Below are 56,340 nucleotides of genomic sequence, written 5' to 3'. Positions count from 1 at the left end.
ATGGATGTTGGCGCTGACGATCTGGATGTTCGGTTCCTGAATGCTCAGGTTGTACTGCTCGGCCAGTGATTCCCGTACCCGACGGTAACCCTGCTCATTGTGAATGGCGCCCACTTCCACATAGTCCTTGCGGTCATCATCACTGATCTGGAACAGCTTGAACTGGCGGATCATCTTCGGTGACAGGAACTGCTGGATAAAGCTTTCATCCTTGAAGCTCTGCATGGCGAACTTCACCGTCTCCAGCCAGTCACTGCCGGCAATCTCCGGGAACCACTCGCGGTCTTCATCGTCCGGGTTTTCGCAGATGCGACGAATATCCTGGAACATGTTGAAGCCGATCGCATAGGGGTTCATGCCGCTGTAGAAAGAGGCATCGAAGGGAGGCTGGTAGATCACCTGGCTGTGGCTCTGCAGGAATTCCAGCATGAAGCCATCGGTGACCTTGCCTTCGTCATACAGCGAATTGATCAGGGTGTAGTGCCACAGACAGGCCCAGCCTTCATTCATTACCTTGGTCTGCCGTTGCGGATAGAAGTACTGTGCCATCTTGCGCACGATGCGGATGATTTCCCGCTGCCAAGGCTGCAGCAGCGGAGCATTCTTCTCGAGAAAATAGAGCAGGTTCTCCTGGGGCTCCGCCGGGAAAGTGGACGGGGCTTCGCGGGTCTTGATGGCCGGCTGCAGCTCAGGGAAGGTACGCCACAGTTCTGACACCTGCTTTTGCAGGATGTCTTCGCGCTCCCGTTGCCGTTTCCGTTCTTCCACAATGGAAATCGGGGAGGGCCGTTTGTAGCGGTCCACGCCGTAGTTCATCAGCGCATGGCAGGAATCCAGGGTTTCCTCTACCGCGGTGACGCCATGGCGTTGTTCGCATTCGGCAATATAGTTACGGGCAAACACCAGATAGTCGATGATGGAGGAGGCATCGGTCCAGGTCTGGAACAGGTAGTTGCCCTTGAAGAAAGAGTTGTGGCCATAGCAGGCATGGGCGATCACCAGGGCCTGCATGGTGATGCTGTTTTCTTCCATCAGGTAGGCAATGCAGGGATCCGAGTTGATCACGATCTCGTAGGCCAGCCCCATCTGCCCGCGGCGATAGCGGCCTTCCACCTCCACGAACTGCTTGCCGAACGACCAGTGGTTGTAGCCCACCGGCATGCCTACCGACGAGTAGGCATCCATCATCTGCTCGGACGAGATCACCTCGATCTGGTTGGGATAGGTATCCAGTCCGAACTTGTTGTGGGCCAGATCGGCAATGGCGGCATCGTAATCTGCCAGCAGTTCGAAGTTCCAGTCTGAGCCTTCGGATAGATAGGCCATCAGCTTTCCATCCTCTTTTTGAATAGTTGCCGGAACACCGGGTAAATTTCGCCCGGTTCGTCTATCTGGGCCATGGAAAACGCCGCCGGGTGGCGCGCCATGATCGTTTCATACTGATCCCACAGTGCCTGGTGGGCACGGGGCATCACTTCCACATAGGAGAAGTATTGCAGCTTCGGCAGCAACTCTTCTTCAATCAGTTTGGCGCAGGCCGGGGAGTCATCGTTCCAGTTATCGCCATCGGACGCCTGGGCCGCGTAGATATTCCACTGATCCACCGGGTAGCGTTCATTGATGATGTCCCGGGTCAGCTTCAGGGCACTGGAGACGATGGTGCCGCCGGTTTCCCGGGAATAGAAAAACTCCTCCTCGGTGACTTCCTTGGCGCTGGTGTGGTGGCGGATAAACACCACTTCAATCTGGTCGTAGTTGCGTTGCAGGAACAGATACAGCAGCAGGAAGAAGCGTTTGGCCAGGTCCTTCATGTTCTGGTTCATGGAACCGGATACATCCATGATGCAGAACATCACCGCCCGGCTTACCGGCACCGGTTCCTTGATGTGATGGTTGAAACGCAGATCCAGGGTGTCCAGATAGGGAATGCGATCAACACGGCGCTCCAGTTTCTGGATCTGTTCATCCAGTTCCTGCAGGCGGGCCTGCCGTTGCGGCGACTGGTCTTCTTTCAGTAGCGCTTCTCGCTCGTTCTTGAGGTCGCGAATACGCTTGCGGGTGGCCGCAGTCAGAGCGCGACGGCGCATGGACGCCTGGCGCATGGAGCGGACGATATTGATCTTGGCGGGCATGCCCTGGCTGACAATGCCGCCGTGGCGGGTCTTGAAGACCTGGGCGCCTTCCAGGTGGCGTTTGACCAGATTGGGAAGCTCCAGGTCCTCAAACAGAAAGTTGAGGAACTCCTGCTTGTCGATCTGAAACGCAAACTCGTCCTGGCCCTCGCCGGAGTCGCTGGCGTCGCCATCGCCGGAGCCCTGACCACCACCGCCTTCCGGGCGCTTGAAGCGGTCGCCCTGGTTGAACTCCTTGTTACCGGGGTGAACGATGCTGCGCTGGCCGCCCTGGCCATGATGGAAAACCGGCTCGGAGAGGTCTTTCTGGGGAATGCTGATCCGCTCGCCCTGTTCCATATCCTTGATGGAACGGCGATTGACTGCATCGTTGACGGCCTCACGAATATGTTTACGGTAACGCCGTAAAAACCGCTGCCGATTGACGGTGCTCTTGTGCTTGTCATTCAGGCGGCGATCAATAATGTAGCTCATGGGCTTCCTCCGGAAGCGGCAACACGCTTCACGCAACAGGCAACAACGCGGGATCGGATAAAGCGGGTTTGGGTGTTCTCGCCGCGATTACGTTTGGGCGCGGAGAGAACAATGCATAACGCTAAACCCCTGATGCCGTGTTGTTGCGTGCAGCGTGTTGCATGTTGCGTCTCCTACTGTGCCTTTCTCACCCGCAGATACCATTCCGACAACAGCCGTACCTGCTTTTCGGTATAGCCACGGGACACCATGCGCTGCACGAAGTTGTTGTGCTTGCGCTGATCGTCTTCGCTGCCTTTGGCGTTGAAGGATATGACCGGGAGGAGATCTTCGGTGTTGGAGAACATCTTCTTCTCGATCACATCGCGCAGCTTCTGGTAACTGAGCCAGGTCGGGTTCTTGCCGTGGTTGTTGGCCCGGGCGCGCAGCACAAAGTTGACCACCTCGTTGCGGAAGTCTTTCGGGTTGGAAATACCCGCCGGTTTTTCGATCTTTTCCAGATCCTCGTTGAGCGCCTGGCGATCGAAAATCTCGCCGGTATCCGGATCGCGGAATTCCTGATCCTGAATCCAGAAATCGGCGTAGGTCACATAGCGGTCGAAAATGTTCTGGCCATACTCGGAATAGGATTCCAGGTACGCGGTCTGGATTTCCTTGCCGATGAATTCCACGTAGCGGGGAACCAGATATTCCTTGATGAAGCGGCGGTACTGGTCGGTGAGCTCCTGGGGATACTGCTCCTGCTCAATGCGCTGCTCCAGCACATGAATCAGGTGCACCGGGTTGGCAGCCACTTCAGTGTGATCGTAGTTGAACACCTTGGAGAGGATCTTGAAGGCGAAGCGGGTAGAGAGTCCGTTCATGCCTTCGTCCACGCCGGCCATATCGCGATATTCCTGCATGGACTTGGCGTGGGGATCCACATCTTTCAGGTTCTCGCCGTCGTACACCCGCATCTTGGAATAGATGCTGGAATTTTCCGGCTCTTTCAGGCGCGTGAGAATGGAGAACTGCGCCAGCATGTGCAGGGTGTCCGGAGCGCATTGCGCTTCGCGCAGGCTGGAATTGCGCAGCAGCTTGTCGTAGATCTGCACTTCCTCGGTGACGCGCAGACAGTAGGGCACCTTGACGATATAGACCCGGTCAATAAAGGCTTCATTGTTCTTGTTGTTGCGGAAAGTGTGCCATTCCGCTTCGTTGGAGTGGGCCAGCACGATGCCGTCATAGGGGATCGCGCCCAGATGCTCTGTGCCGTTGTAGTTGCCTTCCTGGGTGGCGGTCAGCAGGGGGTGAAGTACCTTGATGGGCGCCTTGAACATTTCCACGAATTCGAGGATGCCCTGGTTGGCCCGGCACAGGCCGCCGGAGTAGGCATAGGCATCCGGATCATCCTGGGCGAAGTCTTCCAGTTTGCGGATATCCACCTTGCCCACCAGTGCGGAAATATCCTGGTTGTTTTCATCGCCGGGCTCGGTCTTGGCCACGGCAATCTGGTCCAGGATGGAGGGGTAGCGTTTCACCACCCGGAACTGGCTAAGGTCACCACCGAATTCATTCAGTCGCTTCACCGCCCAGGGCGACATGATGGTGCGAATGTAACGACGGGGAATGCCGTATTCCTCTTCCAGAATCGGGCCGTCTTCTTCCGGGTCGAACAGGGACAGGGGGGAGTCGTTTACCGGTGAACCCTTGATGGCATAGAAGGGCACCTTCTGCATTAACGCCTTGAGCTTTTCTGCCAGGGAGGACTTGCCACCACCAACGGGGCCGAGCAGGTAGAGAATCTGTTTCTTTTCTTCCAGCCCCTGGGCGGCGTGGCGGAAGTAACTGACGATGTTTTCGATGACTTCTTCGAGGCCGTAAAACTCATCGAAGGCGGGGTAGCGACGGATCACCTTGTTGGAAAAGATGCGTGACATGCGCGGGTCTTGCGAGGTGTCGACCATTTCCGGTTCGCCAATGGCCATCAACATGCGCTCGGGTGCGGTGGCGTAGGCGCTGGGGTCGCGTTTGCACAGATCCAGGTACTCCTCCAGCGACATTTCTTCCTGCTGCGTCGCATCGAAACGGTCCTGGTAGTGGCGGATAATGCTCATGCCGGCTTCCTCCTGCGGAACCAAAATTGTCACAACAAAACTACATTCAGGGTGATTCCTTGTTAGTGAAAAAAACGTGCAAATGAATGAGGGAAAGGGCGTCGTTGTTTATCGCTTTCAACGTCACCGTACTGCTTTAGGATGTAACCAAACAACAGAACAAGTCAAAGGGAAGCGAAATTATTTTCGCAAAAAAAAGGATGAAGTGTAGGGATGCCGCGCCAGACGTTGAATTGGCTTCGCGCTGGCGCTTGAGGGGAAAGAAAAACCGTTGCTAGCAGTCGCAGGAGGTGCGTGCCAGATCATCCAGTCGCAATGCCGTGAGGCTGCCGCCCCAGACACAGCCGGTATCCAGTGCCTCTACCTTGCCGACCCCGGTATGGCCTTCCAGTGCGGCCCAATGGCCAAACAGCAGGCGTTGGCTGGTCTCCCGGCGCTGTGGATGCAGGAACCAGGGCATGAATCCGCTGGGCGGGGCATCGGCTTCCCCCTTGGTGGTGAGATCCAGCTCGCCGGCCTGATTCACAAAGCGCATGCGGGTGAAGTGATTGGTGATTACCCGCCAGCGATCCGGGCCCTGCAGGTCTTCATTCCAGCCCGCCGGCTGATTGCCGTACATGTGGGCAAAGAAGTCGCCGCAGCGCTGGTCTTTCAGCACGGTCTCTACTTCCCGGGCGCGGCTGCGGGCCTGGTCCAGGCTCCACAGGGGCGGAATGCCCGCATGGGTGAGGGTGGCCTCATGCTCAGGGATATCGATGAGCAGCGGGCAATGCTGTAGCCAGCCCAGCAACGCCGTGCGATCGGAGGCATCCAGGATCTCAGCCAGGGTGTCCTTGCGCTTGCTTCTGGTGGCACCGTGAGCCACTGCCAGCAAATGCAGGTCGTGGTTGCCCAATACGCAGTGCACATTGTCACGCAGCTGAAACACCCGTCGCAGTGTGCCCAGCGAATCCGGCCCCCGATTGATCAGGTCCCCGGCCAGAAACAGCCGGTCCTTGTCCGGATTGAAGCGGATCTTTTCCAGCAGGCAATCAAACGCCTCCAGGCACCCCTGCAGATCCCCAATAGCGTAATCGCTCACTCTAGCGCTCCAGCGGGCACGGCCAGGCGTCGAGCATCAGGCATCAGGCGTCCAGCGTTATCAATGCAATGCATGCGGTACCGCGAGGGTGAAGGTGGGGATTTCGGCATCAAAGTGTATGCCATCTTCGCCGATCATCTGGTAACTGCCGCGCATACTGCCCACTTCGGTTTCCAGAATGGCGCCGCTGGTGTACTCGAAGCTCTGGCCCGGGGCAATGTGCGGCTGCTCGCCGATGACGCCTTCGCCGTGTACCTCCTGCACCCGCTCCTTGCCATCGGTGATGACCCAGTGGCGGGTGAGCAGGCGGGCGCTGACACTGCCCTCGTTACGGATGGTGATGTGGTAGGCAAACACCCAGCGATCACTTGCCGGATCGCTTTGATTGGCAAGGTATTCGGTGGCCACGGTGACCCGGATATTGTGGTGTGGGTCGGGAGTGGTCATGGCTGGGAAATCTCCTGCTTCAGGATGAAGTGTCGGTGTCGGGGCGGCTGATGTTGGCCAGGGCCACGTAGTCCGCCACGCTGAGCTGGTCCGGGCGTAATCCGGCATCAATGCCGGCCTGCTCGAACTGCTCCAGAGTCACAAAGGATTTTAAACTATTGCGGATCGCCTTGCGTCGCTGGGTGAAGGCCTGGGCCACCAGGCGGCGCAGGTGATCTTCGTCCTCCGCCGGGTGGGGCGGGGAGGCATGGGGAATCAGGCGCACCACGGCGGAATCCACCTTGGGCGGCGGGCTGAAGGCCCCCGGGGGCACGAAGAACAGGTAATCCGCCTGGCAGTGGTACTGGACCATGATCGACAGACGTCCCCAGTCCCGGGTGCCGGGGCTGGCGGTAAGGCGATCCACCACTTCCTTCTGCAGCATGAAGGTCATGTCGCTGATGGCATCTGACTGGTCGAGCAGGTGGAAGATCAGCGGGGTGGAAATGTTATAGGGCAGATTGCCGATCACCCGCAGCGGCTTGTCTGACGGCTTGAGGGTGCGGAAATCAAACTTCAGGGCGTCGGACTCGTGAATGGTCAGCCGGTCAGGGGTGTTTTCCTGGCGCAGCAGCGCGATCAGGTCGCGGTCCAGTTCCACCACGTGCAGGTGCGGAATCTCTTCCAGCAGCGGGTAAGTCAGGGCGCCACGGCCGGGGCCGATTTCCACCAGGGTGTCACCCTGCTGCAGGCCCAGCGTGCGGATCATGCGGTCGACCAGGTTGCGGTCATGCAGGAAATGCTGGCCAAAGCGTTTGCGGGTGCGGTGTTCTGTCATGTCATGCGTCCTCAAGGGCGGCCAGATTCAGTGCCAGCCGGGTGGCGGCCACCAGGCTGCCGGACTTGGCCTTGCCGGTGCCAGCCAGCTCAAAGGCGGTGCCGTGATCCACGGAGGTGCGGATAAAGGGCAGCCCCAGGGTGATATTGATGGCCTCGCCAAAGCCGGCGTACTTGAGCACAGGGAGCCCCTGGTCATGGTACATGGCCAGCACCGCATCATGTTGTTCCAGCAAATGGGGCTGGAAGGCAGTGTCGGCGGGGAGCGGGCCGGTGATATCAAAGCCCTGATCCCGCAATTGTTGCAGGGTGGGAATGATCACATCCAACTCTTCCCGGCCCAGATGACCGCCTTCGCCAGCGTGGGGGTTGAGTCCCAGCACCATGATGCGCGGCACCGAAATGCGGTACTTGTCTACCAGGTCGTCGCGGAGAATGGTAAGGGTGCGAATGAGGCTGTCAGGGGTGATGGCTGCCGGCACCTGGCTCAAGGGCAGGTGGGTGGTGGCCAGGGCTACCCGCAATTCCCTGGCGGTGAGCATCATTACCACCCGGTCAACGCCGGCCTGCTCGGCGAGAAATTCGGTATGCCCGGTGAAGTCCGGGTAGCCGCCATCGCAAATGATGTTCTTGGCCACCGGTGCGGTAACCATGGCGGAAAAGGTGCCATCCATGCAGCCCCGGGCGGCCCGGGTGAGCATCTCGATGGTGCCGGATGCGGTGGCCGGATCCGCTTGCCCGGCAGTTACCGCCGCGCCGGCAGGGGTATGCCACACGGAGACGAAATCCGGGGTCAGTGGATCGCGAATGGCGGGCTCGCCGGGCTGCCAGTCCCACAGCCGTGGCGTCATGCCAAGCTGGTGAGCACGCTGCTCCAGCACCTCACGGTCGCCAATCACCACCAGTGGCTTGCCGGGAAACAGCGCCGGCAACGCCAGCGCCAGATCCGGCCCAATACCGGCAGGGTCACCACAGGTAACGGCAACAGGGGAAGGCATGGCCATTTACCCGCGTGTTGCGTGTTGCGTGCTGCGTGCCAGCGTCATAATCTCACATCCACATAGGATTCGCTGCGCTGCTCCTGCACCCAGGTTTCCAGCTCTTCCTCAAAACGGCGTTTCTGCAGGGCCTGGGTGGCCTGCATACGGCGGAATTCCTCGCTCATGTCGGCATCGCGTACGGCGTCCAGGCGCAGGAAATGCCAGCCAAACTGGGTTTCGAACACCGGGGACAGCTCACCCTGTGGGGTGTTCAGCATCATCTGTTCGAATTCCGGCACCATTTCGCCCAGGCTGACCCAGCCCAGTTCGCCGCCATTGCGGGCGCTGCCAGGATCGTCCGAGTATTCCGCCGCAACAGTGGCAAATTCTGCCCCGTTGGCAATGCGGTCATGCAGGCGGCTGGCCTGCTCCCGGGCCTGCTCGCTGTTGGTCAGGGCGTCGGTCTTGATGAGGATATGGCGCACCTGGTACTGGGTGACGACCTTCTCGGCGCCACCACGGCGATCAAGCATCTTCAGGAGGTGAAAGCCCGCCCCGGAGCGGATCGGGGCAGACACTTCCCCTTTCTCCATGCCCAGGGCGGCTTCGGCAAACAGTGAAGGCCACTGCTCGGCCGGGCGCCAGCCCAGATCGCCGCCTTCCAGTGCCTTGGGGCCGTCGGAATTGGATACCGCCAGCTGGGCAAAGTCTTCACCCTGCTTGAGCCGCTGCGCGATGTCTTCAACCTTGCTGGTGGCAGCTTGCACGTCTTCCGGGGTGGCGCCGGAGGGCAGCCGCACCAGGATATGGCCGAGGTGGAAATCCTCCTCGAACATCTTCTTGCCCATCTCCGATTCCAGAAAACGGTCCACTTCGCGGTCGGTCACGCGGATACGTGAGGCCACAGTGCGCTGCTGCAGACGGGAAATGATCATGTCCTCGCGGATCTGCTCGCGGAACTGGGGCCAGTTATAGCCGTCCTGTTGCAGGGCGGCAGCGAAATCTTCCAGGGTCATGTTGTTCTGACGGGCAATGCCGGCCATGGCCTGGTTGAGAGAGGCTTCGTCCACCTTGATGCCGGCGCGGTCGGCCAGCTGCAGCTGCACCCGCTCCAGAATCATGCGATCCAGCACCTGCTCACGCATGATCGCCGGCGGCGGCAGCGGCTGGCCGTTTTCCTGGAACTGCATGGCAATCAGGTTGATGCGCTCATCCAGCTCACTGGCCATGATGGCGCCATCATTCACCACCGCCACAATCCGGTCCAGCATCTCCACCTTGGCCTGGCCCAGCAGCGGCAGGCACAGGGCAGCAATCATCAACAGTCCCCGCAGGGGGCGTGCGTGTTGCGTGCTGCGTGAAGCGTGCAGCGTTCCGTTATTCATACTCTCTCCTGTATCCCGGGATGCTGCGTTCCAGCAGGGAATCCACCTGCCCGCCAAAGCCACCCAGGCCAATCATCTGAATCTGGAACCAGATCGTGCTGTCGCCTTCCAGATCGCCGTCACCGTCTTCATCGGTGAGCTCACGCTGGCTGAGCAGACGCAGCTTCCAGCAGCAGTTGCGGTATTCGGCACCTGCCATGGTTTCCAGTGTGCGTTTGTTTTCCAGGTCATACATCCAGCGGCCGACCACACGCCAGTGGCGGTGCACCGGCAAGATGGCGCTGATTTCCGATTCCTGGATGTCGTCGGCGGGGCGGTCGTGGTAGCCCACATTGAATACCCGCCGCTCGCGGTCGTTGTAGCCAATCTGGAAGTTGGAGCGCTCACGCTCGTTGGCTTCCAGATCCCACTGTGCTTCTGTGTAGAGGTACCAATCGCTGGCAAAGTTCCATCGCGCGTCGCCCACCAGCGGGGTCTGGTCGTCGGTGGGGTCTTCCAGGGGCTCGTCGGTGATCACCTTGCGATCGTCGAAGTAGAAGCCCTGGGCCATGCGCAGGCGCAGCTGCTCGCGGCCGGAGGCATCATGCAGGAAGCGGCTGGTCAGACCCAGCGCCAGCTTTTCCTCGTCGCCGATACGGTCATAACCGATAAAACGGTTTTCCCGGAACAGGGTGTTGTAGGAGAAGGTCAGGTCCCTGCTGTCGAAGTTCGGCAGGGTGCTCTGGTCTTCATAGGCCACCTTGTTGAAGAACAGGCGCGGTTCCAGGGTCTGGGTGTAGCTGGTGCCAAACCAGTTGCTGGGGCGCTCGAAGATCAGCCCGGAATCCACACTGGCGCCCCAGGTGGTCATCTCTGGCATATCGTCATCGGTGGCGTCCACGTTATCGAGCTGGTAACGGGTGTGGTACACCCGCCCGCGGGGCTCCAGATAGCTCCAGCTGTTCTGCAGCCGCAGGCTCAGGGCCGGGGCGGCATGGCCGCGCAGGCCGGTGGCCTTGCCGCTGTCGTCGGAGCTGCTGCGCTCGAAGGCGGTAAAGTCGGACAGCCACAGTCCTTTCAGGGGGCCGATCAGGGTCGGGTCGCCGGACAGCTGCAGCTGTGGCAGACGGCGGTAGGGCAGGTCTTCATCGGCCAGGGTCGGGTCGATGGTCTGCCAGGACTGCATCCGCCCCAGCATGTCCCAGGTGCGGCCGTAGTAGCGGGCTTCCGCCAGCCGCGGCAGGTGGGTCTGGGAGCTGATTTCCAGGCCGGTGTCCAGATCCTTGAAGTAGAAGTCATCGGACACGTAATTGAAATCGGTACTCAGATTCCAGCGACCCACGCTACCGTTGTGGTTCCAGCGGCCCACCTGGCGGTCCTCGTCATCGAACTTGCGGTCGTTGAACAGGATACCGTAGCTCAGGTCACCGGAGCCCAATGGCGTCAGATAACGGAATTCCGTGTCCACACCACTGCCGCGGCCGTCGATGTAGCGCGGTGCCAGGGTGGCATCCATCTGTGGATGGATGTTGATGTAGATCGGCTGGGAAATATCCAGACCATTGTCATCGCCGATGGCAATGGTGGGGAACAGCAGGCCGGTCTTGCGGCGATCATCAATGGGGAAGGTAATCCAGGGCAGCCAGAACACGGGGGTGCTCTTCACCTTGAGGACCACGTTCTCCGCCTCGCCCCAACCCTTGTCGCGGTCCAGGAAGATGCGCTTGCCATGCAGGGACCAGCCATTGGAACCCGGCGCACAGGTGGTATAGGAGCCGTTGGTGATGGTGGTGGTATTGCCCTGGATGGTGATGTAGTCGGCGCTGCCCCGGGAGGAAATATCGAACAGGGAGTAGCGTACCCCCTGCAGGCTGCCTTCCCGGCGGCGGGTCTGGCCGCTCATGCTGTCGGCAATAAAGGTGGCCTGGTCGCTTTCCAGGCGCATGCCACTCTCCAGCTCGTATTTCCCGGTAGACTGGTCCAGCCGGGCGCTGTCGGTGGTAATCCGGCGGCCGGGCTGCTCGATCAGGACGTCGCCATCCAGCGAGATCAGGCCGTCCTGGGTTAGAGATGAATGATCGGCGGTCACTACGGTGTCGCTGCCTTCCACGGGCAGGCCCACGCTGGGGTTGTAGTACATGCCGCCACACCAGTCGGGCACAACGCGTTGCTGCACCGGCGGGAACGTGGCCATTTCGTCGCGGTCTACCCAATTCAGGTCGTTATCCGCGGCACTGGCCCCGGCCAGCATCAGCAGGGCGGGAAATAGAATTCGTTGTGTGGGCAGTGGCATCAGCTGCTCAGAACAGGTAAAAAGGCCGTTTTGCACAGTCGCGGGTAACCCGCGCTGTAAATGCGGCAGTGTAATGGAACAAGGAAGGCAATGCAGCCTGATAAAAGTAATTCTCACGTAGATCTGCGTAAGCAGGCATTGGACAAGTGGGTGAGCGCTCACCTTGGTGCTACCCTTGAGGGCGTGCCGGCCTCCGCCGACGCCAGTTTTCGCCGCTATTTTCGCTATGAACACGCCGGGCAGACCCTGGTGGCCATGGATGCTCCCCCGGAGCAGGAAGATTGCCGTCCCTTTATTGATGTGGCCGGGCGCCTGAAAGACGCCGGTGTGCATGTGCCCGATATCCTTCTGCAGGATCTGGCCCAGGGCTTCCTGTTACTGTCGGACATGGGCACCCAGACCTGGCTGAAGGCGCTCAATGAGACCAATGCCGACAACTGGTACGCCGCCGCCATCGATACCCTGATCACCATGCAGCTGCACACCCGTACGGAAGGCCTGCCGGAATACGACGAGGCCTTGCTGCAGCGTGAGCTGGAGCTGTTCCCCCAGTGGTACCTGTTCCGCCACCGCGACATGGTGATCACTGGCGAGCTACGCCAGCGTCTGGACAAGGTGTTCGACCTGCTCATGGATGCGGCACTGGCCCAGCCCAAGGTGTTCGTACACCGCGACTACATGCCCCGCAACCTGATGGTCTCCGAGCCCAACCCGGGCGTCATCGACTTCCAGGATGCGGTGGCCGGGCCGATCACCTATGACGTGATCAGTCTGTTCAAGGATGCCTTCCTGAGCTGGCCGGATGAGCGCGTGCAGGGCTGGCTGCGCCAGTACCACCAGAAAGCCCTCACCGCCGGCCTGCCGGTGCCGGACGCCTTCGATGACTTCCTGCGTGATTGCGACCTGATGGGCGCCCAACGCCACATCAAGGTCATCGGTATCTTTGCCCGCATCTGTCACCGCGATGGCAAGCCCGCTTACCTGGGCGATGTGCCTCGCTTCTTCGCCTACCTGCGTACCGTGATTGCCCGTCGCCCGGAGCTATCCGACCTGCAGTGGGTGCTGGACCAGATCGAGGACAACGAGTGAAGGCCATGATCCTGGCGGCCGGCTACGGCAAACGCATGAGGCCGCTCACCGATCACACCCCCAAGCCGCTGTTGCAGGCGGGGGGCAAGGCACTGATCGAATACCACATCGAGAAACTGCGCGATGCCGGTATCGAATCGCTGGTGATCAACAGTGGCTGGCTGGGCGACAAGCTGGCCGAGGCCCTGGGCGACGGCAGCCGCTACGGCATTCCTATCGCCTGGTCCCACGAAGGCACACCGCTGGAAACCGCGGGCGGCATCAAGCGCGCGCTGCCGCTGCTGGGGGATGAGCCCTTCCTGCTGGTTAACGGCGATATCTGGACCGATTTCGATTTCCAGCCGTTGCTGGCGGAGCGTCCCGATCCGGTCCATCTGGTGCTGGTGGATAACCCCGAGCATCACCCCACGGGCGATTTCCATCTGACAGAAGGGGGCCGCTTGCGCGATAATGCCGAGCCCAGACACACCTACGCTGGCATCGGCCGCTTTGATCCGGCCCTGTTTGCCGCGCTGCCGGAAGGCGAAGCCAAGCTGGCCCCGCTGCTGCGTGCTGCTATGGCGGAAGACGCCGCCAGCGGCGAGCACCACCCCGGCCAGTGGTGGGACATCGGCACTCCGGAACGTCTGGACGAACTGGATCGGCTACTGACCCAACGCTGAGAACAAAATTTGTAGGAGCGGTGGTTCCACCGCGATGAATCGAAAGTGACGAGTTGCGAGTCACGAGTGTCGAAAGGCCAAACCGGCGCTTTTGATCTTGCCTTTCGCAACTCGAAACTCGTCACTCGCCACTGGCTTTACCGAGGAATACTCATGCCCAAGCAGGATTACCTGATCGCCCCTTCCATTCTGGCCGCCAACTTCGCTCGTCTGGGCGAAGAGTGCGATAACGTACTGGCCGCCGGGGCAGACGTGATCCACTTCGACGTGATGGACAACCACTACGTGCCCAACCTCACCATCGGCCCCATGGTGTGCAAAGCCCTGCGCGACCACGGCATCACCGCCCCCATCGACGTGCACCTGATGGTCAGCCCGGTGGACGACCTGATCGGCATGTTCGCCGAAGCCGGTGCCAGCTACATCACCTTCCACCCGGAAGCCAGCCAGCACGTGGACCGCTCCCTGCAGCTGATCAAGAGCCACGGCTGCAAAGCCGGTCTGGTGCTCAACCCGGCCACCCGCCCGGACTGCCTGGAATACGTGATGGACAAGCTGGACATGATTCTGCTGATGAGCGTGAACCCCGGCTTTGGTGGCCAGAAGTTCATCCCGTCCACCCTCGACAAGACCCGCGCCGTGCGCCAGATGATCGACGCCAGCGGCTACGACATCCGCCTGGAAGTGGACGGCGGCGTCTCTGAAAAGAACATCCGCGAAGTGGCCGCCGCCGGCGCCGACACCTTCGTGGCCGGCTCTGCCATCTTCGGCAAAGACGACTACGCCACCGTCATCCAGCAAATGCGCGAAGAACTCGCCCAGGCGAAATAGCTGCAAGCTTCAAGCCTCAAGCTACAAGCTACAAAAGACCGCAGCTTCTCAGGTGCGGTCTTTTTTATGAGCGCTTCAGCGCGGAGCTGGGCGGGTAGATCGTTGGCGATGCCATGGGCCCCGTGTTGCAGCTTGTAGCTTGAGGCTTGCAGCTACTCTCGGAACCATCCCCGTCGATTGTTGCCAGACACAACAAGTCAGCAATCACCAACTCCCCATGCCCTTTAAACCGTTCTTCCACTCAAAGCATGCCGCAGCGATGCTCCTCTGCATTGCGTTAAGCGCCTGCGCCACAAAACCCGCACCCCCCATCCAGGAATCCCAACCCCCAAACGACGACAACACCACCGCCGAACTTCTCACCTCCGACAACCTCCTCCTCAACAGCCTCCTCGCCCAAAAAGAAGACTGGCAAGGCGTCCCCTACCGCTACGGCGGCCTCAGCACCAAAGGCGTGGACTGCTCCGGATTCGTCTACCTTACTTTCCTCTCGCAACTAAACATGCAAGTGCCCCGCACCACGGCAGAATTATTAAAAGAAGGCGAACACGTCGCCCGCAACCAACTGGCCGTAGGCGACCTGGTGTTCTTCCGCCTCGCCCGCGGTAATCGGCATGTGGGAATTTATCTGGGCGACGAGGCGTTTCTGCATGCCTCGGTGAGTAATGGCGTTATGCAGTCATCGTTGGGGAATCCGTATTGGCGGAAGCGGTATTGGCAGGCGAGACGGTTGGTGGGTCGGTAGATATCTAAGTCGGCTTTATCTGTAAGCAAGCTGGGCTTGTAGGATATAGCTTACATAAATTTGTAAGTGGTTGAGTTAGGGTTGGTTTTTGAAGTGGGGCTCGAATTCATATCAGAGATGCATTGCGCAAGGATTGACCTTGGTCTCTCATTTTCGAGTTGTTAGTCGGGGATATATTTTAAAAGGTAGCTTATGAAACTGGTTTTAAAAACAGCCATCATCGCGTTATCAATGTCATTTTTGGGGGGCTGTACTATCGCCACGCCAGTTGTGTCCAGCGGGAAATACGAGGGGCTGAATAATGATGACCCTGCCATGAGCAAAATCTATGTATATAGAGAGCAGGCGATCGCAGGAGGTGCCAATCAATATGATGTGATGGTAAATGGTGTCCTGTCCGGGTCATTACCTAACGGTTCATTCTTCGAGACCGAGGTTGAGCCTGGTGATACCAGGGTGGAACCAAGAACATTGACCTCCTTTGGGTTTGGTAAAGGTGTTTCCAGCATGACCGAGCCCGGTGGGCTTTATTGTTTCAAGCTAACGTTAAACTTTTGTCTTCAGTGTAAAAGCGCTGATATAGATGAAATCGATACTGAGCAATGCGAAAACGAGATGCAGGGCCTTAAAAAAGTTGAGCTGAAGTGAATGATCGGATAAAGGCTTTCAGTCTTGCATCGTGAGTTTTAATGCAGCATTGAGGGCCTGATCCTCCGCCTTCGGTTCTGGAGATGACTGGCTATTGGGTGCTATCGGAGATCGGCAGGCGGCTAGTTGATTAAGGGTTTTTATATTCTGTTATGAATAAATTGATAGGGTCAGTGGTTGAAATTCCTGTGGCCAAGGGTTTTGCTTATGCAATCTGTACGCATAAACATCCGTCCTATCAATATCTGCTTAGAGTGTTCTCGTCCACCTATTCTTCTAGGCCTGATGACTTGAGTGAGCTTGTAAGTGGAGATGTGCAGTTCTCGGCGTTCTTTTCTTTGAACGCAGCCGTGAGGCGAAAGATATTTGATATTGTAGGAAAGGTTGAGGTGCCTGAAGTTTTGAGGGAGTTTCCAATTTTCAGGACAGGGATGCCAGATAGAGACACAAAGAAAGTGAAATGCTGGTTTTTGTGGGATGGAGAGAGCTTCACTAAAGTAGGTGCTATCTCAGAAGAGATCAGAAAATACCCGATAAGAGGTGTCTATGATCAAGCTATTCTGGTTTCCAGAATAGAAAGTGGATACAGGCCGGAAAATGATCCAGCAAACTAAGCAATCGTTCCGTGAAGACTCGAAGCTTTACCGGTTCGTAGGTGTAGGATAAAAAAATCTTTCACCTTTATCGCATTTCGACGGCTGGCGGGAATTAGAAAATCTGATCACAGATTCGCAAATTCGTTAGCGCGAAATATCCAGGAATCCTTCATTTCTCTTTCAATGTGATCAGTGTGCGGATTTATTATGATGAATTGGTTAAGGAAAAAAGCCACTCCTCTTGGAGATGCTGAGCTTGTTCAGATAATCACTGATTATCTTGTGGGCGATGCTGCATCAGAATCGGTCAAGCCTCTATCCCCCGAGATGAAAACCTTTTATGAAGTTGTCTGCCTGGATATGGAGATTGGTAGTGGGGCTTCCTTTGAGCAGTATTTTCGCTGGAGCAGCAAGGAGCAGATTGAGAGGGTGCTTTCTCAACTGGGGCGGGTAGGCCTTGACGAGATAATAGGGGTTACCGAGGAAGCGATTCGTGTAGCTTTTCCTGATGGGGTGCCCGATGACCCATTGGCACGGGATGAGTGTACGGAATGGACTGATGATCAAGAGGAGGCGTTGGATGCGCTTTACCGCAATTGCCCGGGTATTCACTCCCTGATCGAGACAAAGCTGGCCACCTTTGCTCGTCGCCATGACCTGCTCAGCTTGATTTCGACTCCCAATAAGTAAACGGAAGGGTAGTGGATTCGGGGTCAGGTCTTGCATCGTGCACTTCAATGCAATATTCAAAACATGATCCCGGTTTGCCAAAATCGCCCAGCACACCCTGATGAGCAGAAGAACGAAGCTTCGATAGAAGTTGCTAGCCTCGCAGCTTAGCCAGAGCGCGATTGAGGTTGTCCCTCGCTGGTAACTCCAGCTTCTCCCTCAACTCTGGCGTGTGATAAATCACCCCCTGATCGAGAAAGCTTTTTAGCACCGCACCGCGCCCTTTCCGAAACGCCTCCTCCGGAACAAAGGCATATTCCTGCCGAATCCACCCTTCGTATCGGTCATACAGCCCTGCATCCGCGCCGAGAATACTCAGGTCAATATCCTGCAGCAGAGCCATGTCTGCATCGGTAGGTGGATGCGGGTGGATGGTGGCCAGGATGAGGGCGTGGACGCGATCTTTCTGATGCTTTGTGAGTGTGCTGTCTTCGAAATGCTCAACGAACCAGTCAGCGCTGCGGACTTCGTTGTCGCTGGCGCGCGGATCGTAGATTACGTCGTGAGCCCAGAGGGCCAATTCCATGGTCAGTGGATCTTCGGCCAGGTGACGGTAGTGGTTTAGCCACTTCAGGCAGGCGGCCACGTGATCCAGAGTGTGATAGTGGCGATGGGGTTCGCTGTAGAGGGTGGCTAGTTGTAGCCAAGTCGCATCTGGCTCGCGCAGTAGCGGGGCGACGTTGGTATCCCAACGCTCTTTCAGTACGGATACGGTTGTCATCCAGTTATCTCAAAACGCCTGGCGTGGATATTGATCCTATCAGGAGGATGGCACGCCAGGTTAATTATCAGTTTGCCCAGCTAGGTGCCGTCTGAGCTTCAATGCACACGGGCCTATCGGCATGGCGCTTCCCCGTTAGAGTGAGTCGAGGAACGGAATAATCTGAAGGCGTAGAGCAAAAAACCTGTCTGAGCGGAGCGAGTCTTTTTTGCGTCCTTCAGATTATGAGTACCGGAGTGTGCCCGCGGAGCGGGCCGAACGGAGTCGGGGTGGCGGGGAGTCCAGAGGGGGATCCAGTTCCCCCTTTGGGCCCGTCCGGCGAGGACAAGCACTTTTATTGGTGCGATGACGGGGCAGGTAAGTTGTGACTCATCTGGGTGAGTGCCACCTTCACTTCTAGCATTACCGAATGGGTGGTGATGGCGTCTTCCTCGCTGTCGCTCGGTTCGCGGCTCAAGCGCCGCTCCTACAGGGGGGAGGGTCGGCCCGCTTCCTCGAAAGGCTTGCCGTCTTCATCCACAAACCTTACATCCCGCACAGTCAGCGGCTGCCCCTGCTGATTCTGCACCGTAACCGGCGCCAACGGCTCACCCGTCTGCCGATCCACCAGCTGCATGCTGTCCTGTGCCCCATTCCAGCGTTCGCTCCACTGACGCAGGGCGGTGACCACGGTGAACAGGTCGCGGCCCTTGTCGGTGAGGCGGTATTCGTAGCGCTTGCCGTGTTCGCCCACATCCACGCGCACCATTACGCCGTTCTCTACCAGGCGGGAGAGACGGTTGCAGAGGATGTTCTTGGCGATCCCCAGGCTGTTCTGGAAGTCCACATAGCGGCGGGTGCCCAGCATGGCCTGTTTTACGATCAGCAGAGACCACCAGTCGCCGACCTCATTGAGGGCAGAGGCAACGCAGCATCCCATTTCGTCAAAGCGTTTGCGTGTCATGGCGTTAGTGTACGTCAGAATGGTTGCAAAACGAAACCAAATAAGGTTTCATCGTGAAACCAAATTATGTGGCCGGGCGTTTCCCGGCTGACAGAAGCGCTGATTCTGTTGATTTTTTTAAGACGAGATTCGGGAGAGCCCCCTATGAGCAGTTCACTGGATAGCCTGTTGCGTCCTTTTGAGCACAAATCACTGAAGCTGCGGAACCGGGTGGCCATGGCCCCCATGACCCGCACCTTCTCTCCGGGCTATGTGCCCAACGATGAAGTGGTGGGTTACTACCGCCGCCGCGCCGAAGGCGAGGTGGGGTTGATCATCACCGAAGGGACCTTCGTGGGCCACAAGGCCGCCAACGGTTACGAGCGGGTGCCGGCGATTTATGGCGATGAGGCCATGGCGGGCTGGAAGAAGGTGGTGGATGCGGTGCACGAGGCCGGTGGCCAGATCATTCCGCAGCTGTGGCATGTGGGCGCGGTGCGCAAGGCAGGCATCGGCCCGGACAAGGAGGTGCCCGGTTATTCCCCCTCTGGTCTGTTCCGTCCTGGCAAGCCCAATGGTCATGCCATGACCAAGGACGATATCCAGGATGTGATCCGCGCCTTTGCGGAGTCCGCCAAGGCTGCCAAGGAAGTGGGTTTTGATGGCGTGGAAATCCACGGCGCCCACGGTTATCTGATCGACCAGTTTTTCTGGGAAGGTACCAACCAGCGTGATGATGAGTACGGCGGCTCTATTGAGAACCGGGCCCGTATTGGAGTGGAGATCGTCAAGGCGGTCCGTGAAGCGGTGGGTGAGGACTTCGCCATCGTGCTGCGTTTCTCGCAGTGGAAGCAGCAGGATTACGAGGCCAAGCTGGCCAAGAATCCTGAAGAGCTGGAGCGCTTCCTGATGCCGTTCGTTGAGGCCGGTGTGGATGTGTTCCATGCCTCTACCCGTCGTTTCTGGCTGCCGGAGTTTGAAGGTTCTGACCTGAACCTGGCGGGCTGGACCAAGAAGATCACCGGCAAGCCGACCATTTCCGTGGGCAGTGTGGGCCTGGATGATGACTTCCTGAACAGCCCGGAAGGCATGGGCGGCACCGCCAACCCGGCCGGGCTGGAGGAACTGGAGCGCCGCATGGAGAACGAGGAGTTCGACATGATCGCCGTGGGCCGTGCGCTGCTGCAGGATCCGAACTGGCTGGTGAAGATGCGTGATGGCAAGGAAGACGAGATTACGCCGTTCACCAAGGCGGCGTTGGGGAGTTTGAGCTGACAGCTGCGAGCTTCAAGCTACAAGCTACAAGCTACAACGCGGGCCCGGGTGTGTCGGGTCTGGTACATAGAGGCCGCGTCCAGAGGTTGGGTGCGGCCTTTTTCGTTGGCGAAAGGGGTTCTGTGGGAGCGCTGGTTCCACCGCGAAAAAACACCGCGCCACGGCTATCGCGGTCGGACGACCGCTCTCACGGCGAGAGGTGCGGTATGGCTTTTCTACGGAGCTGCTGTAGGAGCGCCGCTTGAGGCGCGAACCGAGCGACTGCGACGAACAGGATATCAGCAGCATTATCAGGTTCAGAGATGCTTGATCGTCCTTCGGACGATTCCGCGTTAACACGCGGTTCGCGCCTCAAGCGGCGCTCCTACAGCGGCTTTGTAGTGAGAGGGGGGGAGAATGAAGCGGCCGCGCCCGATGTCCGGGCGCGGCCTTTTCGTTTCGGGTCGCTGCGGCCTCTAACCGCGTTGCAGCTTGAGGCTTGTCGCTTGCAGCTCAGTCCTCAGCCTGATCCTCCAGCGACTGGTTGATGGCCAGTGCCAGCAGCGTGCAGATGACGCCGGAGAGCAGGTACACGGTGACCGACAGCAGGCCGAACTTGGCGGACAGGCCCAAGGCTACCAAGGGCGCGAAGGCGGCACCGAACAGCCAGGCGAAGTCGGAGGTGAGGGCGGCACCGGTGTAGCGGAAGCGCGGGGCGAAGTTGGCGGTCACGGTGCCGGAAGCCTGCCCGTAAGAGACACCCAGCAGGGCAAAGCCGAGCAGGATGAAGGTGTCCTGCATCACCGGGCTGCCGCCCATCAGCAGCGGGGTGAGCAAGCTGAACACGCCGATCATGGCGGCCAGGGCGCCCACAGTGGTGCGCTTGCCGATGCGCGCGGCGATCCAGCCGGAGCCGATAGTGGCCAGGATGCCCACGAAGCCGCCGACAATTTGCACGGTGAGTACCTGGGCCGTGGTCTGGCTACCCTGAAAGGCGATCCAGGACAGCGGGAAGATGGTCACCACATGGAAAAGGGCGTAGCTGGCCAGCGCCGCGAAGGAGCCGATGAAGATGTTGTGGCCTTCTTCACGCACCATTTCGGTGGTGCGGATGGGCTCCAGCTCTTTTTCCTGCATGGCTTCGGTGTATTCCTCGCCCAGCACCAGGCGCAGGCGGGCAAACAGGGCCACCACGTTGATGGCGAAGGCCACGAAGAATGGGTAACGCCAGCCCCAGCCGAGGAAGTCGGCGGCAGAGAGGCTGTTATAGAGGTAGAGGAACAGGGCGCTGGCAATCACGAAGCCCAGTGGGGCGCCCAGCTGGCCGATCATGGCATACCAGCTGCGCCGTTCTTTGGGGGCGTTCAGGGCCAGCAGGGAGGGCAGGCCATCCCAGGAGCCGCCGAAGGCCACGCCCTGCATGATGCGCAGCAGGGCCAGCAGAGCGATGGCGTAGCCGCCGATCTTTTCATAGCCAGGCAGGAAGGCGATGCCGGCGGTGGCGGTGCCCAGCAGGAACAGGGCGGCGGTGAGTTTCACGCCGCGGCCCCACTGGCGCTGGATCCACATGAACAGGGCGGTACCGAAGGGACGGGCCACAAAGGCCAGCGCAAATAGCGAAAACGCATAGAGCATGCCCTGCAGCTGCCCGGTGAAGGGGAAGAACAGCTGCGGAAAAATCAGTACCGAGGCGATGCCGTACACAAAAAAGTCGAAATACTCGGAGGTGCGGCCGATGACCACGCCCACCGCAATCTCGTTGGGGGCGACGTCGGCGTGATGCTGGCCCGCCGGGGCCGTCATGGTTGGGGACATAGAAGCGCCTTTACTCTGCCTTATTGTTGTCTGCATTGATCCATATCTACTTAGGACTTTAAGCCGATGGGACAAAATGTCCAATACCGGCTACCCCATCGCTTGGCTAAGGTGCGGCCCTGAAACTCTCATAGATCCCTTAAGCCAACAGAAGTACGCCAATGCAAATAGCCAAATTTTTGCGTGGGGTGGTGTTGACCCTGCTGGCAGCCGCACTGCTTACCGGCTGTGACACGGTGGTAATGTCCCCGTCCGGAGACATTGCCATGCAACAGCGTGACCTGCTTGTCTGGGCCACGATCCTCATGCTGCTGGTGATTGTGCCGGTCATCGTGCTGACCCTCTGGTTCGCCTGGCGCTACCGCGAGACCAACGAGGACGCCACCTACGCGCCGGAGTGGACCCATTCCACCGTGCTGGAGCTGGTAATCTGGTCCGTACCGCTGCTGATCATTATTGCCCTGGGCGCCATGACCTGGGTGGGCACCCATAAGCTGGACCCCTACCGTCCGCTGGAACGCATTGATGCGCAGACCCCAGTGCCTGCCGATCTGGAGCCGCTCACCGTGGAAGTGGTGGCGCTGGACTGGAAATGGCTGTTCATCTACCCGGAGCAGGGCATTGCCACAGTGAACGAGCTGGCGGCGCCGGTGGATCACCCGATCCGCTTCAAGATCACTGCCTCCACCATGATGAATTCCTTCTTCATTCCGGCCCTTGCCGGGCAGATTTATGCCATGGCTGGCATGGAGACCAAGCTGCATGGCGTGATTAACGAGCCGGGTGTTTACAAGGGTTTCTCCGCCAACTACAGCGGCGCGGGCTATTCCCACATGAAGTTCGATTTCCACGGGCTCAGCGAGGCGGACTTCGACGCCTGGGTGGCCAAGGTGAAGGCCAGCGAGCTGAGCCTGGACCGCGACACCTACCTGGAACTGGAAGTGCCCAGTGCCAAGGTGCCGGTGATGCTGTACGCCGATGTGGATCCGACCCTGTACCACGGCATTCTCAACCGCTGTGTAGCGCCGGGCACCGTGTGCATGGAAGACATGATGTATCACAGTGGCATGGGCCAGCACGGCGGTCATCACGGTGAGGCCGAGGCTGGCCATGAAGGCCACGAGAGCCATACCGGCCACGGCGAGCATGGAGGCCACCATGACTAACACCGTATTCCAGACCCCGTACGCAGTAGGTGCCGCCCATGTTTGAGAACCTGGACCTGACCAAGCTGATCTTTGGTCGCCTGACCTGGGACGCGATTCCGTTCCATGACCCGATCATCCTCGCCACCTTCGCGGTGGTGGCGGTGGGCGGTGTGGCCATGCTCGCCGCCATTACCCGCTACAAGCTGTGGGGCTACCTGTGGAACGAGTGGTTCACCACCATCGACCACAAGAAGATCGGCATCATGTACATCATCCTCGGCCTGGTGATGCTGCTGCGCGGCTTTGCCGATGCCATCATGATGCGTCTGCAGCAGGCGCTGGCGTTCGGGGATTCCGCCGGCTACCTGCCGCCGGATCACTACGACCAGATCTTCACCGCCCACGGCGTGATCATGATCTTCTTCGTGGCCATGCCGCTGGTAACCGGGATCATGAACTACCTGATTCCGCTGCAGATCGGCACCCGCGATGTGGCGTTCCCGTTCCTGAATAACTTCAGCTTCTGGATGACCACCGCTGGCGCCGTGCTGATGATGATGTCCCTGTTCATTGGTGAATTCGCCAAGACCGGCTGGCTGGCCTATCCGCCGCTATCGGGGATATTGCAGAGCCCCGGGGTGGGGGTGGATTACTACATCTGGTCGTTGCAGATTGCCGGTGTGGGTACCCTGCTGTCGGGCGTGAACCTGCTGGTGACCATCGTCAAGATGCGTGCGCCGGGCATGAGCCTGATGAAGATGCCGGTGTTCACCTGGACCTCGCTGTGCACCAACGTATTGATTGTGGCCGCCTTCCCGGTGCTGACCGCAGTACTGGCCATGCTGTCCATGGACCGCTACCTGGACACCGCCTTCTTCACCAACGATCTGGGCGGCAACGCCATGATGTACGTGAACCTGATCTGGATCTGGGGTCACCCGGAGGTGTACATCCTGATCCTGCCGGTGTTCGGTATCTTCTCCGAGATCGTGGCCACCTACAGCCGCAAGCCGCTGTTCGGTTACACCTCCATGGTGTACGCCACCGTGGTGATTACCGTGCTGTCCTACCTGGTATGGCTGCACCACTTCTTCACCATGGGCTCGGGGGCCAGCGTGAACTCGTTCTTCGGGATCACCACGATGATCATCTCGATCCCCACGGGCGCGAAGATCTTCAACTGGCTGTTCACCATGTTCCGTGGCCGCATCAAGTTCGATGTGCCGATGCTGTGGACCGTGGGCTTCATGGTCACCTTCGTGATTGGTGGCATGACTGGCGTGTTGCTGGCGGTACCGCCGGTGGACTTCGTGCTGCATAACAGCCTGTTCCTGATCGCGCATTTCCATAATGTGATCATCGGTGGTGTGCTGTTCGGTCTGTTCGCCGGTATCACCTACTGGTTCCCGAAAGCTACCGGATTCAAGCTGGACGAGTTCTGGGGCAAGATTTCCTTCTGGTTCTGGCTGATCGGTTTCTACTTCGCCTTCATGCCGCTGTACGTGCTCGGCCTGATGGGCGTGACCCGTCGTGTCAGCCACTTCGAAGATCAGTCCCTGCAGATCTGGTTCCAGATTGCCGCCTTCGGTGCGGTACTGATTGCGGTGGGTATTGCTGCCTTCCTGATCCAGCTGGTGGTGAGCTTCAAGCGCCGCGAAGCCCTCAAGGATGAATCCGGTGATCCGTGGGATGGCCGTACTCTTGAGTGGTCCACTTCCTCACCGCCGCCGCCGTACAACTTTGCCTTCACGCCCCGCGTGCATGATCTGGATGCCTGGTGGCAGATGAAGCAGCACGGCTTCCAGCGCCCTGAATCCGGCTTCATCCCGATTCACATGCCCAAGGGCACCTGGGCGGGCATCGTGCTCTCCGGTATCAGTGTGGTGGTTGGCTTTGCCCTGATCTGGCACATGTGGCTGCTGGCAGGTGTGTCCTTCGTGGCACTGATCGGCACGGCGATTTACCACACCTTCAACTACGACCGTGACTACTACATTCCGGCGGAAGAAGTAGAGCGGATTGAAGCAGAACGTACACGGGTGCTTGCCAATGTCTGATAACACCATGACTGCTGTTGTGAATGACAACGACCAGAAGGCCCCGCTGGAATTTCTCGTGAAGGGGGATCACCACCCCCAGAACGGTACCCTGCTGGGTTTCTGGATCTACCTGATGAGCGACTGTCTGATCTTCGCTTGTCTGTTTGCCACCTATGGTGTGCTCGGCCGCAGCTATGCGGGCGGGCCCACCGGCATGGAACTGTTCGACCTGAACCTGATCGCCATCAACACGTCACTGCTGCTGGTGTCGTCGATCACCTACGGTTTCGCCATGCTGCAGATGCAGGCCAACCGGGTGAAGGGCACCATGCTCTGGTTGGCCGTTACCGGCCTGCTGGGCGCGGGCTTCCTGGGGCTGGAACTGTATGAGTTCCATCACCTGATTCACGTGGGCGCGGGCCCGCAGACCAGTGGTTTCTGGACCGCGTTCTTTGCACTGGTGGGTACCCACGGTCTGCATGTGTTCTTCGGCATCGTGTGGCTGGTGACCCTGCTGTTCCAGCTGAAGAAGCACGGCCTGATTGCCGAGAACAGGCGTCGCGTCTTCTGCCTGTCCATGTTCTGGCACTTCCTGGATGTGGTCTGGGTGGGTGTGTTCACTTACGTTTACCTGATGGGAGTGCTGCCATGAGCGAGCATACACACGAGCATGATCATCACGATGATGACATTCCCCATGTTTCCCTGAAGGAATATGCCACCGGCTTCGTGCTGGCGGTGATCCTCACCGTGATTCCGTTCTGGCTGGTGATGGGCAATGTGTTTGAAAGCTCAGCCACCACCGTGATGGTGATCCTGGCGTTCGCCCTGGTGCAGATCGTGGTGCACATGGTCTACTTCCTGCACATGAACTTCCATTCGGAAGGTGGCTGGAACATGCTGGCGCTGATCTTCACGTTGATCCTGGTGTTCATTACCCTCGCCGGTTCGTTGTGGGTGATGTACAACCTGAACGTGAACATGATGCCGGGAATGATGGAATAGGAGACGCTTCACGCGACACGCATCACGCAACATGCGCAAGACGGAAACCGGCATAGCCGATTTCTGCTTTACCTTTCTGTATGTTTGAAGTGATGTTGGGGTGATATAGGGGGCATGTAGAAATGTCCCGTTCGCGCTCCGTCCCGCCGTAGGAGCCTGCCTGCAGGCGAATCTGTTTTTGCTGGTGAAAGATCGCCTGCAGGCAGGCTCCTACGGATTTCTTCCCTTCTTTCCACGTTTGAAGAGGCATGACCATGGCTCGTCGGCGTTTTCTCTCTTTCCTGTTTCTGTTGTTGGCGGCGGTGTCGTTTGCCGGCTTTATGTCGCTGGGCGTGTGGCAGGTAAAGCGGCTGGCCTGGAAGGAAGACCTGATCGACCGGGTGGAGGCGCGAGTGCACGCCGATCCCGTGGCGGTGCCGGCGAACTGGCCAAGGGTGAGTGAAGACACTCACGAATATCTGCATGTCAGGGTGAGTGGCGAGTATCGCGCGGATGCGGTGTCGCTGGTGGCGGCGGCAACGGAAGCGGGGCAGGGTTACTGGGTGATGGCGCCGTTGCAGCTGGCCGGTGGCCGCTGGTTGTATATCAACCAGGGCTTTGTGCCGCAAACCGAGCGAAAGGCGGCCCAGGCCGGTGCCTTCACGCCCGAAGGGGTGGTGACGGTCACGGGGCTGCTGCGCATGAGCCACCCCGGTGGTGGCGTGTTACGCGACAATGTGCCCGCGGAAAACCGCTGGTACTCCCGTGATGTGCAGGCCATGGCGGCCCGGCAAGGCATTGCGCCAGTGGCGCCCTTCTTTGTGGATGCGGCCCGCAGCGGCGAAACGTTGCCGATTGGCGGGCTCACCGTTATCCAGTTCCGCAATAACCACCTGGTGTATGCCATTACCTGGTTCGCGCTGGCACTGGGCATGGTGCTGGCGGCGGTACTGGTAGTGCGCCATCGCTGACGCTTTCACGTGGAAGCCGTTACACTTGGCGGCATGGAAACCATGAGTACAACCGATTCTGCCAACCGGCATCCGTTGTCTGCCCTGCGCAGTGTGCTGGGTAGCAGCAATGACGATGCCACCGGGCGCAAGAACCTGCAGCTGCTGATCCAGCTGCGCTGGATCGCCATGTTCGGCCAGTTCGCCACCATTCTGGTGGTGTACTACGGGCTGGATGTGCCGCTGCCTGTCTCCAATATGCTGGTGGTGCTGTTCGGCCTGTTGTTGTTTAACGCCTTGAGTGTGTTGCGGTTGCGGGCACGCCGGCCGATTGGCAACACGGAGCTTTTTTTCTCGCTGCTGGTGGATGTCGGTACGCTCACTATTCTGTTGTTCCTCAGCGGCGGGGCCTCGAATCCCTTTGTGTTCCTGTTTCTGCTACAGGTAATTCTTGGTGCCGTATTGCTGGAGGCCTGGTCCACCTGGGTGATCCTTATCGTGACCACCCTGTGTTTCGGCTGGCTGGCCTGGTATGGCCATCCCTTGCCCATGCCGCTGGATCATTCCAAGGGGCTGTTCAGTCTGTATATCGAAGGCATGCTGATCTGCTTTGTGCTTAACGGTGGCCTGCTGGTGATCTTCATCAACCGCATCAACCGCAACAAGCGTCAGCGGGATGAGCGTCTGGCGGAGCTGCGACAGCGTGCGGTGGAGGAAGAACACATCGTCCGCATGGGCCTGCTGGCGTCCGGTGCCGCCCACGAACTGGGCACGCCGTTGGCCACCCTGTCGGTGATTCTCGGTGACTGGAAGCACATGGAGCCGTTCAGAAATGATCCGGACATGGCCCAGGAAATTGCCGAGATGCAGACACAGGTGCTGCGCTGCAAATCTATTGTCAGTGGCATTCTGCTGTCGGCCGGCGAGACCCGTGGTGAGGCCTCCGAGGAAACCACCGTACGTGAATTTCTCGATGAGTTGGTGGATGAGTGGCGCGATACCCGGCCGGTGAAAGATTTCATCTACATGAATGATTTCGGCACCGATCTGCGGATCGTTTCCGACGATGCTCTCAAGCAGAGTATCCATAACGTGCTGGATAATGCGCTGGAGGCGTCGCCGAACTGGGTGCGTCTGGATGTGCATCGTGAGGACGAAACCCTGCTGATCTCGGTGACCGATCGGGGCCCGGGTTTCCCGGAAGAGATGCTCGACAGCATTGGCCGCCCTTACCAGTCCACCAAGGGCCGGCCGGGCAGTGGTCTGGGGCTGTTCCTGGTCATGAATGTACTGCGCACACTGGGTGGCAATTTGCGCGCCCGCAATCTGGTGCAGGGTGGCGCGCTGGTGACGTTGTCGCTGCCGCTGAACACGGTCACACTGGAAGAGGAGGGCTGACATGACTGATGCCATCGAGAACGAAGAACGCCTGTTGCTCATCGTCGAAGACGATGAAGCCTTCGCTCGTACCCTTGGCCGTTCCTTTGAGCGCCGCGGTTACACCGTGGTCACTGCCGACAGCCATGAGACCATGGAAGAGGTGCTGAAGGCCCATAACCCGGGTTACGCGGTGGTGGATCTCAAGATCAAGGGTGAAGCCTCCGGGCTGGCCTGTGTACAGACCCTGCACAAGCACAATGAAGACACCCTGATCGTGGTGCTCACCGGTTACGCCAGCATTGCCACCGCGGTGGAAGCGGTGAAGCTGGGCGCCTGCCATTATCTGGCCAAACCTTCCAACACCGATGATATTGAAGATGCCTTCCAGCGTGCGGAAGGCACTACCGATGTCTCGTTGACGGCGCGCTCGTCGGACCTGAAAACCCTCGAATGGGAACGCATCCACGAGACCCTGGCGGAGACCGGCTTCAACATTTCCGAAACCGCCCGCCGCCTGGGCATGCATCGCCGCACCCTTGCCCGCAAGCTGGAGAAGCAGCGGGTCAAGTAAAGCAATTAATAGTTAACAGTGAATAGTTAATAGCTAAATTCAAAGGCGAAAGCTTTTTCGCCTGCAGGCAGGCTCCCACAGGGGGAGCGTTTTGCTGTGGGAGCGTAGCGGAGTAACGCACGTAGTGCGGCCCGAAGGGTGAGCGAAGCGAATAACGAGCCTGCTCGCGATCCGAGCCTCGACGAGGTATGGATTCCAGAGACGCGAGGTACGAGTTTCGCGTTTCGATAATCTTAAAACCTCCAGAATGAGCGAGGTGTTTTGCCTCTCGAAACTCGCTTCTTTTTACCTCGCTTAGCCTAGGATCGCTTACAGGCAAGCTCCTGCGAACGCGTGCTGGCTCTGGGAGGCTGGTGCAGTTGTTACGGGGGCTGGCGGGAGCAGGTGCTTGCACATCCCTGAGTTCGTATACTGCTTGCATGAGCCAGCCCCCCGCTTCAGACAATGGTATTTTCTTGTGGATGACCTATCAGGCCATGACCCGTGCCGGGCTGGACTGTGCGGCCATCTTTGCCAGTATTGGTATGCCGGATGAGCCGCCGGATCAAAACGAGCGGCGCATTAATTCTCCGCAACAGCGCTTCTGGGGTGCCGCCAGGAAGGTCAGTGGCGATCCTGATATTGGCCTTCATATTGGTGAGTTGATGCCACCGTTTCGGGGGCAGGTGCTGGAGTATCTGTTTCTTTCCAGTCCGACCTTTGGTGATGGACTGCAAAGGGCGCTGCGCTATAACCGCCTGATGACGGATGCCCTGCAATTGCAGCTCCGTGTTGAAGGAGACGAGGCTGTACTGTCAGGCCTTGAACACGCCGAGCGTCATTATCTGGAGTGCGCCACGCTCATTGTGCTGCGTTTTTTGCAGCAGGTAAGTGATGGTGAGTTTCGCCCTGGCAGGATCACGTTCCCCCATGCCCATGGGGCTGCCGCAGAGGAGTATCTGCGGGTCTATGGATGCCCGGTCGAGCTGTCGGCGGATGAAGGTGCCCTGTATTTTGATGCAGCCTTGCTGAAACGCTCTTCGCTGGCGGCGGAGCCTGAGTTGTTGCGTATCCATGAAACGGTGGCGGCCCGAAAACTGGAAGATCTGGCGCGTCAGGATTTTCTCCATACCGTGGAGCAGGCGCTGGGCGGATTGCTTGAGCAGGGCGAGGCCTCCCTGGATGTGCTGGCCCGGCGGCTTGAGCGTACTCCGCGTGCTCTGCGCAGCGAGCTGTCGGCTCTGGGTACCAGCTTCAAGGAGGTGCTGGCGGGGTACCGGGAACGACTGGCACGACGCCTGCTTGCGCGCACCAGCGAACCCATTGACCAGATAATTTACCTGACCGGCTTTTCTGAGCCGGCGGCATTTACCCGCGCCTTCAAGCGCTGGACTGGTGAGACCCCTTCCGCGTTCCGCAAACGCATGCATGCGGAAAAGGCGGATTTTTGATCCTGCAGACCGGGAAGTGATCCCTGGCGATCAAAGAAGTTGGCGCCCCGGGCTTCATGATGGGGATATCTGTTATCGCCATGAGGGTTCCCCATGCTTGGTTTTCCTGTTGCCTTGCTTACCGCAAATGCCTTTGAGTGGTATGCCCACAAGATGTGGCTTCATGAGTATGCCCGCAAGCATCGTAATAGCCCCTTTTTCAGCCATATCCGTCATCACAAGCGGGTTCGGCTGAATGGTTTTGAAGACGAGCACTACAAGGTGCCCATGCTGCAGGATCAGGAGATCTTTAACGAAAAGGTGGCTTTGATTGGCCTGTGTGCCGTGTTCACGCCTTCCGTCGTGGTGGCGCCTTTCTTTACGGCGGGCATCTATTATTCTGCGTGGCAATACTGGAGCAAGCACAGCAGGGCTCACCTGGATCCGGAATGGGCAAGAACTCGTCTTCCATGGCATTACGATCACCACATGAATACCCATCAGGATGCCAACTGGTGTGTGACCCGTCCGTGGTTCGATTACATCATGGGTACACGGGTGATTGGGCAGGACAGTGTCGCCGAGACGAACATGCTGGGAGTGGCGTTGCCAGACTGGGTTGAGAGGCCGCTCAATAAACTGTCGCACCGGCTGTTGCCGGGGGCATTCCGGCGCCTGGATTCCAACCGGGCCAGCGAAGGGAGACGCCGCAAGCGCGGGGAAGTCAGGGAGATCGCGGCTTAGCCACCAGAGCCGTTAGTGCAGTTGTTCCGGGGGCGGGGTGTAGCGGTGGGGGGGCAGGTCGACCCGTTGCACGACGCCGCCCATGACGATGGTGTGGCCCTGATAGCGTTCGCCGCCGGTGACGGTGAATTCGAAGCGGTAGATGCGGGTGATGCGCAGCTTGCCGTTGCCGTCCCGTTGCAGGGTCAGTTTGTCCATGCCCACGGTGTCATCCAGAAATTCCACTTGTTCCCGTTCACAGTATTTGCGTGTGTAGGCGAGGGCGCGTTCACGAATGCCGTGGGAGCGCCAGAACAGGGCCGCAATGATCACCACGGTGGTGACCAGAAAGATATCGCCGAGGTCCAGATTCACCGCGAGGCTCCCGGCAGGCCACCAAACAGGCTGATCCACTGCGCTTCGCTGAGGTTCTCCAGGGTGTCCATGTTGCGCTCGGGGATGGCTTCCGGATCCGGGTAGCTGGCCAGCCCCTGTTCCAGGCTGTCTTCACGCAGCAGGTGCAGGATCGGGAAGGGGGCGCGGTTGGTGTAGTTGCCCGGGTCATCTGCTTCCGTATCGGCAAACTGGTAGGCCGGGTGGAAGCTGGCGATCTGGAAGGTGCCCACCCAGTCCTGTTGTTCCAGCAGGGCATCGGCCAGATCCAGCACGTCGTTGTAGTCGTAAAAGTCCTCCAGCTGATCGGGGATGATCAGCAGGGTGGTGTCGATGGTGCTGGCCGGCGTCGTCGCCAGTTTTTCCAGTTCGTCGTAGAGATCCTGCAGCAGGGTTTCCACGTTGCGGCTGTCGGTAACGGCAAAACGCACCTGGCCCTTCTGGAAGGGCTTGCGGGCAAAGGGGCACAGGTTCAGACCGATGACTACCTGTTCCAGCCACTGGCGGGTCTGGTTGATGTAGCGGGTTTTTTCCACGTCGTTCATGCAGTGAAGCGCTCTAATTGGGTGTCGTAGGTCAGAAATCGGCGTGCGCCGATCTCCGCCGTTGGGTGTTAATGGCGGAGATTGGCTGACACCAATTTCCGCCCTACGGTCAGGTTGTATGCCCGGGTTTTGTGGGAACTTGGCTGCAAGCTATCCGAGCGACAGCGATGCAAACAAGAAGCGAGTTTCGAGTGACGAGTTTCGAAAGGCAAAACCCGGAACGCTCTGGTTTTTCAGGTTTTCGCAACTCGAAACTCGTGCCTCGCTACTCTGGAATCTATACCTCACCGAAGCCCGGATCGCTTGCAGGCAAGCTCCTACAGTAAACGTCAGTCCGGTATTTCAATGTCGTCGCCCACTCTCACCACGCCAGTGGACAGGATCTCGCAGCGCAGCCCGCCGCGGCCCATGAAGGACTGGATGATGCGGGTGGGGGTGAGCTCGCCTGCCAGCAGTTTGCCCACCACTGAGCAGGGCTCGCACAGTTCGATGCCGCGTACCCGCACCGGGCCGACCATGAACTCGCGGCCTTCCAGGGCGTTCAGGTTCACCCCCTTGGTGACGATGTTGCGGCGCAACTGGTGGGGTTGGACTTCCTGGCCAAATTCTTCATTGAAGGCGTCCACAGCTTCGTGCTCGATCAGGGTGAGCTGCTCTTCCGGCTTGGTGCTGCGCTTGCAGTGGCGGTCGCCGACGATGCCGCAGCCAGCACGCAATTGCACTGCCTCATGACCGGTCATGGGGCCGCGGGATTCGTCGGCAGTGTAGAGGGCGACAATATTCATGGCTGGGGGCGCCCGACGCCGGATGCCCGGCGCCAGACGCATAAAGCATCCGGTTGAAGTTGTGTGGTCTAGTTTACATGAGAGCGGGTGCGGCTGAATTCAATCTGCACGGTAAATTTGGCTTCTGGCTTGCTGTGGGAGCGTGCTTGCACGCGAAAGGGGGTGGCGGACAGGAAAGCTTCGCGTGCAAGCACGCTCCCACAGAGTTTCGTCCGTGGGCTCCCGGTAAGGCATCCGGCATCCGGCGTCTGGCGTCCGGCGTTAACATTGACTACAATTTCAGCCATCTACCTCGTTTGAGAAAGGACGTCCCCCCTTGGACTGTGCCCCGATCAACAGCTTTGCTTTCCTGTCCGCACCCGCCAGCTGGCGATGGTGACGCTTTCCCTGTGTTTGTGCGCATCACGTCTGCACTGACACCCCCCTTTGCTCTACAATCTGCATTCTCGATATCGGCCTCCCAGAGAAAGGTCGGATAAGGAAAAAGCATGTCACCACAAGAACTGGATCGTTACGCCCAAGAGGGCTACACCCGCGTCCCTGTTGTCCGCGAGGTGCTGGCGGATCTGGATACGCCGCTGACGGCGTACCGCAAGCTGGCCCAGGGGCCTTACAGCTACCTGTTTGAATCCGTGCAGGGCGGCGAGCGCTGGGGCCGGTATTCCATTCTCGGCCTGCCTGCCGAAGAAGTCATTCGTATCACCGGGCAGACCGTCTCGGTGAGCAATGCCGAGGGCGAAACCCTGCTGGATGTGGAAGATCCGATCCGCTGGATCGAGAGCTACCGCCAGCAGTATCGTTCTCCTGAGCTGCCGGATCTGCCCCGTTTCAATGGCGGTCTGGTGGGTTACTTCGGCTACGACAGCGTGCGTTATTTCGAACCCCGTCTTGGCCCGGCGCCGGGCAAGGATGTACTGGGCGTGCCGGACATCCTGCTGATGCGCTCCGAAGAAGTGGTAGTGTTCGACAACCTGCGTGGTGCCTTGTACCTGATCGTGCATGTGGACCCAACGGCTGAAGGTGCTGCGGATCAGGCCGAGGCCCGGCTGGAAGCACTGGAAGTGAAGTTGCGGGCGCCGTTGCCCGAGCCGGAACACACCGTGTACGGCGACCCGGTAGATGAAAGCGATTTCCAGAGCGAGTTCCCGGAAGAGCTGTTCAAGGCCGGTGTCGAGAAGGTGCGTGAGTACATTCTCGCCGGTGACGTGATGCAGGTGGTGCCGGCGCAGCGCATGAGCTGCCCGTTCAAGGCGCCTGCCATGGATCTGTACCGTGCCCTGCGTTACCTGAATCCATCGCCGTACATGTTCTATCTGGATCTGGACGACTTCCATATTGCCGGCTCTTCGCCGGAGATTCTGGCCCGGGCCGAGCAGGGCCGGGTGACGGTGCGTCCGATTGCCGGTACCCGCAAGCGCGGTGCCTCCGTGGAAGAGGACAATGCGCTGGAAGAAGATCTGTTGGCGGACCCCAAGGAGATCGCCGAGCACCTGATGCTGATCGATCTGGGCCGCAATGATGTGGGCCGGGTGGCCAAGCCCGGCAAGGTGAACCTCACCGACAAGATGGTGGTGGAGCGCTATTCCCACGTGATGCACATCGTTTCCAACGTGGAAGGCGAACTGAAAGACGGCCAGGGCCCACTGGAGGTGCTCAGTGCCACCTTCCCGGCGGGCACCCTGAGTGGCGCGCCGAAGATCCGTGCCATGGAAATCATTGATGAACTGGAACCCACCAAGCGCGGCATCTATGGCGGTGCAGTGGGTTATATCGGTTTCAACGGCGATATGGATACGGCCATTGCCATCCGTACCGCGGTGGTGAAGGACGAGCGACTGTACGTACAGGCCGGCGCCGGCATTGTGGCCGACTCGGTGCCCCAGTCCGAATGGGACGAGACCATGAACAAGGCCCGGGCAGTATTCCGGGCGGTGAACCTGGCATTGGGTGGTCTCAACCTGGCAGACGGAGGGCAGCGGTAATGCGCGTCTTGATGATCGATAACTACGACAGTTTTACCTACAACCTGGTGCAGTACCTGCAGGAGCTGGGTGCCGAGGTGCTGGTGCATCGCAACGACCAGATCACCATTGAAGACATTGAAGCCCTGAATCCGGATCGCCTGATGGTTTCGCCGGGGCCCTGTACGCCCAACGAAGCCGGTATTTCCATAGCCGCCATCAAGCACTTTGCCGGCAAACTGCCGATTCTGGGGGTGTGTCTGGGGCATCAAAGTATTGGTCAGGCGTTTGGTGGCAAGGTGGTGCGGGCCCGTCAGGTGATGCACGGCAAGACCTCGCCGATCTACCACAGTGGTGTGGGCATCTTCCGGGATTTGCCGTCTCCCTATACGGCCACCCGCTACCACTCCCTGGTGGTGGAAAGGGACAGCCTGCCGGACTGCTTGGAGATCACCGCCTGGACCCAGCACGATGACGGCAGCATGGACGAGATCATGGGCATGCGGCACAAGACCCTGCCGATAGAGGGGGTGCAGTATCACCCGGAGTCCATCCTCAGTGAGCACGGCCATGCCCTGCTCGACAATTTTCTGAAAGGAGAGCAAGGCGCATGAATATTCAGGAAGCCCTGGCCAAGGTGGTCGAGCAGATTGATCTGAGCGTGGACGAGATGCAGGACGTGATGCGCCAGATCATGACCGGCGGCGCCACCGATGCCCAGATCGGCGGGTTCCTGGTCGCGCTGCGCATGAAGAGCGAATCCCTGGATGAAATCACCGGCGGCGTGCAGGTGATGCGCGAGCTGGTGACCGCCGTGCCGGTGGCTAATCGCCAGTATCTGGTGGATATCGTCGGCACCGGTGGTGATGGCGCCAACCTGTTCAATGTGTCCTCTGCCAGTGCCTTCGTGGCGGCTGCCGCCGGTGCCCATGTGGCCAAGCATGGCGGTCGTTCGGTGAGCTCCAGCAGTGGTTCGGCGGATGTGCTGGAAACCGCCGGCATTGCCCTGGATCTGACTCCGGAGCAGATCGGCAGCTGTGTGGACAATGTGGGCGTGGGCTTCATGTTTGCCCCCAACCACCACAAGGCCATGAAGTACGCCGTGGGCCCGCGCAAGGAATTGGGTATGCGTACCCTGTTCAATATCCTCGGCCCGATGACCAACCCGGCTGGCGTGCAGCGTCTGGTGCTGGGGGTGTTCAGTGAGAAGCTGTGTCGGCCTATGGCCGAAGTGATGGGGCGCCTGGGCGCCGAGCACGTGATGGTGGTGCACAGCAAGGATGGCCTGGACGAGATTTCCCTGGCCACCCGCACCCATGTGGCGGAGTTCAAGGACGGTGCCGTAAGCGAGTATGACGTGACCCCGGAAGACCTGGGTCTCGATTCCGCCTCTCTGGTGGGGCTGGATGTGAGCAGCGCTGACGACTCCCTGGCCCTGATCAAGGATGCCCTGGGCAAGCGCACCACAGACGCGGCCAGCAAGGCGGCGGACATGATTGCACTGAATGCCGGTGCAGCCATCTATGTGAGCGGCATTACCCGAACTCACAAAGAGGGGGTACGCATGGCCGAAGACCTGATACACAATGGAGAGGCAGCGGAACGCATGCGTGAGCTTGCCCAGTTCAGCACAGCCCTTACGGCGGCGGACTGACAGGCCAGGACAGGGAGTATCGTTATGAGTACCGGCACTATTCTCGACAAGATTATTGCCCGCAAGCAGGAAGAGATTGCGGTGGGCAAGAACAACTACACCCTCGGTGATCTGCAATCCATGGCGGAGAACCAGGGCAAGGCCCGCGGTTTTGCCCGCGCCCTGTTTGACCGGGTGCGTGACAAGCAGCCGGCGGTGATCGCCGAAATCAAGAAGGCGTCCCCCAGCAAGGGGGTGATACGCGATGATTTCGATCCGGTGGCCATTGCCCGCAGCTATGAAAAACATGGCGCGGCCTGTCTGTCAGTGCTCACTGACCAGGACTTTTTCCAGGGCCACGAAGATTACCTGCGCGCCGCCCGGAACGCGGTGGACCTGCCGGTGATCCGCAAGGATTTCATGATCGACCCATGGCAGATCTTTGAATCCCGTGCCATGGGGGCGGATGCGGTACTGCTGATTGTGGCGGCCCTGTCCGATGCCCAGCTGGACGAACTCAATCATGCCGCCCAGCAGGCTGGCTGTGACGTGCTGGTGGAAGTGCATACTGAAGAGGAGCTGGAGCGGGCAGTGACGCTGAATGCAGAGCTGATCGGCATTAATAACCGCAACCTGCACACCTTCGAAACCAGCTTGGACACCACCCTGACCCTGGCCGAGAAAGCGCCGGCGGACCGCATGATCATCACCGAAAGCGGCATCCACACCGCGGCGGATGTGAAACTGATGCGCAGCAATGGCATCCATTCTTTCCTGGTGGGCGAGGCGTTCATGCGTCAGGACGATCCGGGGGAGGGGCTTAAGGCGCTGTTCTTCAGTTAACAGTGAATAGTGAACAGTTAACAGCGTCGCGGGATGTGGGGTTGTTGGTTGATCGCAAAGAGGCCGCGTCCAGACTCTGGATGCGGCCTTGTTGTTTCAAGGAGCGAAAATGACAGCCAAGTCACCGCAGGAATGTCTGGGGATGGAGGATATTCGTGCCGAAATTGATCGCCGGGACCGTGACATTATTGCCTTGCTGGGCGAGAGGGCAGGTTATGTACATGCGGCGGCGGCCTTCAAGACCAGCGAAGATGGCGTCAGGGCCCCCGAGCGGTTCCGCACCATGCTACAGGCCCGAAGAGAATGGGCGGAGCAGGAAGGGCTGGATGCGGATATGGTCGAGAAGCTGTACCGGGATCTGGTGGAGCACTTTATTCAGCGGGAAATGGCGGCTTTTAAGAGCAGTTAACAGTTAATAGTGAATAGTTAATAGTTGCGCGGGAGGCGTGGGTATTGGCTGGGACCTAGGAGGCCGCGCCCGGAATCCGGGGGCGGCCTTTTCATTTGTGCAAACCGTTCTTTAACTCTGCTGTAGGGGCTTGCCTGCAAGCGATCCGAGCGATTGCGAGGCAAAAAAGAAGCGAGTGACGAGTTTCGAAAGGCAAAAGACGTCTGGGGCTGATGGTTCGGGGTTTGATCTTGGCAGCCATACCTCGCCAAGGCTCGGATCGCTTGCAGGCAAGCTCCTACAGCGGCTTCGTCTTGACGGTATAGCCACAAACAAAGAGGCCGCGCCCGGATTCCGGGCGCGGCCTCTATGCTTTCAGATCAAAATGGTGCCGATCCGCGACGCTGTTAACTGTTCACTATTAACTGTTAACTGCCTTTCAGCGCGTGCCGTAAACCACCATAGTCTTGCCCTTCACGGACACCAGACCCTGTTCTTCCAGGTTCTTCAGTACCCGGCCGACCATTTCGCGGGAGCAGCCGACGATGCGGCCGATTTCCTGGCGGGTGACCTTGATCTGCATGCCATCCGGGTGGGTCATGGCATCCGGTTGTTTGCACAGGTCCAGCAGGGTGCCTGCCACGCGGCCGGTCACGTCCAGGAAAGCCAAGTCACCCACCTTGCGGGTGGTGGCTCGCAGGCGGCCAGCGATCTGGGCGGAGACGGCGAACAGGATGTCGGCGTCTTCGCGGGCCAGTTGTTTGAATTTGGCGTAGCTGACTTCCGCTACTTCACATTCGCTCTTGGCCTTGACCCAGGCGGAACGGGACGGATCGTTCTCGAACAACCCCATTTCACCAAAGAAGTCCCCCTCATTGAGGTAGGCCATGATCATTTCGCGGCCGTCATCATCCTCGATCATGACGGTCACGGACCCCTTCAGAATGTAATACAGTGCATCTGACTCATCCCCGGCATAGATAATTGTGCTTTTCGCCGGATACTTGCGACGGTGACAATTGGCCAGGAAATGGTCCAGATTTGGAATAATTTTGTTGCCTTCAGTCATGGGCGCTCAGTCTTAAGCCAGAAAAATGTCTTAGCCAATAAGACCATGGATATTGCCTGTTTTTATGGACCATGCCAAGGGAACTGGCTCTCACTCTCGCTTTTCCCGGGCTCGGCGGTGGTAAAGGCAGGACAAACCCGTGTCCTGAGCGCCCTCAGTGTCGCAAAATCCCGCTTTGCAGGGTGACAAAAGGGGGTGGCTACGGCCCCCTGCTATGGTACTCTGCGCGCCTTTTTACGGGGTTATCCCCGTGGACGAACAGATTCAGGAGACGGCCATGAAAGCAGTGGTTCAGTGGCAGGGCGAAGCCTGCTATGAAGGGCAGACAGAAAGCGGCCACGCGGTGCTGATGGACGGCCCACCGGATCACGGTGGTCAGAATCGCGGGCCTCGTCCCATGGAGACCCTGCTGCTGGGCGTGGGTGGCTGTTCCTCCTTTGATGTGGTGCACATCCTCAAGAAATCCCGCCAGGACGTCACCGACTGCCGATGTGAACTCACCGCGGAGCGTGTGGACGAGGTGCCGGCGGTATTCAGCAAGATTCATCTGCATTTCATCGTTAGCGGCAATAACCTGAAAGAGAATCAGGTGAAGCGTGCGGTGGAGCTTTCCGCAGAGAAGTATTGCTCAGCCAGTATCATGCTGGGCCGCGGTGGTGTTGAGATCACCCATAGTTATACCATTGAGGCCTGATAGCACTCTGTCAGGTATGGTTTTCCCGGCATTTGCCGGGGCAAGGTGAGGCGGCAGGCCGTCTCGTGATCAGGTCGCCGTCCCTGGGGCGGTAATGTGTTGGTTCTGATGTGGCGGTGAAACGCCCGTGGGGTACGGCTGTGGTGAAAGATCCCAATCCCAAGATTACGGTCCATGGTTTCAATAACCTGACCAAATCCTTGAGCTTCAATATTTTTGATATTGCTTACGCGAAGACCGAGCAGCACCGTAAGGAATACATCGAATATATTGACGAGCTGTATAATGCTGAGCGTCTTACCGAGATTCTCACCAATGTGACCAAGATCATTGGCGCCAATATCTTGAATGTGGCCCGCCAGGATTACGATCCGCAGGGTGCCAGTGTGACCATGCTGATCGCCGAGCATGAGACTCCGCCGGATGGTTCCGACTGGGATGAGGAAGCCCCCGGTCCGTTGCCGGATACCGTGGTTGCCCACCTGGACAAGAGCCATGTGACGGTTCACACCTATCCCGAGTCTCACCCGGACAACGGCATCTCCACCTTCCGGGTGGATGTGGACGTGTCTACCTGTGGGGTAATTTCACCGCTACGTGCGTTGAACTACCTGATCCACAGCTTTGATTCCGATATCGTCACCGTGGACTACCGGGTGCGTGGCATGACCCGTGATCTGGACGGTACCAAGCACTATATCGATCACGACATCAATTCGATCCAGAACTTCCTTACTGAAGATACGCAGAACGCCTATCAGATGATCGACGTTAACGTGTATCAGGAGAACATCTTCCACACCAAGATGCTGCTCAAGGATTTCGATATCGACAACTACCTGTTTGGTGCCGGTAGTGACGAATTCGAGCAGGACGAGCTGGACCAGATCGAAGAGCGCCTGAAGCGTGAGATGCTGGAGATCTTCTACAGCCGTAATCTTGGCTGAAAGCAGTGAATAGTTAACAGTTAACAGTGAATAGCAGCGCGTTCAGCGTCGCTGCCAGCGGGAAGTAAAGAGGCCGCGCCCATAACCCGGGTGCGGCCTTTTGTTTGTGACAACGTTTATTTCGACGCCGCTGTAGGAGCTTGCCTGCAAGCGATCCGAGCGACAGCGAGGTAAAAAGATCCGAGTTGCGGGTCACGAGTTTCAAATGGCAAGCATCCAAACCTCGCGCCTGGCCACCGGTTTGGGGTTTTCGAAACTCGTTACTCGAAACTCGCTTCTGGAATCCTTACCTCGCCAAGGCTCGGATCGCTTGCAGGCAAGCTCCTACAGCGGTTTCATCCTTGGCGTCTGGCTGTCAAACAAAAGGCCGCCCCCAGGTTATGGGCGCGGCCTCAGTGTTTTCAGATCAGGATGGTGCCAATCCGCGACGCTGTTAACTGTTCACTATTAACTGTTAACTAATCAAACCCGATAAGTCGCAAACGTCATCACCTTGCTCATCAATGTCATGGCGTGGCGAATCGGCGGTGGCAGGTCGGCGCCGCCGGCGTCCTTGGCGGTGACGGCGTGTTTGAGTTCGTCGCTGCGCATCTGTTCGAGGATGGCGCGGGTGCGCAGGTCGCTTTCCGGGACCTGGAACAGATGCGACTCCAGATGTTTTACCACCTGGTTTTCGGTTTCCGAGACAAAGCCGAGGCTCCAGCGATCACCAATAAGGCCAGCGGTGGCGCCCATGGCGTAGCTCATGGCATAGAACAGCGGGTTGAGTTTGCTGGGCGCACCGCCCAGCTCGCGGATGCGCTCTTCGCACCAGGCCAGGTGATCTTCTTCCTCTTTGGCCGCTTCCTCCATTGCATGGCGAATGTGCGGCAGGCTGGCGGTGCTGGCCTGGCCCTGATACAGCGCCTGGGCACAGACTTCACCAGTATGGTTGATGCGCATCAGGCCCATCACATGGCGACGCTGGTCGGTGGGCAGATTGCCCGGCTGAGCTTCGCCACCGGGGCTGTCCGGGGTGGCAGTCGGGGCACGCTCCGCCTGAATGGTACCCGGTGTCAGGGTACGCAGGGCGTTATCAGCACGGGCCAGCAGGCGATCAAGAGGAGTCAGTCGGCGTTCAGTCATGATTCACGCGGCATGCAACACGCAACACGCTTGCACGCATGTATAGTTACGGAGATTCTAGTGTAGCCGAAGCGTGTGGCTTCAGCATTTGATTCAACACAATAACAAGGACATTACTGCACCGCGTGAAGCTGCGACGCCTGTTGCGTGAAGCGTGTTGCATGTTGCGTACCCCCCATGAGTGATCTGAACGACCTGAGAATGCTGCTCGATTCCCGTTACCCCATTGTGGTGATCGAGACCTGGGAAGAATTAAGGGCGCTGGATCTGATCCGGCGGCTGGGGATGAAGGAAGGGCGGCCGGTGTTTGCCTGGACGTCGGTGGATGGCATGCGGCGACTGGAGTTTGATGATGTACCCAGCCAGAAGCACACGGTGGAGCCGGAGGCTGTGCTGGGCCAGATTCGGAGCACCAGTCAGCCGGGTATTTATGCACTCTGCGATATTCACCCGTTTTTGAAAGACGAGCCGAAGAATGTGCGTCTGCTCAAGGAGATCGCACTGCATCACGAGCGGCTGCAGCATTCCCTGGTGCTGATCAGCCACCAGTTTGATATTCCCCCGGAGATCCGCCGCTACTCTGCCCGTTTCACCCTTTCCATGCCGGACGAGAAACAGCTGGAACATATCGTTCAGGACGAGGCGCGCCGCTTCAAGCAGGAGAAGGGCGAGCGGGTGCGGGCGGACCGGGATTCCCTGGATCGCCTGATCCGCAACCTGCGTGGCCTGAGCGTGGAAGATGCCCGCAAACTTGCGCGTGGCGCGATTCTTCACGATGGCGCCATTACCGAGGCGGACTTGCCGGAGGTCAACAAGGCAAAGTTTGCGTTGATGGAAATGGAAGGAGTGCTCAGTTACGAGTACGACACGGAAAGCTTCGCCAATGTGGGGGGCTTGCAGGGGCTGAAAACCTGGCTGGGCAAACGCGAAAAAGCCTTCCATGGCGACAGCGATATTGATTCGCCCCGCGGCGTGATGCTGGTAGGGGTGCAGGGGGGCGGCAAGAGCCTGGCGGCCAAGTCGGTGGCTGGCCTGTGGGGGCTGCCCTTGCTGCGGCTGGATATGGGCGCCATTTTCAACAAGTTCTTTGGGGAGTCCGAGCGTAATGTTCGTGAGGCTCTAAAGATGGCAGAGACCATGTCTCCCTGTGTGCTGTGGATCGACGAGATCGAGAAGGGCATTGCGGTGGGGGACAACGATGGCGGTACCTCAAGGAGGGTGCTCGGCACCCTGCTAACCTGGATGGCAGAGAATCAGAGCAAGGTGTTCATGGTGGCTACCGCCAATGATATCGAGCGACTGCCGCCGGAACTGATCCGCAAGGGGCGCCTGGATGAAACCTTCTTTGTGGACCTGCCCGATGCGGCGGTGCGTGAGGAGATCTTCCGTATCCATCTGAACAAGCGTGGCCAGCATGCGGCCAGCTTCGATCTGGCGGCGTTGTCCGTTGCCAGTGAGGGATTCACCGGTGCAGAAATCGAACAGGCGGTGGTGGCAGGGCTGTACAGTGCAGGGGCGGCGGAGCAGCGGCTGGACCAGGCACTGCTGGAAGCGGAGCTGGCGGCCACGGTGCCGCTGTCGGTGACCATGGCCGAGCCCCTGGCACGCTTGCGCCACTGGTGTCAGGGCCGTGCGGTGAGCGCCGGCTCCTGACCCTGTGCGCGGGCATGCGAATCTCAGTCGAGCAGGTCACTGCTGGCCAGTGAAGGGGGCCCGGCGCTGTCATCGCCACGGGTGAAGCGCAGGATGGTTTCGCGCAGGGTGTTGAGCTCCACAGGCTTGGGCAGGTGGGCATTCATGCCGGCGGCAAAACTGCGATCCTTGTGTTCTTTCAGGATATGGGCAGTCAGCGCCACGATGGGCGTGGATGGCAGTGCATGGCGCTGTTCGTGCTGGCGGATCCGTCGGGTTGCCTCAAAGCCATCCATTTCCGGCATTTCACAATCCATCAGGATCAGGTCATAGCGCTGCTTTTCGGCCAGGGCCAGGGCTTCCTGGCCATCACTGGCAATGTCTGCCTTCAGGCCAAGCTTGCCGAGCATGCCGCGAATCACTTTCTGACTCAGGTAATGATCCTCTGCTACCAGAATGCGCAGGTCCGGGCTGGGTCTGGTGTCCAGGGTTTCTTCCACTGCCGGCGCTTCGTTGCTCAGTTCCTCAGCCAGAACCTGGCGTAAACGGGGCGCGGACACGGGTTTGGACAGCACCCGGTGGATGCCCACGTTACGCGCCTGGGTGGCACTGGGTGCCTGCTGAATGCCGGTGAGCATTACCAACACAGTGGGGTGAACGATCACCGGATCTTCGTGGATACGGGCAGCCAGCTGCATGCCATCCATACCGGGCATTTGCTGATCCAGCACCACGACGTCGTAGGGCTCGTTGATATTGGCCTGGGTGCGCAGCGAGGCCAGGGCTTCGCGGGGGTCGTGACAGGCTGTGACCCGCATCCCCCAGGACAGCGCATGATGACGCAATACCCGGGTTACGGTGCTGGAGTCATCCACCACCAGCAGACTGCGCCCTTCGAGACAGGACAGGTCCACCTTGGGGCCGCGGGGCAGGGCGTTCTGATCTGCGGGAAGCGGCACCACAAACCAGTAATGGGTGCCGCGCTGGTCCTGCAGGTTACCCATGCGGCCATGCAGGGCCTCCACCAGCTGTTCGGCAATGACCAGGCTGAGATGACTGCTTTCATTCTGGCGCTGACTGTCCTGCAGGCGTTTAAGGGCTTCTTCACTGAGGGTGCTGCCGGAGAATCCAAAGCGTACCCGGTCGGCCTGGCCGGTGGGTTCCAGGGACACGTCGATCATCAGCTCTCCGGGTGAGCCGTGACGAATCAGAGCGCCGGTGAGGTTGGTAAGCACTTGCCGCAGTCGCCCGGCATCACCGAGAACTCGTGGTGGCACATTGGTGTGTACATGGGTGATCAGTTCGATCTGTTTCTCTTCCGCCCTTTCCTTGAACAGGTCGATGGCTTCCATCAGCAGGTCGTGCACATCCAGGGAGGCCTGGTTCACATCGCTGTAATCGTTGGACAGCTGAGAGTGTTCCAGTACATCGTTGATGATGCGTAGCAGGTTGTCACCGGCGTTCTGGATGGCGCCCACGCATTCACGCTGGTTGGGCGTCAGGGGGGTGTCGGCGAGAATTTCCGACATGCCGAGAATGCCGCTGAGCGGGGTGCGGATGTCATGGCCGATGCGCGCCAGGGTCTCCCGGCGGGTGCTGTCCACGGTCTCGGCGACGGCTTCGGAGCGCTGTTTCTCGATGCGCAACTGTGACTGGTGGGAAACCCGAATCCGCAATCCGATACCCAGGGTCAGGGCTTCGATGATGGTGGCCCCCATAAGCCACAGGGGCAGTTCGGCGCTGGTCTGCAGCAGTCCCAGGTAAGCCAGGCCAAGGACCAGGGCGGGCAGGCAGACAAACAGGGCGGTAATGAAAAACAGCCCACCGCCACTGTGTTCGCGGTGCCAGGTGGTGTAGCCCAGGACAATCAGTACCAGGGCGGAGGCACTGATCAGGGTAAAACACAGATAGGCGGTGATGGTGATGGGCAGCAGCTGTGTCACAGGCAGGCCAACCACCGGCAGTACCAGCAGGAATCGGGTGGTGTGGTTCAGCCAGTCTGCATGGCGCTGCATGCGGAAGTAGCTGCGGGTAACCCCGGCGGCCGCGGCCATGGCGATCAGCATGAGCGGGAACAGCAGTCGCGGCTGTAACTGATTGCCATCAGTGAGGTGGTGGGGAAGAAAGTCGGCCAGCAACAGGCTGATCAGGGTGATGCAGGTCAGGAAGCCGGCATGGAACCAGTAGGTGCCGCCCCCGCGCATGATGGCGGCAATCAGGTTATAGGTAACCAGAATCAGCAAGGCGCCGACCAGCAGCATGTATAAATTATCCCGCCGTTGCTGGCTGGCAAGATGGTCATTCAGGGTGGACAGGCTGAGGCCATAGGTCAGATAGCCACGGGGCTGCAACTGGAGATAGAACAGCTGCTCTTCGCCCACCGGCAGATGAATCCGGAAGCTGGCGTCCCGGCCGGGGATGCGAGCATTGTCGGGGGCCAGCATGTAGCTGGCGCCACCACGTGTAGGCACGAAGAGTCGGGCATTGGGGTTGCCGCGCAGCTGCAGGGAAAAGGTTTGCTGTTCGCGGAATTCGTTCTTGATGGACAGCCGAACCCACCAGGGGTTTTGTTCGATGCCAAGCCGCTCCACAAAACGGGTGGCCGGCAAGAAGCGGTCTTCTACCGGAGGGCTGCTCACTTGCTGGATGGTCAGTGTGCCGTCGTCGTCGCGCAGGTATTCCGAATAAATGGTTACCCGGGCGTCGTTGGGCAGGCTGTGGATGATGTAGGGTGGTGGGGGCTCCGATGCCCCCCGTGCCATCCCGCTCAGGCACAGCAGGGCCATCATCATCAGCCCGATAAGAAACTCAGGCTTGTTCTGCCACGTTGTCCTTTTGCTCTGCATCCGCTGCTTTTCCCCGATCAAGCACATAGGCGTTCAGCCCGGCTTCGGAGAGGATATAGGCTCCGAGCTCACTGCGTCGACCATCTCCGCACACCACATAGAAAAAATCCTTTTCCAGGTTCTGCACTTCCCGGCGCAATTCGTTGAGTGGGATATTGCGGGCCCCGGGGGTACGATCATGGCGAAATTCCATCGGCAGGCGTACATCCACCAGAATACAGGCGGTGTCCGCTTCCAGCACCATGGTGTCCAGTTCGTCTTCCGTGAGATGACGAATGACAGAATCCTGAAGGATCGACTGAAAGTCCTTTTTGCCCAGACACATTACCACGCCGTCACTGGTCATGGTGACGGTGGCATTGCGTGGGCTGTCACTGATCAGGGCGTCTTCACCAAAGAAGCGGCCGGCGGACAGGGCTGCCAGGGTTTCCTGCTTGGCGCCCTTGCTGCGGCTGACCATGGCCTTGCCTTGCTTGATCACGAAGAAGGTGTCGCCGTCTTCGCCTTCAGTGACGATGGTTTCGCCCAGCTGCACTTCCCGTTCCTCGAATTTCACGAACAGGGTGTGAATCATGGCTGGTGGCACTGCTGCAAACAGTTCCGAGGAAAGCAGGGCGTCCATCCAGTCCCGCTCACTTTCATCATCATTCTCGTCAAGCATGGACTCTGCCGCCTGGGTCCAGGTCATCAGCAGATCCAGCTTGTTGCGGTCGATGGCGTAGAGGGTGGAGGGTTCCGCCGAGATGGCGTTGATGGTGTGTTCCGGGTAGTTGTCCAGCGCCAGATAGTTTTCATCATCGTCGGCGGCGAAATGGCGTACCTGAAAGCTGGCGTCGGTGAGATCAAGCGAGCCTTCCACCAGGAAGTAGGCTTTGTCGCTGGTCTGGCCGCGTTTGAACAGCAGGCGGCCGGGGCCCAGTTTGACGACTTCGATCTGGCCCTGAATTTCCTGCAGGTGGGATTCGCTGAGACAATCGAAGGGAATGAAGTTTTCCAGGCGGGACATTTCCGCCGCTGTTGTAGACATGGCAACCCCTTGAACCGGGTAAAGGTGGGGAGGTCTGCAGGTCCCGGCAGGCCTCCCCTTAATTATTAGTTGCCTTAACTTTATGCCTTTTCGCGGGCCACTGCACGGTAGCCGATGTCGGTACGGTATTGGGCATCGCGCCATGTGATCTGCTTCACACCCACATAGGCGTTGGCCTGGGCTTCGCTGACGGTCGTGCCAACACCGGTGACGCACAGGACGCGACCGCCACTGGTAACCACCTGACCGTCTTTTTCGGCGGTGCCGGCGTGGAAGACCTTCACTGTGTCGGAGTCAGCCTGGTCCAGACCTTCGATGACATCGCCCTTGGCGTAGCTGTCCGGGTAGCCGCCAGCGGCCATGACCACACCCAGGGTGGGGCGCGGATCCCACTGGATCTCGGTCTGGTCCAGCTTGCCGTCGAGGGCGGCCAGACACAGGCCGGCCAGATCAGACTGCAGGCGCATCATGATCGGCTGGGTTTCCGGGTCGCCGAAGCGACAGTTGTACTCGATCACCTTGGGGGCGCCTTCCGGGCTGATCATCAGGCCAGCGTACAGGAAGCCGGTGTAGGGCATCCCTTCCGCAGCCATACCTTCCACGGTGGGGTTGATGACTTCGTCCATGATGCGCTGGTAGACCGCATCGGTCACCACGGGGGCCGGGGAGTAGGCACCCATGCCGCCGGTGTTGGGGCCGGTGTCGCCATTGCCAACCCGCTTGTGATCCTGGCTGGTGGCCATGGGCAGCACGTTCTTGCCATCCACCATGACGATGAAGCTGGCTTCCTCGCCTTCCAGGAACTCTTCCACCACCACGCGGTGACCGGCATCGCCGAACTTGTTGCCGTCCAGCATGTCGCGCACGGCTTCTTCGGCTTCTTCCAGGGTCATGGCGACGATCACGCCTTTGCCCGCGGCCAGGCCATCGGCCTTGATGACGATGGGGGCACCCTGCTCACGAACGTAGGCAAGGGCTTCGTCCATGTCGGTGAAGTTGCCGTAGGCGGCCGTGGGGATGTCCTGGCGAGCCAGGAAGTCCTTGGTGAACGCCTTGGAGCCTTCCAGCTGGGCGGCGGCCTTGCTGGGGCCGAAGCACTTCAGGCCGTTGTCCTGGAACGTATCCACCAGCCCTTCCACCAGCGGCGCTTCCGGGCCAACGATGGTCAGGTCAACGCCGTTGTCTTTGGCGAACGCCAGCAGGGCAGGCTGATCCAGCACATCGATGGCCACATTTTCCAGCTTGGCTTCGCGGGCGGTGCCGGCGTTGCCGGGGGCTACGAAAACCTTCTCTACCTGCTCGGCCTGAGCCACTTTCCATGCCAGCGCATGCTCGCGGCCACCGCCGCCAATGATGAGTACCTTCATGGGGTGTTCCATTTGCTATGAATGGTGATACCTGAACGGGTGTCGCTACTTCAGCCAGCCTGATGCCAGAGGCTCGACGCCGGACGCCAGGATAGCGTCATGCGTCGAGCGTCCGGCGTCCAGCGTTTAATGCCTGAAATGACGCATGCCGGTGAAGACCATGGCCATACCGGCTTCGTCGGCGGCGGCGATGACTTCTTCGTCGCGGATCGAGCCGCCCGGCTGGATCACGCAGCTGATACCTACCTTGGCAGCATTGTCGATGCCGTCGCGGAACGGGAAGAAGGCGTCAGAGGCCATCACGGAACCTTCCACCTGCAGGCCTGCGTGCTCGGCCTTGATGGCGGCGATGCGCGCAGAGTTCACGCGGCTCATCTGGCCAGCGCCCACGCCCACGGTCTGACGGTTTTTGGCGTAGACGATGGCGTTGGATTTCACGAACTTGGCTACCTTCCAGGCGAAGATCAGGTCGTGCATCTCGGCTTCGGTGGGGGCGCGTTTGGTGACCACTTTCAGATCACCTTCAGTGATCATGCCGATGTCGCGATCCTGCACCAGCAGGCCGCCATTGACGCGCTTGTAGTCCAGGCCGCCCTCGGTCGGGCCGCTGATCTCACCGCATACCAGCACGCGCACATTCTTCTTGGCGGCGGTGATGGCGAGGGCTTCGTCGGTGGCACTGGGGGCGATGATCACTTCCACGAACTGGCGATCAACGATGGCCTGGGCGGTAGCCGCATCCAGCTCGCGGTTGAAGGCGATGATGCCACCAAAGGCGGATTCGGTGTCGGTTTCGAAGGCCAGATCGTAGGCCTTGCCGATGCCGTCCAGGCTGACGGCCACGCCACAGGGGTTGGCGTGCTTGACGATGACGCAGGCGGGCTTGGTGAAGCCTTTCACGCACTCCAGTGCCGCGTCGGTGTCGGCGATGTTGTTGTAGCTGAGTTCCTTGCCCTGCAACTGCTTCGCGGTGGCGATAGAGGCCGGGGCCGGGTTGCGCTCGGTGTAGAAGGCCGCTTTCTGGTGCGGGTTCTCGCCGTAGCGCATGTTCTGGGTTTTTTCGAAGTTCAGGTTGATGGTGCGCGGGAAGTCTTCATTGTTCTCGCCAACCATCTTGCCGAAGTAGTTCGCAATGGCGCTGTCGTAGGCTGCGGTGTGTTCGAAAGCCTTGATGGCCAGATCAAAACGCAGGGTGTCGGACAGGGCGCCGCCGTTGGCGTCCATGTCGTCCAGCACGCGCTGGTAGTCAGACGCATTGGTAACGATGCCCACGTGGGCATTGTTCTTGGCGGCAGAGCGCACCATGGTCGGGCCGCCGATATCGATGTTCTCGATGGCGTCTTCCAGGGAACAATCCGGGTTAGCCACGGTGGCTTCGAACGGGTACAGGTTCACTACCACCAGGTCGATGCGGCTGATGTCGTTATCCGCCATCACCTGATCGTCCTGGCCGCGACGGCCGAGGATGCCGCCGTGCACTTTCGGGTGCAGGGTTTTCACCCGGCCATCCATCATTTCCGGGAAACCGGTGTATTCGGAGACTTCGCGCACCGCAATGCCTGCCTCCTGCAGTTTCTTGTAGGTACCGCCAGTGGACAGCAGCTCCACACCCTTGCCAGCCAGGGCCTGGGCAAATTCAACGATACCAGTCTTGTCGGAAACACTGATCAGTGCACGTTCAACGGCTTTGCTCATGGGATTTCACCAAGTTGCGTTTAGTCTTAAATACGTCGGGGGCCAAAAACAAAAAAAGGGCAGTGTGGTCACTGCCCTTGATATAGCAGGTCTGTTTTACAGCAGACCGTACTGCTTGAGCTTCTTGCGCAGGGTGCCGCGGTTCAGGCCCAGCAGCTCAGCGGCTTTGGTCTGGTTGCCACGGGTGTATTCCAGCACCTTCTCAAGCAGCGGGATTTCCATTTCAGCCAGTACCATGGTGTAAAGCTCGCTTACCGGCTCGCCGTCCAGCTGGTTGAAATAATCGTTTAACGAACGACGCACACAATTACGCAGGGTGTCGTGGGTTTCACTGCGCGCAATAGTGAGATGCGGCTGCTTTCGTGCTTCTGCGGTGTTCATTTCAGTAAGTGTCCGTGCAGCGGCTGTGTTAACTGAAGAAAGGGTCATGCGGCCAAGGCTCCGTTTTTCTTCCGGGCAGACACCTCGCCGTAACAACCGAAGCGAACCCGGTCGGTACTGGCGTTGATCTGTTGGAAAAACTGCTCGATCGCCACGCGTTGGTCGGTGGCATTTTCCAGTGTGTTAAATCCACGCCGGAAGTCTTCCCCGCCGGGCAGGTTCTGTGTGTACCAACCCAGATGTTTGCGCGCGATACGAACCCCCATGAACTCACCATAAAACTGGTGGAGCTCAGCGAGGTGCTGTTGCACACAATCATGGACTTCCGTTACTAACGGCGCTGCAGGCAGCGAGCCGTGCTCGAGGTAATGCAGGGTGTCCCGGAAGATCCACGGGTTACCCTGAGCAGCGCGGCCGATCATGATACCACCGGCTCCCGTGGATTCCAGTACCTGTTTAGCTTTTTCCGGGCTATCCACATCACCGTTAGCCATGATTGGAATATTCACCGCGTTGACAACCTCGCTGATGGTGGCGTACTCCGCCTCACCGTTGAATTTGTCCGCGCGCGTGCGGCCGTGAATGGCCAGTGCCTGAATACCGGCGGCCTCGGCGATTTTCGCAATGCTGATGGCATTGCGATGCTCGCGGTCGGGGCCGGTGCGGATTTTCAGGGTCACCGGAACATCTACGGCGGCGACCACCGCATCAAGGATGCGGGCGACCAGGTCTTCATCGGCGAGCAGGGCGGAACCGGCGGCACGCTTGCATACCTTTTTGGCGGGGCAGCCCATGTTGATGTCGATGATCTGGGCACCGTGATCCACATTGGCGCGGGCCGCCTCGGCCAGCATGTGCGGTTCGCCACCGGCGATCTGCACCGAAATAGGCCCGGGCTCACCGCTATGATCCAGGCGTTGGCGTGACTTTCGAGAGTTCCACAGACGGGTGTCCGAGGTCACCATCTCCGAGACCAGCAGGCCAGCGCCCAGATCGCGGCACAATCGCCGGAACGGGCGATCGGTGACGCCGGCCATGGGGGCCAGAATCAGCGAATTGGGCAGCGTGTAGGGTCCGATCTGCATGATCATTCGGGGGTGGCTGGTTAAAAAGGGAGCTAATGATAGAGATCAGGGCGGGGGGATGAAAGGGCAGAGCGGGACTTTTCGTGCCCGTTTGTCAGCTGGGGCAAAGAGATGCAGCACGATTCACGCATCATGCAACACGCCAGTTTTGCAAACAGGAAATGTTTACCTACGCCAAAAGGCCCGCCCGGGTACCGGGCGGGCCTTTTGGCGTCAGGCGTCAGGCGGTTCAGCGTTGGCTGACTTGTTCGCTGGCTTTCAGGCTGGGCAGCAGGCGCAGATTGTAGTTAACGGCGCTGTCGCCGGGATCCACGATCTCCAGGGAGACGTGCAGTGGAGTGTTGGTTGGCATACTGTCCATGCCGCTCAGATCCCCTTGCAGGTATTCTGATGGTTTGAAACGACGGCTGGCTACCGGGCTTCCGTCCAGGGCACTGAAACGCAGTTCCAGATCCGGGAAGGGCTGCGGGTAGCGTGCTTCATTGAACAGGATGGCATCAACGATCAGGGCGTTACGGTAATCCGGGTGACTGCGCACCACCAGGTTGGCGCCGCGCAGTTTGTTGATGTCGGTGCGATTGGGCAGGGTGCAGCCCAGTACCCGGCAGGCTTGTTGGTAGGCCGGTCGCCACTGGGCGGTACGCGCCAGATGATCGAAGTTGAACCAGGCGTATTGTCCCACCAGTACCACGGCGGCGAGCAGGGACAGTACCGTCCACTTGATCAATCCCTGCCAGTCGTAACGAGGTTTGAAGGCGATATCCCGCTCCCTGACAGGCCGGGAGGGGATGGCTACCGGTTCATCGTTCAGCTCGTCGCCAAACAGATCCAGTCCGCCGAACAGGGAATCCTCTTCCGGTTCCTCGCGAGCCGGCTTCGCGGGCTTGGCGGGCGCTTTGGCTGCGGGTGCGGGAGTCGGCTTTGCGGTTCCTGTTGGCGTTGGCGCAGGTGTCTGTGTGGGTGCTTGGGCCGGCTCCTGGTCCCGTGGTCCAAAACTGGCCGGGCCGGGGCTGGCAGGTTTGGAGGGGGCGGGCTCGTCGTCCTCTTCCAGTTCATTGAGCAGGGCTTCGGCCCAGGATTCATCTGCTCCTTCGTTGTGACTGGAGCGCCCGGCACCGGCCATATCGGAGAAGTCCTCTCCCAGGCCTTCCTCGTCCACTCCTTCCTCAAGGTTCATGAAAGAGTCGCTGAGTTCCATGCCTTCCATGCTCAGGCCATCGGTATCCTGATTGGGCGTGTCATCCCTGGCGGGTGTGTAGTCTTCTACGGTTTCGGTTGCTGCGTCGGGGGCACTGTTCTCGTCCAGTGCGCCGGCCCAGCGGTCGGCACTGCCGCTGTTGCTGTCAGCGCCGGGCGGGTCCACCAAATGATCTGTGGCCTGGAAGATCTGCAAGCAGGAGCCACAGCGCACGGCGCCTTTTGCCTGCTTGAGATGCTCTTCCGTGATCTTGAACTGGGCTGCACAGTGGGGGCAGCGCGTCTTGTACTGGGTGGCCATGGCGGTCGCCTGATTGTTATTGGTTAAAACCCGCTACACGCGGCACGCAACATGCACCACGCAACCCGGCAAGCCATAAAACGTGTAGCTGAAGGTGTTCTTTTTACAGAAAAAGCGCCTTTGCTCGCAAGGACTTGGGCCGCATTTATGCTTTCCGGTTGAGGTGTCGGGCTGCTGGCGCCCGATACTGGCCGTCTATCCCTTGCGTACCCCGTCGATACGCACCCAGTCCCCTTTTTGCGTGGTAGGGGTGAGGTCGAACCAGCGACTGTAGGCTTCGCGGACGGATTCCGCCTGTTCGGCGAGAATCCCGGACAGGGCAAGACGAGAGCCGGGGCGGCAGTAACCGGCCAGCATTTCGGACAGTTCCACCAGGGGGCCGGCCAGGATATTGGCCACCAGCACGTCACACTGGAAGTCTTGCGGCATATCCTCAGGCAGGAACAGCGCCAGGTGGTCGGCCACGCCGTTGTTGGCGGCGTTGTCCTTGCTGGCGATCAGCGCCTGGGGATCAATGTCGGTGCCGACGGCCTGTTCCGCTCCCAGCAACAGCGCGGCGATGGCCAGCACACCGGAGCCGCAGCCAAAGTCCAGCACGGTCTTGCCGGTCAGGTCGCTGTTGTCCAGCCATTCCAGGCACAGCGCCGTGGTTTCGTGGGTACCGGTGCCGAACGCCAGGCCGGGATCCAGCTTCAGGTTGACGCCGTTGGTGTCCGGTGCCTCGCTCCAGCTGGGTACGATCCACAGCCGCTCACCAAACTGCATGGGCGCGAAATCGTCTATCCAGGCCCTTTCCCAGGCCTGGTCTTCCAGGATTTCATGGTGCATGGCAGCGGCGTTGAGCCCCTGCATCTCCAGGGCGGCCTGGATCAGGGCGGGATCGTTATCGGCATCAAACAGCGCGGTGACCACGGTGTTCTGCCACAGCGGACGGGTGCCGGGCGGTGGTTCAAACACCGGCTGGTCGGCTCCATCGGTCAGGCTTACCGCACTGGCCCCCAGATTCTCCAGCGCTGCCTGGAAGGCATCCGCATGCTTTTCGTCGGTGGCAAGATGAAGTTGCAGCCAGGCCATTTTCGCTTCGCTCTAGTGAATAGTTAACAGTGAATAGTGAACAGCTGCGCGGGATGGTGGGGTGGAAACTCAAACCATGGATGCCGCGCACACACGCCGGGTGCGATCCGGGGAGAATGATAGCAGTTATGCTGCACCGTATGGCGATGACAACGAGTTTTCTGGTTCTCCTAAATACACGAAGCCGCGCACAGAGATTGTGCGCGGCTGCGTGGGTGAAGCGTGTGACAGGCCAAAACCGCGAACTGTTCACTATTCACTGTTAACTGTTCACTGCCTTGGTGCGCCCCAGCCTTTGCTCAAGGTGGTGGATGTTTCGCTTCGTTCTAGTGAGCAGCTGCGCGGGCTGGTGGGGCGGTGACTCAAACCATGGATGCCGCGCACACACGCCGGGTGCGTTCCGGGGAGAATGATAGCAGTTATGCTGCACCGTATGGCGATGACAACGAGTTTTCTGGTTCTCCTAAATGCACGAAGCCGCGCACAGAGATTGTGCGCGGCTTCGTGGGTGAAGCGTGTGACAGGCCAAAGCCGCGAGCTGTTAACTATTCACTGTTAACTGTTCACTGCCTCAATGACCGCCCAGCTTCTTCTCAAGGTGGTGGATGTCCACGCCGCCTTTCAGGAAGGCTTCATCCTTGAAGATCTTGTCGCGGTGCAAGTCCACGTTGGTCTTGATGCCTTCCACCACGATTTCGTCCAGGGCGTTGCGCATGCGGGCCATGGCGATGTCGCGACTTTCCCCCCAGGTGATCAGCTTGCCGATTAGGGAGTCGTAGTAGGGAGGTACGGTGTAACCGCTGTAAATATGGGAGTCTACGCGGATGCCGTTGCCTCCGGGGGCGTGGAAGTAGGTCACCTTGCCCGGAGACGGGGTAAAGCGAACCGGATCTTCGGCGTTGACCCGTACTTCGATGGCGTGGCCCTGGAACGTCACGTCTTCTTGCTGGATCTGCAGACCTTCACCGCCGGCGATGCGCAGCTGTTCCTTGACGATGTCCACACCGGTGATCATCTCGGTGACCGGGTGCTCTACCTGGACGCGAGTGTTCATCTCGATGAAGTAGAAGCCTTCGTTTTCATACAGGAACTCGAAGGTGCCGGCACCGCGGTAGTTGATCTCCTTGCACGCGTTGACGCAGCGCATAGCTACCTCATCTTTGAGGTGCTGGGGGATCTCCGGGGCGGGCGCTTCTTCCACGACCTTCTGGTGACGGCGCTGCAGGGAGCAGTCGCGATCACCCAGATGGATGGCGTGACCGGCGCCGTCAGCCAGCACCTGCACTTCCACGTGACGTGGTTTCTGCAGGAACTTTTCCATGTACACGGTGGCATCGCCGAAGGCGTTCTTGGCTTCGGAGCGGGTCAGGGTGATGGAGTTGAGCAGGGTGCGCTCTTCTTCCACCACGCGCATGCCGCGACCACCGCCGCCGGCAGCGGCCTTGATGATCACCGGGTAACCGATTTCACGGGCCATTTGCAGGGCAGCTTCGTCGTCGTCACCGACGGGGCCATTGGAACCCGGTACGGTGGGTACGCCAGCCTTTTTCATGGCTTCAATGGCGGCTACCTTGTTGCCCATCAGGCGAATCGTCTCAGCCTTGGGGCCGATGAAGGTAAAGCCGGAGCGCTCTACGCTTTCGGCGAAGTCAGCGTTTTCCGCCAGGAAGCCGTAACCGGGATGGATGGCATCCGCGTCGGTGACTTCGGCAGCGCTGATGATCGCCGGGATATTCAGGTAGGAATCTACGGACGGAGCCGGACCAATGCAGACGGCTTCGTCAGCCAGACGAACGTGCATCAGGTCGCGGTCAGCCTTGGAGTAGACGGCTACGGTGCGAATGCCCATTTCCTTGCAGGCACGCAGGATACGCAGGGCGATTTCGCCACGGTTGGCAATGACAACCTTTTCCAGCATGAGAGATGCCTCCCTTAAACGATGGAGAAGAGAGGCTGATCAAACTCAACCGGTTCGCCGTCTTCGACCAGGATGGCGTCAATGGTGCCGGACTTGTCCGCTTCGATCTGGTTCATCATCTTCATGGCTTCCACGATGCACAGGACATCGCCGGCCTGAACCTTCTTGCCCACTTCGGCGAACATCGGTGCGCCCGGTGCCGGAGAGCGGTAGAACGTGCCGACCATGGGAGAGCGAACCATATGGCCGCTGGGGGTTTCTGCTGCAGGTGCAGCAGCTTCGGCGGCAGGTGCCGGTGCCGGAGCGGGGGCTGCAGGGGCGGCCTGCGGGGCAGCGTAGTACTGCGCCGGTGCGGCAGCGACCTTGTTGCCGCCACGGCTGATGCGAACAGACTCTTCGCCTTCGCAGATTTCCAGCTCTTCAATACCGGACTCTTCCAGCAGCTCAATCAGTTTCTTGATCTTGCGAATATCCATGTCTCTAAACCATCCAGTTATTCGTTGGGGGCCAGTTGTTCAATAGCGGCGGTCAGTGC

At 59.3% G+C, this 56,340-nt stretch carries 54 protein-coding genes (2 of these 54 only partly in view); 25 read left to right on the top strand and 29 right to left on the bottom strand.

Annotated elements, in window-relative coordinates; genetic code table 11:
• The 9 genes from MWU49_RS06630 to MWU49_RS06590 all read right to left on the bottom strand — a co-directional run.
• On the bottom strand, positions 1 to 1,326 hold the 5' portion of the coding sequence (locus MWU49_RS06630; protein WP_246969714.1) for a SpoVR family protein. The gene continues 192 nt to the left of window position 1, outside the view; the window shows 1,326 of its 1,518 coding nt (coding positions 1-1,326); it begins with the start codon at positions 1,324 to 1,326; its stop codon lies off the left edge, out of view.
• Positions 1,326 to 2,606 carry a YeaH/YhbH family protein gene (locus MWU49_RS06625; protein WP_246969711.1) on the bottom strand — a complete coding sequence of 427 codons (1,281 nt, stop codon included), beginning with the start codon at positions 2,604 to 2,606 and terminating at the stop codon, positions 1,326 to 1,328. Before MWU49_RS06625 ends, MWU49_RS06630 begins: the two co-directional genes overlap by 1 nt.
• A 173-nt stretch (positions 2,607 to 2,779) precedes the next feature.
• The gene (locus tag MWU49_RS06620) at positions 2,780 to 4,702 is read right to left on the bottom strand and encodes a PrkA family serine protein kinase (protein ID WP_246969708.1); all 1,923 of its coding nucleotides are present in this window, start codon (positions 4,700 to 4,702) and stop codon (positions 2,780 to 2,782) included.
• Between the two features lie 274 nt (positions 4,703 to 4,976).
• Positions 4,977 to 5,783, bottom strand: a complete 807-nt coding sequence (locus tag MWU49_RS06615) for a symmetrical bis(5'-nucleosyl)-tetraphosphatase (protein ID WP_246969705.1) — start codon at positions 5,781 to 5,783, stop codon at positions 4,977 to 4,979.
• A gap of 60 nt (positions 5,784 to 5,843) precedes the next feature.
• Positions 5,844 to 6,230, bottom strand: a complete 387-nt coding sequence (gene apaG / locus MWU49_RS06610; protein WP_246969703.1) for a Co2+/Mg2+ efflux protein ApaG — start codon at positions 6,228 to 6,230, stop codon at positions 5,844 to 5,846.
• Positions 6,231 to 6,249: 19 nt separating this feature from the next.
• Positions 6,250 to 7,047, bottom strand: coding sequence for a 16S rRNA (adenine(1518)-N(6)/adenine(1519)-N(6))-dimethyltransferase RsmA (gene rsmA, locus MWU49_RS06605; RefSeq protein ID WP_246969701.1), 798 nt, complete (start codon positions 7,045 to 7,047; stop codon positions 6,250 to 6,252).
• A gap of 1 nt (position 7,048) precedes the next feature.
• On the bottom strand, positions 7,049 to 8,044 hold the full coding sequence (gene pdxA, locus MWU49_RS06600) for a 4-hydroxythreonine-4-phosphate dehydrogenase PdxA (RefSeq protein ID WP_246969699.1): 996 nt from the start codon (positions 8,042 to 8,044) through the stop codon (positions 7,049 to 7,051).
• Positions 8,045 to 8,088: 44 nt separating this feature from the next.
• On the bottom strand, positions 8,089 to 9,411 hold the full coding sequence (locus tag MWU49_RS06595) for a peptidylprolyl isomerase (protein ID WP_246969697.1): 1,323 nt from the start codon (positions 9,409 to 9,411) through the stop codon (positions 8,089 to 8,091).
• On the bottom strand, positions 9,404 to 11,683 hold the full coding sequence (locus MWU49_RS06590) for an LPS-assembly protein LptD (RefSeq protein WP_246969695.1): 2,280 nt from the start codon (positions 11,681 to 11,683) through the stop codon (positions 9,404 to 9,406). The genes MWU49_RS06595 and MWU49_RS06590 overlap by 8 nt, the downstream gene beginning before the upstream one ends.
• Before the next feature lie 90 nt (positions 11,684 to 11,773).
• Between MWU49_RS06590 and MWU49_RS06585 the strand changes: the two genes are divergently transcribed.
• The 7 genes from MWU49_RS06585 (at position 11,774) to MWU49_RS06555 (ending at position 16,944) form a co-directional block, all read left to right on the top strand.
• A complete protein-coding gene (locus tag MWU49_RS06585; protein ID WP_246969693.1) occupies positions 11,774 to 12,772 on the top strand; it encodes a phosphotransferase in 999 nt (332 codons plus the stop codon).
• Entirely contained in the window at positions 12,769 to 13,434 is a 666-nt protein-coding gene (gene murU / locus MWU49_RS06580; RefSeq protein ID WP_246969690.1) for an N-acetylmuramate alpha-1-phosphate uridylyltransferase MurU, read from the top strand. Before MWU49_RS06585 ends, murU begins: the two co-directional genes overlap by 4 nt.
• Before the next feature lie 153 nt (positions 13,435 to 13,587).
• A complete protein-coding gene (gene rpe, locus MWU49_RS06575; RefSeq protein WP_246969686.1) occupies positions 13,588 to 14,265 on the top strand; it encodes a ribulose-phosphate 3-epimerase in 678 nt (225 codons plus the stop codon).
• 217 nt (positions 14,266 to 14,482) lie between these two features.
• Positions 14,483 to 15,010 carry an NlpC/P60 family protein gene (locus tag MWU49_RS06570; RefSeq protein ID WP_246969683.1) on the top strand — a complete coding sequence of 176 codons (528 nt, stop codon included), beginning with the start codon at positions 14,483 to 14,485 and terminating at the stop codon, positions 15,008 to 15,010.
• A gap of 192 nt (positions 15,011 to 15,202) precedes the next feature.
• Positions 15,203 to 15,658 carry a DUF2846 domain-containing protein gene (locus tag MWU49_RS06565; RefSeq protein WP_246969680.1) on the top strand — a complete coding sequence of 152 codons (456 nt, stop codon included), beginning with the start codon at positions 15,203 to 15,205 and terminating at the stop codon, positions 15,656 to 15,658.
• A gap of 152 nt (positions 15,659 to 15,810) precedes the next feature.
• On the top strand, positions 15,811 to 16,272 hold the full coding sequence (locus MWU49_RS06560) for an Imm26 family immunity protein (RefSeq protein ID WP_246969677.1): 462 nt from the start codon (positions 15,811 to 15,813) through the stop codon (positions 16,270 to 16,272).
• A gap of 189 nt (positions 16,273 to 16,461) precedes the next feature.
• Positions 16,462 to 16,944, top strand: coding sequence for a DUF4375 domain-containing protein (locus MWU49_RS06555; RefSeq protein WP_246969674.1), 483 nt, complete (start codon positions 16,462 to 16,464; stop codon positions 16,942 to 16,944).
• A gap of 133 nt (positions 16,945 to 17,077) precedes the next feature.
• On the opposite strand, the gene MWU49_RS06550 is transcribed toward MWU49_RS06555, so the two are convergent.
• Positions 17,078 to 17,704 (bottom strand): N-methyl-D-aspartate receptor NMDAR2C subunit, encoded by a 627-nt coding sequence (locus MWU49_RS06550; RefSeq protein WP_246969671.1) that lies wholly within the window; start codon positions 17,702 to 17,704, stop codon positions 17,078 to 17,080.
• Between the two features lie 466 nt (positions 17,705 to 18,170).
• Positions 18,171 to 18,647 carry a helix-turn-helix domain-containing protein gene (locus MWU49_RS06545; RefSeq protein WP_246969667.1) on the bottom strand — a complete coding sequence of 159 codons (477 nt, stop codon included), beginning with the start codon at positions 18,645 to 18,647 and terminating at the stop codon, positions 18,171 to 18,173.
• Positions 18,648 to 18,791: 144 nt separating this feature from the next.
• Here MWU49_RS06545 and MWU49_RS06540 point away from each other — a divergent pair, with 144 nt between their 5' ends.
• Positions 18,792 to 19,901, top strand: a complete 1,110-nt coding sequence (locus MWU49_RS06540; protein WP_246969664.1) for an NADH:flavin oxidoreductase — start codon at positions 18,792 to 18,794, stop codon at positions 19,899 to 19,901.
• A 492-nt stretch (positions 19,902 to 20,393) separates the two neighbouring features.
• Here MWU49_RS06540 and MWU49_RS06535 read toward each other — a convergent pair whose 3' ends face one another.
• Positions 20,394 to 21,695 carry an MFS transporter gene (locus MWU49_RS06535; RefSeq protein WP_246969662.1) on the bottom strand — a complete coding sequence of 434 codons (1,302 nt, stop codon included), beginning with the start codon at positions 21,693 to 21,695 and terminating at the stop codon, positions 20,394 to 20,396.
• 161 nt (positions 21,696 to 21,856) lie between these two features.
• Between MWU49_RS06535 and cyoA the strand changes: the two genes are divergently transcribed.
• From cyoA to cyoD, 4 genes are read left to right on the top strand one after another with little or no spacing between them, the layout of a single operon-like run.
• Positions 21,857 to 22,861: a ubiquinol oxidase subunit II gene (gene cyoA / locus MWU49_RS06530; protein ID WP_246969659.1), complete on the top strand. Its 1,005-nt coding sequence runs from the start codon at positions 21,857 to 21,859 to the stop codon at positions 22,859 to 22,861.
• A 38-nt stretch (positions 22,862 to 22,899) separates the two neighbouring features.
• Positions 22,900 to 24,900, top strand: a complete 2,001-nt coding sequence (cyoB, locus tag MWU49_RS06525) for a cytochrome o ubiquinol oxidase subunit I (protein ID WP_246969657.1) — start codon at positions 22,900 to 22,902, stop codon at positions 24,898 to 24,900.
• Positions 24,893 to 25,534, top strand: coding sequence for a cytochrome o ubiquinol oxidase subunit III (gene cyoC / locus MWU49_RS06520; RefSeq protein ID WP_246969655.1), 642 nt, complete (start codon positions 24,893 to 24,895; stop codon positions 25,532 to 25,534). The genes cyoB and cyoC overlap by 8 nt, the downstream gene beginning before the upstream one ends.
• The gene (gene cyoD / locus MWU49_RS06515) at positions 25,531 to 25,887 is read left to right on the top strand and encodes a cytochrome o ubiquinol oxidase subunit IV (protein ID WP_035233029.1); all 357 of its coding nucleotides are present in this window, start codon (positions 25,531 to 25,533) and stop codon (positions 25,885 to 25,887) included. Before cyoC ends, cyoD begins: the two co-directional genes overlap by 4 nt.
• 22 nt (positions 25,888 to 25,909) lie before the next feature.
• On the opposite strand, the gene MWU49_RS06510 is transcribed toward cyoD, so the two are convergent.
• A complete protein-coding gene (locus MWU49_RS06510; RefSeq protein WP_246969653.1) occupies positions 25,910 to 26,137 on the bottom strand; it encodes a hypothetical protein in 228 nt (75 codons plus the stop codon).
• A gap of 4 nt (positions 26,138 to 26,141) precedes the next feature.
• Between MWU49_RS06510 and MWU49_RS06505 the strand changes: the two genes are divergently transcribed.
• From MWU49_RS06505 to MWU49_RS06485, 5 genes are all read left to right on the top strand, one after another.
• Positions 26,142 to 26,837 (top strand): SURF1 family protein, encoded by a 696-nt coding sequence (locus tag MWU49_RS06505; RefSeq protein ID WP_246969650.1) that lies wholly within the window; start codon positions 26,142 to 26,144, stop codon positions 26,835 to 26,837.
• A gap of 42 nt (positions 26,838 to 26,879) precedes the next feature.
• On the top strand, positions 26,880 to 28,214 hold the full coding sequence (locus MWU49_RS06500) for an ATP-binding protein (RefSeq protein WP_246969647.1): 1,335 nt from the start codon (positions 26,880 to 26,882) through the stop codon (positions 28,212 to 28,214).
• A gap of 1 nt (position 28,215) precedes the next feature.
• Positions 28,216 to 28,767: a response regulator transcription factor gene (locus MWU49_RS06495; protein ID WP_246969644.1), complete on the top strand. Its 552-nt coding sequence runs from the start codon at positions 28,216 to 28,218 to the stop codon at positions 28,765 to 28,767.
• 461 nt (positions 28,768 to 29,228) lie between these two features.
• Positions 29,229 to 30,197 (top strand): AraC family transcriptional regulator, encoded by a 969-nt coding sequence (locus MWU49_RS06490; protein ID WP_246970750.1) that lies wholly within the window; start codon positions 29,229 to 29,231, stop codon positions 30,195 to 30,197.
• A 93-nt stretch (positions 30,198 to 30,290) separates the two neighbouring features.
• A complete protein-coding gene (locus tag MWU49_RS06485) occupies positions 30,291 to 30,920 on the top strand; it encodes a sterol desaturase family protein (RefSeq protein WP_246969641.1) in 630 nt (209 codons plus the stop codon).
• Positions 30,921 to 30,932: 12 nt separating this feature from the next.
• Here the strand turns inward: MWU49_RS06485 and MWU49_RS06480 are convergent, their stop codons facing one another.
• From MWU49_RS06480 to MWU49_RS06470, 3 genes are all read right to left on the bottom strand, one after another.
• Positions 30,933 to 31,274 carry a DUF3301 domain-containing protein gene (locus MWU49_RS06480; RefSeq protein ID WP_246969639.1) on the bottom strand — a complete coding sequence of 114 codons (342 nt, stop codon included), beginning with the start codon at positions 31,272 to 31,274 and terminating at the stop codon, positions 30,933 to 30,935.
• Complete coding sequence (locus MWU49_RS06475; protein ID WP_246969637.1) at positions 31,271 to 31,837, bottom strand: DUF1415 domain-containing protein; 567 nt, start codon at positions 31,835 to 31,837, stop codon at positions 31,271 to 31,273. The genes MWU49_RS06480 and MWU49_RS06475 overlap by 4 nt, the downstream gene beginning before the upstream one ends.
• Positions 31,838 to 32,166: 329 nt before the next feature.
• Entirely contained in the window at positions 32,167 to 32,622 is a 456-nt protein-coding gene (locus MWU49_RS06470; RefSeq protein ID WP_246969635.1) for an MOSC domain-containing protein, read from the bottom strand.
• A gap of 488 nt (positions 32,623 to 33,110) precedes the next feature.
• On the opposite strand from MWU49_RS06470, the gene trpE reads away from it, so the two are divergent.
• From trpE to MWU49_RS06445, 5 genes are all read left to right on the top strand, one after another.
• On the top strand, positions 33,111 to 34,604 hold the full coding sequence (gene trpE, locus MWU49_RS06465) for an anthranilate synthase component I (RefSeq protein WP_246969633.1): 1,494 nt from the start codon (positions 33,111 to 33,113) through the stop codon (positions 34,602 to 34,604).
• Positions 34,604 to 35,197, top strand: coding sequence for an aminodeoxychorismate/anthranilate synthase component II (locus MWU49_RS06460; protein ID WP_246969631.1), 594 nt, complete (start codon positions 34,604 to 34,606; stop codon positions 35,195 to 35,197). The genes trpE and MWU49_RS06460 overlap by 1 nt, the downstream gene beginning before the upstream one ends.
• A complete protein-coding gene (trpD, locus tag MWU49_RS06455; protein WP_246969629.1) occupies positions 35,194 to 36,237 on the top strand; it encodes an anthranilate phosphoribosyltransferase in 1,044 nt (347 codons plus the stop codon). Before MWU49_RS06460 ends, trpD begins: the two co-directional genes overlap by 4 nt.
• 24 nt (positions 36,238 to 36,261) lie before the next feature.
• Positions 36,262 to 37,059, top strand: a complete 798-nt coding sequence (gene trpC / locus MWU49_RS06450; RefSeq protein ID WP_246969627.1) for an indole-3-glycerol phosphate synthase TrpC — start codon at positions 36,262 to 36,264, stop codon at positions 37,057 to 37,059.
• A gap of 109 nt (positions 37,060 to 37,168) precedes the next feature.
• Positions 37,169 to 37,468: an isochorismate lyase gene (locus tag MWU49_RS06445; protein ID WP_246969625.1), complete on the top strand. Its 300-nt coding sequence runs from the start codon at positions 37,169 to 37,171 to the stop codon at positions 37,466 to 37,468.
• Positions 37,469 to 37,886: 418 nt separating this feature from the next.
• Here MWU49_RS06445 and crp read toward each other — a convergent pair whose 3' ends face one another.
• Positions 37,887 to 38,516 carry a cAMP-activated global transcriptional regulator CRP gene (gene crp / locus MWU49_RS06440; protein ID WP_035233015.1) on the bottom strand — a complete coding sequence of 210 codons (630 nt, stop codon included), beginning with the start codon at positions 38,514 to 38,516 and terminating at the stop codon, positions 37,887 to 37,889.
• Between the two features lie 277 nt (positions 38,517 to 38,793).
• Between crp and MWU49_RS06435 the strand changes: the two genes are divergently transcribed.
• Together MWU49_RS06435 and speD are read left to right on the top strand one after the other, a co-directional pair.
• Positions 38,794 to 39,210 (top strand): OsmC family protein, encoded by a 417-nt coding sequence (locus MWU49_RS06435; protein ID WP_246969623.1) that lies wholly within the window; start codon positions 38,794 to 38,796, stop codon positions 39,208 to 39,210.
• A 164-nt stretch (positions 39,211 to 39,374) separates the two neighbouring features.
• The gene (speD, locus tag MWU49_RS06430; protein ID WP_246970747.1) at positions 39,375 to 40,157 is read left to right on the top strand and encodes an adenosylmethionine decarboxylase; all 783 of its coding nucleotides are present in this window, start codon (positions 39,375 to 39,377) and stop codon (positions 40,155 to 40,157) included.
• A 462-nt stretch (positions 40,158 to 40,619) separates the two neighbouring features.
• On the opposite strand, the gene coq7 is transcribed toward speD, so the two are convergent.
• The gene (gene coq7 / locus MWU49_RS06425) at positions 40,620 to 41,285 is read right to left on the bottom strand and encodes a 2-polyprenyl-3-methyl-6-methoxy-1,4-benzoquinone monooxygenase (protein WP_348646700.1); all 666 of its coding nucleotides are present in this window, start codon (positions 41,283 to 41,285) and stop codon (positions 40,620 to 40,622) included.
• A 174-nt stretch (positions 41,286 to 41,459) separates the two neighbouring features.
• Between coq7 and MWU49_RS06420 the strand changes: the two genes are divergently transcribed.
• Positions 41,460 to 42,935, top strand: coding sequence for an AAA family ATPase (locus tag MWU49_RS06420; protein ID WP_246969619.1), 1,476 nt, complete (start codon positions 41,460 to 41,462; stop codon positions 42,933 to 42,935).
• Positions 42,936 to 42,958: 23 nt separating this feature from the next.
• Here MWU49_RS06420 and MWU49_RS06415 read toward each other — a convergent pair whose 3' ends face one another.
• The 11 genes from MWU49_RS06415 to aroQ all read right to left on the bottom strand — a co-directional run.
• Positions 42,959 to 45,760: a hybrid sensor histidine kinase/response regulator gene (locus MWU49_RS06415; RefSeq protein WP_246969617.1), complete on the bottom strand. Its 2,802-nt coding sequence runs from the start codon at positions 45,758 to 45,760 to the stop codon at positions 42,959 to 42,961.
• Positions 45,723 to 46,787 (bottom strand): cyclic nucleotide-binding domain-containing protein, encoded by a 1,065-nt coding sequence (locus MWU49_RS06410; protein ID WP_246969614.1) that lies wholly within the window; start codon positions 46,785 to 46,787, stop codon positions 45,723 to 45,725. Before MWU49_RS06410 ends, MWU49_RS06415 begins: the two co-directional genes overlap by 38 nt.
• 80 nt (positions 46,788 to 46,867) lie before the next feature.
• Positions 46,868 to 48,154: a phosphoribosylamine--glycine ligase gene (gene purD, locus MWU49_RS06405; protein ID WP_246969612.1), complete on the bottom strand. Its 1,287-nt coding sequence runs from the start codon at positions 48,152 to 48,154 to the stop codon at positions 46,868 to 46,870.
• Positions 48,155 to 48,280: 126 nt separating this feature from the next.
• Positions 48,281 to 49,849 (bottom strand): bifunctional phosphoribosylaminoimidazolecarboxamide formyltransferase/IMP cyclohydrolase, encoded by a 1,569-nt coding sequence (gene purH / locus MWU49_RS06400; protein ID WP_246969610.1) that lies wholly within the window; start codon positions 49,847 to 49,849, stop codon positions 48,281 to 48,283.
• Positions 49,850 to 49,945: 96 nt separating this feature from the next.
• A complete protein-coding gene (gene fis / locus MWU49_RS06395; protein WP_246969608.1) occupies positions 49,946 to 50,230 on the bottom strand; it encodes a DNA-binding transcriptional regulator Fis in 285 nt (94 codons plus the stop codon).
• A gap of 44 nt (positions 50,231 to 50,274) precedes the next feature.
• On the bottom strand, positions 50,275 to 51,315 hold the full coding sequence (gene dusB, locus MWU49_RS06390) for a tRNA dihydrouridine synthase DusB (RefSeq protein WP_246969606.1): 1,041 nt from the start codon (positions 51,313 to 51,315) through the stop codon (positions 50,275 to 50,277).
• Between the two features lie 229 nt (positions 51,316 to 51,544).
• Positions 51,545 to 52,813: a zinc-ribbon and DUF3426 domain-containing protein gene (locus MWU49_RS06385; protein WP_246969604.1), complete on the bottom strand. Its 1,269-nt coding sequence runs from the start codon at positions 52,811 to 52,813 to the stop codon at positions 51,545 to 51,547.
• Positions 52,814 to 53,008: 195 nt separating this feature from the next.
• Positions 53,009 to 53,887, bottom strand: coding sequence for a 50S ribosomal protein L11 methyltransferase (prmA, locus tag MWU49_RS06380; protein WP_246969599.1), 879 nt, complete (start codon positions 53,885 to 53,887; stop codon positions 53,009 to 53,011).
• 571 nt (positions 53,888 to 54,458) lie between these two features.
• Positions 54,459 to 55,805 carry an acetyl-CoA carboxylase biotin carboxylase subunit gene (accC, locus tag MWU49_RS06375; protein ID WP_246969597.1) on the bottom strand — a complete coding sequence of 449 codons (1,347 nt, stop codon included), beginning with the start codon at positions 55,803 to 55,805 and terminating at the stop codon, positions 54,459 to 54,461.
• A gap of 14 nt (positions 55,806 to 55,819) precedes the next feature.
• Positions 55,820 to 56,281, bottom strand: a complete 462-nt coding sequence (accB, locus tag MWU49_RS06370; protein ID WP_246969595.1) for an acetyl-CoA carboxylase biotin carboxyl carrier protein — start codon at positions 56,279 to 56,281, stop codon at positions 55,820 to 55,822.
• Between the two features lie 17 nt (positions 56,282 to 56,298).
• On the bottom strand, positions 56,299 to 56,340 hold the end of the coding sequence (gene aroQ, locus MWU49_RS06365) for a type II 3-dehydroquinate dehydratase (protein ID WP_246969593.1). It continues 405 nt past the right edge of the window; only the last 42 of its 447 coding nucleotides appear in the window; its start codon lies off the right edge, out of view; it ends in the stop codon at positions 56,299 to 56,301.

Origin of the sequence: Alcanivorax sp. S6407 (genome assembly GCF_023016115.1) — a bacterium.
Lineage (GTDB): Bacteria > Pseudomonadota > Gammaproteobacteria > Pseudomonadales > Alcanivoracaceae > Alcanivorax.
Note: the sequence above shows the minus strand (reverse complement) of the source record. Positions and strands in the feature narration are given on the sequence as shown.

Bases quoted from the DNA above. Each gene is read 5' to 3' on its own strand.
- MWU49_RS06625 (WP_246969711.1), bottom strand. From the start codon at position 2,606: ATGAGCTACATTATTGATCGCCGCCTGAATGACAAGCACAAGAGCACC.
- MWU49_RS06620 (WP_246969708.1), bottom strand. From the start codon at position 4,702: ATGAGCATTATCCGCCACTACCAGGACCGTTTCGATGCGACGCAGCAG.
- apaG (WP_246969703.1), bottom strand. From the start codon at position 6,230: ATGACCACTCCCGACCCACACCACAATATCCGGGTCACCGTGGCCACC.
- rsmA (WP_246969701.1), bottom strand. From the start codon at position 7,047: ATGACAGAACACCGCACCCGCAAACGCTTTGGCCAGCATTTCCTGCAT.
- pdxA (WP_246969699.1), bottom strand. From the start codon at position 8,044: ATGCCTTCCCCTGTTGCCGTTACCTGTGGTGACCCTGCCGGTATTGGG.
- MWU49_RS06595 (WP_246969697.1), bottom strand. From the start codon at position 9,411: ATGAATAACGGAACGCTGCACGCTTCACGCAGCACGCAACACGCACGC.
- MWU49_RS06590 (WP_246969695.1), bottom strand. From the start codon at position 11,683: ATGCCACTGCCCACACAACGAATTCTATTTCCCGCCCTGCTGATGCTG.
- MWU49_RS06585 (WP_246969693.1), top strand. From the start codon at position 11,774: ATGCAGCCTGATAAAAGTAATTCTCACGTAGATCTGCGTAAGCAGGCA.
- rpe (WP_246969686.1), top strand. From the start codon at position 13,588: ATGCCCAAGCAGGATTACCTGATCGCCCCTTCCATTCTGGCCGCCAAC.
- MWU49_RS06570 (WP_246969683.1), top strand. From the start codon at position 14,483: ATGCCCTTTAAACCGTTCTTCCACTCAAAGCATGCCGCAGCGATGCTC.
- MWU49_RS06565 (WP_246969680.1), top strand. From the start codon at position 15,203: ATGAAACTGGTTTTAAAAACAGCCATCATCGCGTTATCAATGTCATTT.
- MWU49_RS06560 (WP_246969677.1), top strand. From the start codon at position 15,811: ATGAATAAATTGATAGGGTCAGTGGTTGAAATTCCTGTGGCCAAGGGT.
- MWU49_RS06555 (WP_246969674.1), top strand. From the start codon at position 16,462: ATGATGAATTGGTTAAGGAAAAAAGCCACTCCTCTTGGAGATGCTGAG.
- MWU49_RS06550 (WP_246969671.1), bottom strand. From the start codon at position 17,704: ATGACAACCGTATCCGTACTGAAAGAGCGTTGGGATACCAACGTCGCC.
- MWU49_RS06545 (WP_246969667.1), bottom strand. From the start codon at position 18,647: ATGACACGCAAACGCTTTGACGAAATGGGATGCTGCGTTGCCTCTGCC.
- MWU49_RS06540 (WP_246969664.1), top strand. From the start codon at position 18,792: ATGAGCAGTTCACTGGATAGCCTGTTGCGTCCTTTTGAGCACAAATCA.
- MWU49_RS06535 (WP_246969662.1), bottom strand. From the start codon at position 21,695: ATGTCCCCAACCATGACGGCCCCGGCGGGCCAGCATCACGCCGACGTC.
- cyoA (WP_246969659.1), top strand. From the start codon at position 21,857: ATGCAAATAGCCAAATTTTTGCGTGGGGTGGTGTTGACCCTGCTGGCA.
- cyoB (WP_246969657.1), top strand. From the start codon at position 22,900: ATGTTTGAGAACCTGGACCTGACCAAGCTGATCTTTGGTCGCCTGACC.
- cyoC (WP_246969655.1), top strand. From the start codon at position 24,893: ATGTCTGATAACACCATGACTGCTGTTGTGAATGACAACGACCAGAAG.
- cyoD (WP_035233029.1), top strand. From the start codon at position 25,531: ATGAGCGAGCATACACACGAGCATGATCATCACGATGATGACATTCCC.
- MWU49_RS06510 (WP_246969653.1), bottom strand. From the start codon at position 26,137: ATGCCTCTTCAAACGTGGAAAGAAGGGAAGAAATCCGTAGGAGCCTGC.
- MWU49_RS06505 (WP_246969650.1), top strand. From the start codon at position 26,142: ATGGCTCGTCGGCGTTTTCTCTCTTTCCTGTTTCTGTTGTTGGCGGCG.
- MWU49_RS06500 (WP_246969647.1), top strand. From the start codon at position 26,880: ATGAGTACAACCGATTCTGCCAACCGGCATCCGTTGTCTGCCCTGCGC.
- MWU49_RS06495 (WP_246969644.1), top strand. From the start codon at position 28,216: ATGACTGATGCCATCGAGAACGAAGAACGCCTGTTGCTCATCGTCGAA.
- MWU49_RS06490 (WP_246970750.1), top strand. From the start codon at position 29,229: ATGACCTATCAGGCCATGACCCGTGCCGGGCTGGACTGTGCGGCCATC.
- MWU49_RS06485 (WP_246969641.1), top strand. From the start codon at position 30,291: ATGCTTGGTTTTCCTGTTGCCTTGCTTACCGCAAATGCCTTTGAGTGG.
- MWU49_RS06475 (WP_246969637.1), bottom strand. From the start codon at position 31,837: ATGAACGACGTGGAAAAAACCCGCTACATCAACCAGACCCGCCAGTGG.
- MWU49_RS06470 (WP_246969635.1), bottom strand. From the start codon at position 32,622: ATGAATATTGTCGCCCTCTACACTGCCGACGAATCCCGCGGCCCCATG.
- trpE (WP_246969633.1), top strand. From the start codon at position 33,111: ATGTCACCACAAGAACTGGATCGTTACGCCCAAGAGGGCTACACCCGC.
- MWU49_RS06460 (WP_246969631.1), top strand. From the start codon at position 34,604: ATGCGCGTCTTGATGATCGATAACTACGACAGTTTTACCTACAACCTG.
- trpD (WP_246969629.1), top strand. From the start codon at position 35,194: ATGAATATTCAGGAAGCCCTGGCCAAGGTGGTCGAGCAGATTGATCTG.
- trpC (WP_246969627.1), top strand. From the start codon at position 36,262: ATGAGTACCGGCACTATTCTCGACAAGATTATTGCCCGCAAGCAGGAA.
- MWU49_RS06445 (WP_246969625.1), top strand. From the start codon at position 37,169: ATGACAGCCAAGTCACCGCAGGAATGTCTGGGGATGGAGGATATTCGT.
- crp (WP_035233015.1), bottom strand. From the start codon at position 38,516: ATGACTGAAGGCAACAAAATTATTCCAAATCTGGACCATTTCCTGGCC.
- MWU49_RS06435 (WP_246969623.1), top strand. From the start codon at position 38,794: ATGAAAGCAGTGGTTCAGTGGCAGGGCGAAGCCTGCTATGAAGGGCAG.
- MWU49_RS06420 (WP_246969619.1), top strand. From the start codon at position 41,460: ATGAGTGATCTGAACGACCTGAGAATGCTGCTCGATTCCCGTTACCCC.
- MWU49_RS06415 (WP_246969617.1), bottom strand. From the start codon at position 45,760: ATGCAGAGCAAAAGGACAACGTGGCAGAACAAGCCTGAGTTTCTTATC.
- MWU49_RS06410 (WP_246969614.1), bottom strand. From the start codon at position 46,787: ATGTCTACAACAGCGGCGGAAATGTCCCGCCTGGAAAACTTCATTCCC.
- purD (WP_246969612.1), bottom strand. From the start codon at position 48,154: ATGAAGGTACTCATCATTGGCGGCGGTGGCCGCGAGCATGCGCTGGCA.
- purH (WP_246969610.1), bottom strand. From the start codon at position 49,849: ATGAGCAAAGCCGTTGAACGTGCACTGATCAGTGTTTCCGACAAGACT.
- fis (WP_246969608.1), bottom strand. From the start codon at position 50,230: ATGAACACCGCAGAAGCACGAAAGCAGCCGCATCTCACTATTGCGCGC.
- dusB (WP_246969606.1), bottom strand. From the start codon at position 51,315: ATGCAGATCGGACCCTACACGCTGCCCAATTCGCTGATTCTGGCCCCC.
- MWU49_RS06385 (WP_246969604.1), bottom strand. From the start codon at position 52,813: ATGGCCACCCAGTACAAGACGCGCTGCCCCCACTGTGCAGCCCAGTTC.
- prmA (WP_246969599.1), bottom strand. From the start codon at position 53,887: ATGGCCTGGCTGCAACTTCATCTTGCCACCGACGAAAAGCATGCGGAT.
- accC (WP_246969597.1), bottom strand. From the start codon at position 55,805: ATGCTGGAAAAGGTTGTCATTGCCAACCGTGGCGAAATCGCCCTGCGT.
- accB (WP_246969595.1), bottom strand. From the start codon at position 56,281: ATGGATATTCGCAAGATCAAGAAACTGATTGAGCTGCTGGAAGAGTCC.